The organism is Paenibacillus sp. HB172176 (genome assembly GCF_011947265.1).
GTDB lineage: Bacteria > Bacillota > Bacilli > Paenibacillales > Paenibacillaceae > Pristimantibacillus.
Genome location: NZ_JAATHD010000005.1, coordinates 302,683 through 360,353 on the forward strand (window position 1 = coordinate 302,683; position 57,671 = coordinate 360,353).

Sequence of the window (57,671 nt, forward strand, 5' to 3'; positions counted from 1 at the left end):
ACGTCTACGCCGGCGCGACGGTGACGCTGTATGACGACCAGGACCAGGCGGTGTCGAGCGCTCCGGCGGATCAGGGCGGAGGCGTGTGGCGCTTTGCCAATCTGAATAACGGCGGCACTTACTATGCCATTCAGAGCTTGAACAATGTGGTCAGCCTTAATTCATTGTTCGTAACATTGCCTGACGTGCCGGAAGCGCCAAGAAATGTAGTTGCGGTATCCGGGAATCATCGGGCGGAAATTACCTTTGAAGCTCCTCTTCAGGATGGCGGCAGTCCGATTACAGGCTATGAGATTTTCGATTCCAATTCCAACCTGGTCGGCAGCGTGGGAGCAGATTCAAACTTCCTTTTGGTGACAGGACTTGTGAATGGCTCTTCATATACGTTTACGGTAAAAGCGTTGAATGCGGTAGGCAGCAGCGAAGCTTCCGCTCCATCAAACGCCGTAACGCCAAGAGCGCCTATTGTCTCGGTGCCGGTTACGGGACGAAGCGTGGAAGTATATGTGAACGGCAAGGTACAGCATATTGGAACAGCAACGGTTGAATTCGTGAATGGTCAGCAAGTGACTACAATAGCTGTAGATGAAGATAAGCTCATGCAAAGAGTCGATGAAGAGGGCGAAGGCGCGCTCATCAGTATTCCATTATTATTGAATAGCGACGTTGTCATCGGCTTGTTTAACGGTCAAATGCTTAAATATTTGGAGAATAGAAGCGCAGCATTGGAAATTCGTACCGAGAAGGCGGCTTACAGACTGTCTGCAAAGCAAATGAATGTGGATGAAATTTCTAAAATGTTTAGCGGCGACTATGCGCTGCGGGATATTCATGTGAAGATTGAAATTGCTGATCCCCTGAGCGACACGATTCAAGCTGTCGAGGAAGCCATAGATCAGGCTGGCTTGACAATGGCTGTTGCACCGTTGAATTTCAAGGTGAGCGCAGTAGCTGATGATATCGAGGTGGAATTAACCAGATTCGAGAGCTATGTTGAACGCGATATCGTAATCCCGGATAATGTGGACCCTGACCGGATTACAACGGGAGTCGTTGTTGAGCCCGATGGTTATGTGCGTCATGTACCGACAAGGGTGCTTGAAAACAGTGGCATCTATTATGCGCGAATTAACAGCTTGACGAATAGCACGTACACCTTAGTATGGAGCCCCAAGACGTTCAAGGATATGAATCAGCATTGGGCGAAAGTCGATGTGAACGATATGGGCTCGCGCCTGATTGCAGGAGGAACCGGCGGCGAAATGTTTAGTCCGGATGACTATATTACGCGCGCCGAATTTGCAGCTATCGTGGTTAGAGGCCTGGGCATGCGACTGGAAAACGACGCTCTTGCGTTTTCGGACGTTCGGTCCGCAGACTGGTTTGGCAGCGCGGTTCAAACAGCATACTCTTATGGCTTAATTAATGGATTTGAAGACGGCACATTCCGTCCAAACGATACGATTACACGTGAACAAGCAATGGCTATTATCGCCAATGCAATGAAAATTACCGGTTTGGACGGGCAAATTGAAAATCCTGATTTAGAGGCTATCCTTCATGGATATGAGGATGAGGATGCAATTGCCGATTGGGCGAAGACCAGCGTTGCACAAAGCGTGCAATCGGGCATCGTGTCCGGTATTGGCGGTAACAAGCTTGCGCCGAAAGCATATATTACGCGCGCTGAGGTTGCGACAATTGTGAAGCGTCTGCTGGAAAAATCGGAGCTGATTTAGCAAGACTCGCAATCAAACGAGCCCCTTCTCCATGAAGGGGCTCGTTTGACATGCAATCGACGGGACGCAAGAGGTTCACTCCAGATTTGCGTGTCTGCTGAACATGGCGGCTGAATCGATTTCCTTCATTTCCATGAGCTTTAAGATTAACGCATCGCAAAAGAGGAATAAGGACTGCTCGAACAAGGCTCCCATAGGCTGTATCGTTTTATCCATTTGAGTGAGCTGATTTTTGGGCGTTCCTTGCAATTGGACGGTGAAATTTGCAAGGCGGCCAAGCGTTGATTCAGGAGAGATTGTGATAAGCCCGACCTCCCCGCCCAGGCCTCTTGCCTTCTCCGCCATGCCGACGAGACTTTTTGTTTCTCCCGATCCGGAGCCGAGAATAAACAAGTCGCCCCTGTCCAAATTTGGCGTGGACGTTTCGCCGACAACATAGGCTTCAATGCCCATTTGCATCATGCGCATGGCAAAAGCGCGCATCATCAAGCCGGATCTTCCTGCGCCTGCTACAAACACTTTGGGTGATCGATGGATGCAATGCAATAATTGCTTGGCCTCATCATCTGAAATCAGGGAGGATGAGTGACGAAGCTCCTTCAAAATTTGCTCCACATATTGTACAGTCTGCATAGGCCAATTATCCTTGTCTAACTAATTTCAGCATTTCAGCTGCAGTTGCCGCTTTATCCTCAGTGCTTGTAATGCCGCCGCCAACAATTACGAGATCTGGCTGTGCTTGTATAACTTCAGGTAAAGTACGTAGCTTAATGCCGCCAGCAACAGCAATCTTTGCTTGCTTAACAACACGCTTGAGGACAAGCAGATCCTCGAATGAGTTCTTCCCAATGGCTTGCAGGTCATAGCCTGTATGCACGCAGATGTAATCAACGCCGAGTGCATCCAACTCCTTCGCACGAGTTTCGATATCCTTAACGCCAATCATATCTACAAGAATTTTTCTTTGAAGCTTGCGAGCTTCCTCAACAGCGCCTTTGATGGTCATATCCTCTGCAACACCAAGAATCGTAACGATGTCAGCGCCAGCCTCGGCTGCTTTCATGACCTCGTAGCCAGCGGCGTCCATCACTTTAAGGTCGGCGAGTACTATCATGTTTGGGAAAGCGGCTTTTACTTCTTTAACCGCGCGAAGTCCCTCATTAATGATAACCGGTGTACCGATTTCGACAATATCAACATGACCTTCGACTTCTTTAATAACTTCCAGTGCCTCAGGAATATTCACAAGATCCAATGCCAATTGAAGTTCCATATTGTTTTCGCTCCCAGCTTTTTTTTTATTTTTTTTGGTATAATAATGCGACTATCTCTCTCTGCAAGCGGCCCGCTTTGCTAATCATAAAGGGAGAAGCTAAGAATGAGAAGAATGCACTTTTTTGTGCGATGGTTACAAAAAAGTAACAATTGCGTATGGAGGGTTATGATGTCTGATTTAAGAAGAGAAATTATGGATAAAGTCAATAACGGGGATTATAACTGCGAGAAAGAATTAACGCTGTCTGTTATCGGGGGGAAGTGGAAGCTGATCATTTTGTGGCATCTTGGCAAAGAAGGGCCGCAACGCTTTAGCGAGCTTCAAAGGCTTCTGCCGAAAATTACGCATAAAATGCTGACGAGTCAATTGAAGGAGCTTATGGAGGATGGCATTATTCATAGAGAGGTATTTCCCGAGGTGCCCCCGAGAGTCGAATATTCATTGACGGCGCTTGGAGAAACACTGCTGCCGATATTAGAAATGATGTACGCATGGGGGAAAAAAAGAATTGCGGATATAAGCGAAATGCGCGAACAGCCTGCCGCAGCCAAAGATGCTCCAATACGGTATCGATGAAGAGTTGCCCGGGCTTAGCGCTCCAGGGTCGGAATGCGCGAGGCGCAGCCTGGAGCGGCTCGGCATTTCCAACGATACGTGCGGGCATCTCGCAGCTTGGACTGCGGCTGGCCAATAAGAAAGGCTAGCAGCCAGCTTCTTCGTAGCGACGCATAGTCGCGATTTCGCGAGGCAGATGAATGTCCGGCGCCTCCCAGTCCAGCCATTCTCCGCTCAGAAACCCTTCATAGCCTTCCTCCATCAGAATGCTGACCACCGAACGATGATCAATTTCTCCTTCGCCTACAGGCAGGAAAGTCAGCTTGTCGCGATCAAGCAAGCCATCGTGGAAATGAACATGGCACAGCCACGGCTTCAAGATACGATAAGCCTCATCCATGGCTGTGTTGCCCGTTCGCAGCGTATGCATAATATCCCAGACAACGCCTACCGCCGGATGATCGGCGATTTTCATGATGGCTGCCATTTCCTCGGGATCGGACCAGTCGTCATGCGTTTCTACCGCAAGTGTGACGCCCGCTGCTTCGGCCAGCGGCGCCAGCTCGCTCAAAGCCTTGCCAATTTGTTCCCGCGCCGCCAAGCGGTCCAATCCTTTCGGGATGATGCCGCAGAATACGCGCAGCAGCGGAGCGCCGAGCTCGCCGGCAAGCCTGATGTAAGCTTTCGACTCCTCCATATTGGTTTCTAATGTGTCCGGATTGGAATAGTGACAGGAGACGCTTAGACAATGCAGATCGACGGAGCTTGAGGAGAGCTTCGCGCGAATGCTCGCGACCGCTTCCGGCGCAAGGCCAAGCTCGATGCCGTGGCCATGCTTGGCTCCGCTTCGTATTTCGATGCCGGCATAGCCGTACTCTCCAGCCATGGCAATGATTGCGGACAAATCGGCATGGGGGCAAGAGAAGGAAACAAATGCGTATTTCATGCGCGTTCGCCTCCCTCTTCCTCGATGCGCACCGGTTTTTGCGCACGGGCGGATGCGTACAGCCCATCCATGATTCGCTGAAGCTGCAGCGCTTGAGGGAGAGCGGTGGCCGGTTCCCTGCCTTCGAGAATCGCGCGGGTAAAGTCGAACAATGCGCCTTTGTCAACCCAAGAGGAATCCTCATCGCCCTCCCAGACCGTGTGGCTGTCAATGCCCGTTTCGGCATTCAGCGTTGTAGCGACGATCGTCTTTTGGGAAGGCCAGGTCATATGAAGCGAGATGCTGCCCTCGCTGCCGATGATTTGCCAGCTTCTCTCTCTAGGCGCAGCCATAAACTCTCCCCGCTCGTAGGTGATGGAGACATTGTTCTTGCACTGAATATACGCCGTTCCGTAGACTTCCGAATCCGCGCCTTCCGGAAAATAATCCGCAATCGGATCCGCCAGCCCCCACATGCGAGCTGTAATCCATTCCGGCTGCAAGTTCCAGCCGGTCAGGCCGAGCAAATAGTCGAAATCGTATATGCCCCAATTGGCGACAATGCCTCCGCCGTTTATGGCTGTATTCACGCGCCAAGCCGGAGGCGCGACTTCCGGTCTGCCGGTTGCCGGCTCGTTCACCCTGCAGCGCAGAACGCGAACAGCACCGAGACGGCCTTCGGCAATCCATTTGCGAGCAGCTTCCGCATGCTCCAGAAAACGGAAGCGCGAGGAGCAGAAGCCCACTGTCAACTCTTTCTTCGCTGCCATGAGCTGCTGAATTTCATCGGATCGAATAGCCAGCGGTTTCTCCAGCAGCACATGTTTGCCGGCGTCCAGCGCGCGCAGCGCCATTTCCGTGCGAATGTTGGTCGGGATCGCCAGAACGACGGCATCGATGGACGAATCCGCAAGCAAAGCGGAGGCATCCTTGTACATCCGTTCGGCCCCGAACTGTTCAGCGGCTCCTCTGGCAGCCTCCGGATTGGCATCTGCCACGGCGGCAAGCTCTACCCATTCCGCCTCGCGGGCTGCTTTCAAATGCTGCTTGCCAATGACGCCGCAGCCTATAATTCCAACTCTTACCTTTTCCTTTGACATGCTTCGTTCCTCCTTATGATTTCAATGTAACTGAAGATTGGGAGAGGCGATGATTCCAAATCAGTCCGCCGACAACACCGCACATCCCGATTACGACATTCCATTTCAATGATTCATTCAACCACAGAACCGACAACAGCACGCCGACAAGGGGCTGCAGGTAAATGAGCGGCATAATGCGTTCCATTGGCAGTCGGGTTAACGCCCATGCGTACAGCCAATAGGCAAGTCCCGTCGCCGCCAGACCCAGATAGCCGATTGCCAGCCACTGCTCTGAAGAGGAGAATTCCGCAGGCAGCGGTTCTCCCTCCGTAAACAGGATCATCATCCACAGGAAGACGACCCCCGCGAACATGCCCTGCACATTAACGGCTGTCGTTGCCATTCCTCTCCCGAATCGTTTCGTCAGAACGGTATACCCGGAGAAGGCAAGCAAGGCAAGGATCGCCATGCCATCCCCCATCAGGCTCGCATGCGAGCCTGACAGCGAAGGCGCGACCATTACGGCAATACCGACCAGCGATAAGCCTGCGGGCAGGAAGGCTCGCGCGTCGCCGCGTCCGCCCGCCAGTCGATTCAGCAGCATCGTGCAGATTGGCGCCATGGACAGAATCAAGACAAGATGACTGGCAAGCGTGGCGCGGGCAGCCGCAAAGAACAGCCAAATCATGATGCCGTAGCCCAATACGCCCGCAAGCCATATCGGAATCAGCCGACGTACAGAGGGGTGACATCGCCTCTGGCTGCTTGGCGATAGAGAAGCCTCTGGCTGCGCCGGATGCCCTGTCATCGAGGAGACAGCGCCGCCCGGCAAGCGGTCGCGAATCATCCCCCCTGCTTGAAGCAGAAGCAGCAAGGACAGTCCGAGTCCGACTCGCCACAATGCCAGGTCAAGCGCTGTTTCCGCGGTTCCCAAGCTTTTGCCGACAGCGGCCGCCGAACCCCAGAAACCGACGACCAGCAGCATGGCTGCGTAAGGCAAGATGCATTCTCCTTTATAAAGAAATTTGCGGCGGCGAAGCGGATTGGAATCGCCTCGCTGAACCGCTTCCGACATCAGCATAGCAAATTGCTGATAATCCTCTGTTGTCCGAAAATGACGCTTCGTTGCGCTTTTGCCCCGACGCGAAGCGAGGTTCATCGTCTGGAGCATGAATGCGGTATAATGGCAAGTCTTTGCTATATCCACGATGGAGGCTCCTGATTATAATTCAGATGCGCCGGTTTTCCGGCTTTCGGATTTTTGTATGCCATTTCAGAAAAGGAGAGTGCTGCATTCATGATCAGCTTCAGGAGCATACGCCGCGAGTTGACGAAGAATCGTTCCTTGTCCGGAGGATTCCCTTACGGCGTGAAGGAGCCGTTGTTGGAGCGAATAACCCAAAAACCGCATCTCGGCAAGCTATTGCGGGAAATTCGGGATTTCGCCCGAATTGCAAGAGAAACCGGGCCGCCTGCGCTTACATTTCAGCAATTTCACCGCTTTGAGGAGCAAGGCACGCGGCAGGAATACGAGGAGCCGTATTTCGACCGCAGAGGCAGGCTGCTCGCGTTAGTGCTGGATTGTCATTTGGAGGGGCATCAGGATAATAAGAATGCGCTGGAAAATCTGATTTGGGACATCTGCAATGAATACACATGGTGTCTGCCGGCCTGTCTGCCCCATGGCTTCCCCGCTGCGGCAAGCCGCCGCGTTCCGCCGGAATGCGAGGTGGATCTCTTCGCGGCGGAGACGGCTCATGCGCTTGCCGAAACGCTGTATCTTGTCGGAGAATGGCTTAATCCCTGGCTGGGTTATCGGATACGAACCGAAATAGAACGACGCGTGTTTCGTCCGTTATTTCATGATCCCGTACCATTCGACTGGGAATCGCGCGCGAACAATTGGTCGGCTGTCTGCGGGGGGGCCGTCGGTATGGCGGCATTGCTGCTTGAGACCGACAAGGAGAGGCTCTCCGGCATGATTGACAGAGTTGTTCGCAGCCTGGAATGCTTCCTGGAGGGCTTTGGCGAAGACGGGGGCTGCGCGGAGGGAGTGGGCTACTGGTTCTACGGCTTCGGCTATTATGCGTATTTCGCGGACATGTTGTATCAATACACGGATGGTGATCTCGATTTGCTCGCGGACGAGAAAATACGCGCCATCGCGGCCTTTCCCGCAGCTGTCGCGCTTTCCGGCGGCAAGAGCGTCAATTATTCGGATGTCGGAGGGGTAACGCTTCATACCGGCTTGCTAAGCAGACTTGCGCAGCGGCTTGGCTCCCCGATGCCGGAAATGAAGAAGGTTCCGAAGCTTCGGGCGGATGAATGCTATCGATGGGCGCATGTGACTCGCAATTTGCTGTGGACGGATGCATCCTTGTTTGGCAAGGCGTCTCCCGAGGGCGAAAGCAAGCTCGAGCATTTGGCCGTAGCGGTGGAGCGCAGAAGGTCGGGGAATACGATGTTTGCTTTTTCGGCCAAAGGCGGCCATAACGATGAGCCGCATAATCATAATGACCTCGGCCACTTTATTCTTCATGTCGGGGGAGAGAATCTTCTTGCCGATCCCGGGGCCGGTCTTTACACGCGCGATTATTTCGGCGAGAAGAGATACGAGCTTATCCATAACTCGTCCGAGGGGCATTCCGTGCCGGTTGTGGATGGACGGCTCCAGCAAGCGGGCAGGGCCTTCGAAGCGCAGGTGCTGCGCTGGTACAGTGACGAAAGCGCGCTGGCATTCGAGCTGGATTTGACAAGAGCATATGACGCTTTGGATTTGCAACAATTCGTCCGTCGATTGGAGTGGCGCTGGCAAGGGGATGCCTCTGGCGCGAAGGCATTGCTTACGCTTGACGACAGCTTTCAATTTGGACGGCGGCCAGGCGAGCTCGTCGAGCAATTTGTAAGCTTGCATCCTCCGCTTCCGCAGAACGGCGAATATATTTGGAGAGGCTCAGGCGGCTTCGTTTCCTTGCAATACGACAATGACGCTTTCGATGCCAGGGTAATCACGGCAGAAACAACAGATTTTGCGGGTCGGCCGCAAATCATTTATCGGCTGCAATTGCGGGCGTTGAAGCCGGCCGCGCAAATGGAGAATCGCTTCCTGTTTCGCTGTTTTGCGCCGGAAACCCGGTAATACCGCGATATTGCGGCATATCACTTTCTTACGAATGACAAGAAAGCGTTATCATGACATGTTTTTGATTCTTGTGCGATTGGGGACTTCTCCACTACGATGGGCACAGGCAAACGGGATGACCCTCATGGTCGCTCCGCCTCGCCCGCGATTGAGTGCCGAGTTATCCCTCCGTCGCAACTGCGGAATTTGATCGAAGGAGAGAAGGAAGGCATGAAAAATTCGCTTATGAAGAAGTATATCGCGCACAAATATTTTTTTCTGATGCTGCTTCCCGTTCTGGTTTATTACGGCATCTTTCATTACGCTCCCATGTACGGCGTGGTCATCGCGTTTCAGGATTACCAATTTCTGAAGGGAGTGGGCGGAAGTCCCTGGGTTGGACTGGACAACTTCCGCGAGCTGTTCGGCGGACTGTATTTCGGAACGGTACTGCGCAATACGCTGATTATTAACTTCTACAAGCTGGTGTTTGGCTTCACGGCTCCAATTGTATTGGCCGTGTTCATTAATGAGGTGTCCGGCAAATGGTTCAAGAAATCGGTGCAGACAATCAGTTATTTGCCTCACTTCCTTTCATGGGTCGTGCTTTCCGGCATGATTATCGAAATGCTGTCGCCAAGCCGCGGTCCGGTAAATATGCTGCTGTCTCTCTTCGGAATGGAGCCGATCTTTTTCATTACCGAGCCAGCCTGGTTTCGCGCCATTTTGGTTAGCTCGGATATTTGGCGGAGCGTCGGCTTTGCTTCCATCATTTATCTGGCCGCCATTGCCGGCATTAATCAGGAAATGTACGAAGCAGCCGATGTAGACGGCATTAGCCGAATCAAGAAGATATGGTATATCACGATTCCGTCGATCGCGCCAGTTATAGTCATTATGCTGATTCTCAACTCCGGCTCGATTATCAATGATGATTTCGAGCAAGTGTTCAATCTGTTGAATGCGAAGGTCATGGATGTGGGCGATGTGCTCTCGACCTACACGTATTCGGAGGGCCTGCTGAAAATGAACTACAGCTATGCCGCAGCGGTGGGACTGTTTAAAAACGTCGTTGCGCTCGTTCTCGTGCTTTCCGCCAATTACATCGCAAGCAAGCTCTCTGATGACACCATCTTCTAACCGTGAAAGGATGCAGCCGCATGAATTACAAAAAATCCGCATCGGACAAAGTGTTTCTGAGCATCGTATACAGCTCGTTGCTGCTCTTGTCGATTACGACGCTCATTCCGCTGATGCAAGCAATCACCATTTCACTCAGTCCGCCGGAGGTGGTCAACAGCTATGGCTTTCATTTGCTGCCGAGCAAGTTTGACTTGACGGGTTACGAGCGCGTTTTCCATTATAACGTCATCTGGACGGCATACGGCAATACAATCATGCGAACGCTGCTCGGCACAATGATTACGCTGGTGCTGACCTTTCTCGGCGCTTATCCGCTTTCGAAGCGGGCATTGCCCAACCGGAAGCTGTGGACCGGCATTATTGTGCTGACGATGTTTTTCTCCGGAGGATTGATTCCCTCCTACCTGCTGATCAAGGGAATCGGTCTTATGAACACGATGTGGGCGCTTGTCCTGCCGGGAGCCGTCAGCGCTTTTATGCTGCTGATCGTTCGAAACTTTATTACCGCGCTGCCTGAAAGTCTTGAGGAATCGGCAAAGATTGACGGAGCCAATGAGCTTGTCATTTTATTCCGGATCGTACTGCCGCTATCGCTGCCGATTATTGCTACGGTCGGCTTGTATTCCGGCGTTAGCCACTGGAACGCCTGGTTTGACAGCATGATCTACATTCAGGACGAGAGCAAGCAGGTGCTGCAGTTGATTTTACGCAAAATTTTGCTGGAGGGTCAGGATGTCGCATCCGAATCGGGCTCCGGCTCGCATGCGGCGGCGGTTAATTCCGAGACCGTGAAGATGGCGGCGCTGGTCGTTTCGATTCTGCCGATTCTGTTCGTGTATCCGTTTCTGCAGAAGTACTTCGTGAAAGGCACGCTAATGGGTTCTGTCAAAGGTTGACTCTTGATCCCCGGATCAGGTTAACATACACTTTTATTAATGGAGGGATTCGCGGCATGAACAAAACAATGACAAAAATTGCCGGAATGACGCTGACGCTTGCGCTTGGCATCGGTCTATTGGCAGGCTGCAGCGGCGGGAACAACGGAAACAACGAGGGCAAGTCTGAAGGAAGCACACCGACTGCGACAAATGCGCAATCGGAGAGCGCAGAGCCGATCACGCTGGAATGGCTTGGCTATGATTCGTATGGTCAGCCGGATGCCAATTCCGCCGTCGTCAAGGCGGTGGAGGAGAAATTCAATGCCAAATTCGATTTCTGGTACATCGATTCGCAGAAATGGGAGGATAATCTGAATGTGAGACTGGCTGCCGGTGAAATGCCCGATGTGCTCAAAATCACGAATCGGCAAAACCTGCCCAAATATGTAACGCAAGGCATTATCGCGCCAATTCCGCTTGAAACGATTCAGAAGTTCGCTCCGACCTATGCCAAATTTCTGGACGAGAATTATCCGGAGGTATGGGACGGCGTCAAATATAACGGGGAAATCTATGCGATTCCGATGACGAACCTGAACGGCACGTATCCGACCGTCGTCATCTGGCGCGAGGATTGGCTCAAGAAGGTCGGGATTACGAAGATTCCGGAGACGATCGCCGAATACGAAGAGGCGTTCACCAAGTTCCGCAATGAGGATCCGGACGGGGATGGCAAGAAGGATACGTACGGTCTGTCCGACTTCGCGCTTCCGAATATTCTCGGCGCGTACGGCTATCCGGGCATCAGCGATTTCAAGGGAGCGGCCAAAGGGGATGCCGGCCGATCGATTCAATTCACAATGAAGGACGGCAACGTTGTTATTGCCGCTATTCAGCCGGAGATGAAGGAAGCGCTTGCAACACTGCAGAAATGGTATAAGGCAGGACTTATTGATCCCGAATTTATCACCTCCGAGAATACGACCGGCTATTGGGCGGATTCTCAGGCCTTCTATAACGGGAAAATCGGCATCACAGGCATGTCGATGTACTATCACTGGCGAAATGAGCTAAACCCGGACGTTCCTGACGATGCGGGCGGCGGCCAATATAAGGCCTTCAAGGAAACCGCGCCTGACGGAGAAGCGGTGTTCGGCGTGCCGGCTGTCGGCCCGAATGGCGCTTCGGGGACGCCGATGTGGGATACAGCCAGCCATCCCATTGCCATTACGACCAAGGCGATGAAGGACCCGGCGAAGCTGGAGCTGCTGTTGAAAATGATTGAGGCGGCATGTACGGATTATGAGTATTATCTCATGCTTACAAACGGGGAGAAGGATGTCGATTGGAAGCTTGATGGCGATAAATTCATTAATCTATCCTCCTCGGATACGCTTGCCGAAGCGAATGTGAAAGGCAAAAATGTGCTGAATGCGAAGGTTTCCTACGATCCGTTTATCAAGCAGCGCGACAAATTCGATTTTGCCTTTGCCGACAAATATGCGAAAACTTCCGGCTACAGCGCGGTTTACGTGCCGAATCTGGAAGCCTTCAGCAAATATTCGAATACGCTTAACAAGCTGACAGTGGATACTTATTTCAAAATTATTACGGGCGAATCATCGGTGGATGCCTTCGACGATTATGTCGCCACCTTCCGTGCAAACGGCGGCGACGAGCTGGAGAAAGCGGCAGACGAAGCCTACAAGCAAATGGTTGGAGAGTAAGAAAATAGACTGGCGGATTGGCGGCAAGTCCGTCAATCCGCTTGTCGCATGTCGAATAGACGGGGAGGAGACGAAAGATGGATGGAGCGAAGGGAACGGGAAGCCGTATATTCAAACGGCTGCTTGTCTTTAATTTAATTGCCGTCCTTATTGTCTCAATCGTCCCCCAATTTGTGTTCTACCGCTATTTCATGACCATGTACAACAAGGAAGTGCAGGGGCTGAGCATGCAGACCGTTCGGCAGTTTCAGAACGCTGTCGACGAACCGATTGTGAAGGCGGTTGTGAATTTTCCGAATCTTTACATGTCCGAGCTGGAAAGCAACGACGCGCTGGTTTATCCGCTGACGCATGATATTAGCCGCAATTCCGCGGCTATCCTCAAGGTATCCAGACGTATGGACGACATCAAGAACAATACGCCTTACCTGCATTCCATCGATCTTTATTATCCGAGAGGAAATTTGCTTTTTCTTGGCGATCGCGTCTGCATGCTGAATGAATCCGAATGCGCGTTGGGCGGCAGAGAACAATGGTTCCGCTCCTTCGAGACTTCCGATACGACCATTGAATGGGTGGGAGCAAGAAAAGCGGGTCCATTCGATCCATCGCTCATTGCTTCCTATGTGCGGAGCATTCCTTTCTTCGGCAGCAAGGAGATTCGACAAGGCGTTGTTGCCGTCAATATCGATTTGGAGGAGCTAGGCGGTCTGCTGCGCAGTATGAGACCGCCGTCGGAGGGAGCGCTGCTCATCATTGACGAGTCGGGCGAGATTATTGCCCGCAATGATACGGAAGCCCCTATGTCCAATTTGCAGATAGAGCCCTTCCTGGCAAGGCTGCTCGCCGGCGAGGAGACGGACATGTTCGACGCCAGAATAGGCGGTCAGGCTAGCGTTGTTTCGTTTGTCACTTCTTCTTATAACAATTGGCGCTATGTCTCTATCACATCCGTTGAAGACGCCTACCGCAAGTCTAATCAATTACGCGGCTGGATGCTGGGCATCGGCGCGGCCTTTCTGGCCATTAATGCGCTGATTACGCTCTGGCTGACTACAAGGGCGCATCGACCGATTTCGAATCGAATGGAAAATTTGCGGCAAAGTTTGGCGCGCCATATGCCGATTGTTCGCCACAATTACATTCTTGGTCTGCTGTTCGGGACAGCGCAAGAGACGGAGAAACCTGGCGATATTCGTTCGATTCTGGGGTTCGAGCATAACGGCAGGCAAGCCTTTGGCTTTGTGCTTCGTATTGAACGATCAGACGCGGCCAATCATGAGGAATCGCTGGCTGCCGATTTTCATCTAATCGAAATTTTGGAAGGCCTTGCTATCCCTGGCGATATTGCGGCAGTGCGAGGCGAGCGCTCGCAAATTTATGGTTTTGTCAGTTTAACCGGGGAAGCAGAATTATCCGATACCGTTTCGCGTATAGCCGCTGCTATCAAGGCTGCGGATGAACAATACGTGCTTTGTCTCGGAAGAGTCTATTCGTCGGATGAGTCCTCTATCGCCCGTTCTTTTGCGGAAGCGGAGGAGGCGCTGGATTACGCCTTCCTGTTGCCGGGAGGAAATGCGCTCTTCTATGAGGAGCTTGCAAGCGAGCATCTCAAGGAGCCAAGCCATCTGCCGAAAGCTCTGGATGATTTGCCGGCCGCGATTCGGGCGGGCGACGAGAAGAAGCTGTTCCAGCTTATTGGAGATTTAATCTCCGACATTCGCCAAGGCGGCTATACGATTCGTTATTCCCGGAATGCGCTGCTGGACATGGTGCTCGGCATCGACAAGACGATGAATCAATTGGGCTTTCAATCGGCGGAGGTGTTCGGAGGCGATCTGCGAGAGCAGTACGAGCGAATTGGACATATCGAGGCGTTCGAAGCGTGGATGAACGGCGTCGCGGGAACGGCCATGGGCAAGCTCAATGAGCGCAAGGAGCAATTCGATCATGAATTTGCCGACAAAATCGTATCGTTCGTCAACAACAGCATCTCTCATCAGCTTTCGCTTGCTTACGTGGCCGAGCATGTCGGCGTTAGTCCTACGTATTTGAGCAAAATTTTCAAAGGTCTTACGGGCAGCAATTTCAATGAATACGTGACCGGACTCCGATTGGAGAGGGCCGCGTCGCTGTTGCTGGAGAAGAAGCTGTCGGTTCAGGAAATATCCTATCGCGTCGGCTATCAATCAACGCATCACTTCATCAGACTTTTCAAGGAAAAGCATGGTTTGACGCCAAAACAATATCAAAAAACATATGCGGAAGACGGCGCGAAGCCGGACGAGGAATAGGGAAGGGCTTTGCGCCGGTTGCCGCAAGGAGGAATCGCTTTGCGCATATTGACCGGAACGCTGATGCATGAAACCAATACCTTTAATACCACGCCAACGACGCTGGCGGATTTCCGTCTGCTGCGCGGCCACGAGCTGTTCCAGCATGCCTTCTGGAGAGGCAATGCGGAAGCGACAGGCGGCATAATCGAGACGCTTCAGGCGGAAGGGGCGGATGTTGTTCCTTCCGTGCATGCCGTCGCGATGGTGTCGGGCATCGTGGAGAATGAGGCTTATATAACGATTAAGGAGGCTGTGCTGGAGGCGCTTAGAGCCGCTGGACCGCTCGACGGCATATGCTTCTGTCTGCATGGCTCGATGTACGCCTCCGGGGTTGAAGATCCGGAAGGCGACCTGATGAGCGCAATTCGAGAGGAGGTCGGAATGGAGCTTCCGATTGTCTGCGCGCTGGATATGCACGCAACCGTCACCGATCTCCTGGTTCGAAGCGTCAACGCCTTCGCCGTGTTTCGCACGGCACCGCATACGGATCGTTACAGCACAGGCGTTCGCGCGGCGGAGCTGCTGCTTCGCATGATACGCCGGGGGCAGCATGTCGTGACCGTCTCGGCGTCGCTTCCCTTCCTGGTCTGCGGAGAAAATTCCATGACGACGGTGAGTCCGATGAAGGAGCTGATCGCGGAGGTCTATGCGGAGGAGCGAGAGAAGCATGTGCTGAACGCCGATTATACGCTTGGATTTCCGTGGGCGGATACGCCTTATCACGGCGTCAGGGCGCTGGTGTCGGGCGAAGCCGAACAGATCGAGCTTCTGATGGATACCGCGATTGGCATGGCGGATCGCCTCTGGAAGCAACGCGAACGCTTCGTCTATTCCGAAGCGGCTTATCCGCTCGATGAAGCGTTGGACGCGGCTCTTCGGGCGCCGAATGGAACGGTAATGCTGTCGGATACAGGCGACAACCCGACCGCCGGAGCGAGCAGCAATCTGACGATTGTGCTGGAGAGATTGCTGGAGCGCGGCATCGACCGGGCTTTGCTGGCGGTTATCGCCGATGAAGCCTCCTTCGCGGCATGCCGCGACGCGGGAGAGGGATCGGTGCTTGAGCTGTCGCTTGGGCGCCGCCATTTGCAGACGAATGAGGGTCTGCCCGTGCGCGCCGAAGTTGTCTCGGTTCACCTGGGAGTGGACGGGACGGGTCGAAGCAAGGAGCGTTGCGACGCGGCGGTCGTTCGGATCGGCGGAGTCGATGTGATAATAGCCGAACGAAGAATCGCGGTTTACGATCCGGAATATTTGACGATGCTCGGTTTGCGGGCGGACAACTATCGCCTTATTGTCGTGAAGAGCGGCTATCTCAGCCCGGCATACAGAAGCTTGGGCGTTGCAACCCTGTTCGTGCTCACTCCGGGCGAGTCTACAATCGCGCTTAAGGACATCAAGTATGCCAATGCGCTTCAGCCGCTCTATCCGCAAGACCCCGTTGCGGCATGGAACCCGGATGAAGAGCGAGCGAGAATGCGCGAGGAGGCTGAACGTTATGCGCGTTTTGTTGCGCCCGATCACCGTCATGAGCCGATATTCGCTATTCCGTTCAGTCCGGAAGGCTATGCGAAATACGGGGCTCGTGTGACGAAGCGGACGCTGTCGCAGTTGAAGCCGCTCTATGATGATCAAGCGGCGGTCGATGCGCTGCTTGCCTGCGGAGATCCCGTTGTATACGAGGTGTACGAGATGCCTTATCCGTACAGCGACACGGATCTGCTCATTAATATTACAGTGCTGTTCCCCGGAAGAGTGGGACGTCAATATCATATGACCAAGGGACATTTCCATGCTGAACCGGATACAGCTGAGGCTGTAATTGGTTTGGAAGGGGAGGGAGAGATGCTTCTGCAGCGCAGGAATGGCGAGCTTAGGCGCGTTGCTGTGGGCAAAGGAATGATTAGCTATTCCGGCGGCGGTTGGTCGCATCGCGTCGTGAACACGGGTCTGCGCCCGCTGATCTTCTTCGCGGTAAGCGGAGCGAATATTGTGCATGATTATGCAACGGCGCAGCATCTTAATTTCAAATAGTGACTATAGGCTGTTCTCTCGTTTGCGGTTACGGTATTGAACTGGAGTCATGCCGATATTTCTTCTGAACAGTCTGCCGAAGTAAGGCGCGTTCTTCAATCCGACCCGCCCTGCGATTTCGCCGGCGGAAAGCGCGGTTGCGGTTAGCAGCAGACAGGCTTCTCGCAGTCTGCGCGCCGTTATATATTCGGTTAACGTGGCTCCGGTTTCCTGGTGAAACAGCCGCGACAGATGGGACGGCGAGACGAATAAATCATCCGCGAGACGACTTAGCTGGAATTCTTCATTGAAATGGGCTTCAATCCATTGCATCGCCTTCTCCGCATAACGCATGGAGCGGGGATGACTTGCGATATCGTCGAGCGTTGTCTCGTCGGAGGGGAACACGCGTCTCAGAAGCTGGAGCAGGGCGACGACCGTCAATGCGATTTCTTCAAGACGCCGTTCCCGCTCGGCGGCCTGGAGCGCTCCTTGACAATGTGTCAGCAGGCGCTCGGCTTCCGGCGCAAGCCCGTTCCCGTTCAGCGCGAAATGCTGAACGGGCAGCTTGCTCCGCCACAGCGAGCGATAGAAGCGCTGAAGCGCCGGAAAGGCTGCCAAGCGCGAGTCGATTGCGGACGGATCGAATACAAGGACGCTGCGTTCGTAGCCGAGCTCGTCCCGCATATGAATTTTGTGCAATTGATAAGGCTGAATCAGAAGCAGCGAGCCCTTGGACACCTGAGCGAGCTGATCGCCGATAATAACTTGACCCTCGCCCTCATGAATGAAGAGTATTTCGATGCCCTGATGGGCGTGGAAGTAATAATATTCGGATTGTCGCACGCGGTGATGCAAGAAAAATTGCTCCTTCAGCTCGATTCGCTCAATCAGCCCCGAATGCTCTCTGTTCATCTTCAGCGAGACCTCCTTCTTCAACAACAATTAAGACGTATCATACCACATCTTTGCCGACGATTCATGGCATGCGACATCCCAATAGAGAGGTGATTGAATTGTTTAACAAAATGCCTGTAAACCTCATTCGACGCTCCGAAACGAAGCTATCAGAGGGCTACAGCGAGATTATGCGGGATTTAGAGGAGAGACTGGCAGCTTGCGAGCGGGGAGGCCGCATCGTCATTGACGGCACGAATGGCGCGGATTTCAATCGCTTCGCCGCGGAGCTGGAAAATGCGCTTGCCGCTCTTGGCGACAGGACGACTCGGATAGCCGTACAGCGTTTTCTCAGAACAGACGATAAGCTGCGGCAACGCTTCGCCGGGGATATTACTGATAATCGCGCCTTCGGACGAATGACGGAAGGAGGCCTGGAGGATTTCTTCCGCGCGGATGCGCGCGCGGCCTGCGAGGAGGAAATATTACAGGCTCGCGTATCCAATTGCAGCGAGAGGGAATGGGTCATTGTCGCGGGAGTCGGGGCGTATTTCCTGACCGGCGGCGGGCAGTTGAATGTATTCCTCGATTTATCCAGAGAGACGCAGCAGACGCTTCACAAGGGCGAGCTGAACAATTTCGGTTTTCAAAGCGCGGAGGATGCGCTGGAGAAATATAAAATCGCTTTTTTCGTAGAATGGCCCGTTCTGGAGCAATATCGTAAACGTCATTTACGGGAATTCGACGTGTATGCGGATATGAATGACGGGACTTGGCCGATCGCGGTCGGCGCTGATGCACTGGTTGAAATGATCGCGGAGCTCGCAGAGGGGCCGATGCGGGTCAAGCCGTTTTTTGCTCCGGGCGTGTGGGGCGGGCAATATTTGAAGAAGCTTGCGGATTTGCCGGGGGATTGGGAGAACTGCGCCTGGAGCTTCGAGCCGATCGCGCCGGAAAATTCAATTCTGCTGGGCGTTGGCGGCAACGTCATAGACGTGCCGTTCATGCTGGTTATGAATTTATCCTTCGAAGCGATTCTGGGCGGAAGGGTTAGCGCCTTGTTCGGCGATTTCTTCCCCATTCGGTTCGACTATCTCGATACGATAGGCGGCACGAATTTGTCCGTTCAAGTGCATCCAAAGCAGGCGTATGTGGAAGAGAACTTCAACTATATTCTGGAGCAGCAAGAATCGTATTACATCATGGAGAAGAAGGAAGGATCGAAGGTCTATCTTGGATTGACAGACGAATGCGAGAAGACCGAGTTTCTGGGGGCCGTTGAAGAAGCTCAGGATACGGGCAATGGAATCGACCATACGTTGTATGTGAAGGAATGGGAGTGCGAGAAGGGCGATTTGTTCCTGATTCCGACGGGAACGGTACATTGCTCGGGCAATGACAATCTGGTATTGGAAATCTCTTCGACTCCATGGTGGTTCACGTTCAAAATTTATGATTATGTCCGACCTGGGATGGACGGCAAGCCTCGTCCCATCAATATCGATCATGCCAAGGCGAATATCGACTGGCATAAGAAGCCGGATTGGGTCAAGCGGGAGCTGATAGGCGTCCCGACGCTTGCGGGACGGCAAGGAGCAAGCGAGGAATATCGGCTGGGGTATCGGGACGACCTGCTGTTCTACGTTAATCGAATTCATCTTGCCGAGGCGGAGGTCTGGGAGGAGGATACGCAAGGCGAGATGCTGATGTTCAATCTGGTAGAGGGAGAGAGGGTTCGGATCGAGCCATTGTCAAATTGGAGCGCAGCGGTGGAGCTGGGGTATGCGGAGTCTTATATTTTGCCGGCGGCGCTGGGGAAATTCCGCATCGTCAATATTGGCGGAACGCCCGCCAAGCTCATTAAAGCAGGCGTCTCTCCGCAATGGGATATCAGGGTTGTTCATGAATAAATACGCGATCGCATTCGACATTGGAGGCAACTTCATCAAATCGGCCGCTTTAACCGCCCAAGGCCGGATTTGCCCGGAAACGGTCGCAGTCTTCCCATCCTTCGCTCATCTGGGCAAGGAGGAGCTGATCGATCGGCTGATGAGTCTCATTCGCTTTCAGGCTAACTGCATAGCGGATAGAAATGCTTCCCTGTACGGAATCGGGTACGCCTTCCCCGGCCCCTTCGATTACGAGAATGGCATCAGTTATTTGACGGGACTTGATAAGTTTGAACGGCTGTACGGCGTTAATTTGCGAGAGGCGTTGACGAGACGGCTGGAGGCGGACACGGCGCTTTCGCGGAAGCTGGAGCCGGAGTTTCGGATCGTATTCGATAATGACGCCAATCTGTTCGCGCAAGGGGAATGGTTGACAGGCAAGGCGAGCTCGTACAGACGATTGATAGCCGTCACGCTGGGAACGGGCACAGGCTCCGCATTTATGGATAACGGCCTGCTGATTAAGGAGCGGTCCGATGTTCCGCCGAACGGCTGGATCTATTCCGCGCCGTTCGGCGAGAGCATCGTCGACGATTATCTGTCGAAGCGAGGTTTGTTAAGACTTGCGGCCTTGCAAGGACTGGATATGACGGGGAGAGATGTGAAGGAGCTTGCGGAGCTGTCTCGTAGCGGGGATGCGCAAGCTTTGCGCGTGTTTCGTCAATTCGGGCGTCAGTTGGGAGAGGCGCTGAATCTGTTTGCGCCAGCCTTCCGGGCGGAGGCCGTCATTCTGGGGGGGCAGATCGCGAAGTGCAGCGATTTGTTTCTCGACGGCGCATACGAAAGGCTGCTGGATCGCGCAATCGTCATTGAAGTAAGCAAGGATACCTCGCTCAGCGCTTTTGCTGGAGTGGCTCGGTTGCTTCTAGCGAAATGAAGGAAGATTGGACTGCACGTTGTCAAAGAGCAGTCAAGAAGAATTAGAATGGGACTGGAGCCAACCCGCTACAAAGTGTTATGATGGAAACGGGTGATGTTGACAATGACGAAAGAAACGAAAAATCCGGAAATGACAGAATCCGGGAATGATGCGCAAAACGAGAATAACGCCAAATTGGCGGAATTGATTAAAGCCGTTTTTCATAATGGCGTAACGGCACTGAAAATGTTTTTTGACGAAGTAACGGGTCAAGTCGTCAATCAGGAAAGATTAGGTCCAATTTTCGTATTTCAAGTGAAAAACGAGTCGCAGCAGGTGTACGCATGCGGATTTTTCCTGCAGGAGCTGGTTGCGAGATTTCAATCCGGCAATGATCCGGCCCAGTGGCTGTCTTCCTTCTACTTCGATCTGATGGAAGAGGAAGGCGGGAAGCCGCTTCCGAAGCCTCCAAACGGGGAAGTAGAGACGAAAGCGCTTATTGACGGCAAGCTTGTTCCGCATTGCATCGAAAGCATTCGAGAAGAATTCGCTCCGGAGCAAGTCCATGCGGGTCTTGGAATCGTGAAGGAGCATGGTCCCGTCTTCGAAGCGGGGTTTCCCTCGATTAAGGATGGAAACAACGTTTGCGCCGTTCCGCTTCAGGTCTTGCTGACGCACTGGCTATTGAACCGGAATCCTGCAGACATTCTCATCAGAGGCTTGTACAACATTAAAGAAAAGCATGGCTCGGAATAAGGCTTCAGTCCATATCGATTGCAAAAGCCAGTATGACTAGCCGAACGATCCCGATTTATCTTCCGTTTTGAACACAGCCCGCGCAGGCTCGTGCAGATGGAAGATGAATCGGGATTTTTGTGCTTCATGGCCCTACACACATCAATATTTTAGCCGCATATCAACATTTAAAGATTGGGGCTTATTCTATTGACTATCAATCGAATTGCGATATATTTGTTGGTATAGCTTACCTTGTTTCGCATGCCAAAATAGTAAAAGAGGCTTTTATTGATGAATAAAAACAAAGCTGAGGTACTTGAGAAGCTGCACAACAAACAAATACGTATGCATAAGCCTTCGCAGGGTCTGCCTGGGCGAGAGAAAGATTTGTTGTCGTTGTTATTCGAAGGCAACGGTCTGTCCGTTGATTATCAGCAGCCCTCCTGGCAGAATTGGTACCGAGAGTTTTTTGAGAACACTGCGGAAAGGCTCGATATCGTCTATATTCCCGATGGATGGCTGCCGGCAGCGATCAGGCTAGGCAAGCTGCGGCCCATTCCTGAACAGAAAGAGTGGACGGCTTGCTATACGCGTTCGATACTGGAGAAGGGTATGCGCGACTCTCGACTGTTCGGCATACCGGTATATGGTGCAGTCTGGTGCTTGCTCTATAATGCCGATCTGATGGAAGGCGCCGGAATGAATCAAGCACCCCGAACATGGCGTGAGCTGCGGAAATGTCTTCAACTATTGCAGGCAAAGTATCCGGACATCATACCCTATGGCTTATCGAATGATTCCGACGGCCATTTTATCGATCACGGCTGGATTTATTTGTTTGCCGGAGGACGATCCCGATGGGATAAAAACGGTCGGTGCATGATTAACAATCAGCATACGGAAGCGGGCTTGCGCTTTCTGAGGAGCATGATGGATCAACAATTGATGACTCGTCCTGAGCTATCCAGCGAGCATATAAAGCGCTTGTTTCTGGATGGGAAAATCGCGATGACGATTGGTCCGGCGGATATTGTGCTGGAGCATCGTATGCAGGAGCAAGGTTTCCGGCTTGGAAGCTCGCTTGTCCCCTTCCCCGAAGGAGGAAGGTCTCAGTCGCTTGCTTCCGTAGGATTGTATGGCGTGTCGAGCAATTCGCATGCAAGCGAGGCTGCCGTGAAGGAGCTTCTTGGCCTTCTTGCCTCCCCGAAGATGCTGCAGAGGCATGCAACTGCAGTGGGAATGATTCCTGTTCATAAGGGAGGAAGCTACTATCGCGGGGACGAGTGCATGTCGGTCTATGCCAAGCAGATGGAGAAGACCTCGCATCTGCCTCATTGGCCAATTCCGTATGCGAACTGGGTTAATGACCACATATTGTCTTTCTTAATGGGTGAAGGTGAGCCGCTAACGGTATTGAACCATCTGTCCGAGCGTATTAACGAAGGCTTGCTGGAGATTGGAAAAACGTCAAAGCGGGTTTGATTTCAAAGGGGGATCAGTATGATTTCATTGCAGAATGAATATATGGCCTTGACATGCAGCGAAGATGGAGAAAATCTTATCTTGCATGACCTGACTCGGGGAACAAAGTGGGAATGGGATGAAAAGAGCCTGATTGCTCATCATAGTGTCGATGACGAAACGGTCAGTCAGCTTGTTCCCGTCAAAGCTCAGATCAGCAACGAAGCTGGTCTATCCATTACTTATAAGGCTTTCAGCGAGAGCCTTCGTGTTGATTATCTCTTGAAGACGGATTACATAGAGGTGACAACCGATATCACCGAAGGCTCCGAGATTGTGTCCTTATCGCTGCCTGGATCTTTCAAAGCAGAGAACGGACGAACGGATTATGTACTCCCGATTATGCAGGGCATGCTGTGGAAGGGGAAGGGAGAGCCCTTCGATTGGCGCCTGCTCGAAGGGGGGCATAGAAGATTCACTATGCCGCTAGTAGGCTTTCTCGCAGCTTCCAGCGGGCTGCTTGTGACTGTAGAGACAAGGGATGATCTGACCTTATGGGTCGGCAAGGAGCTGCATGGACGATGCTGGGCGACATTCATGCAGGAAGCTTCTCTGGGAAGCATGCGTTATAAGCGAGCTGTGCGTCTCTACTTGACCGATGGAACCCATACGGCAGTCGCCAAGAGATATCGCCAGAAGGTTATGGATGAGGGGAGATTCAAGAGCTGGACAGAGAAAATCTCGGAGAGGCCTGCCCTGGAGAGTTTATTCGGCACCTTGATGTGCTTCATAGGCTATTGCGAGGACGATCTGGATTATGTGTCGGAATGCAGCAAATTAAAGGAAGCGGGCTTTGATAAAGCACTGATTTATCCCGCCAGATTCAGCACTTATCATCGTGATTTCCAAATGGGAGGCTTGCCTCCGATTCATCTCGATGCACAGCAGACAGAGGAAATAAAAAAATTGGGATTCGATGTTGCCCCTTGGTCATGGATTAACGAAGCGATGGACGACGGGACGAGCAGCATTCAAAGCAAATATCGATTGTCGGCGACGGGCTCCTATGTTCCTTCCTGGTCAATGGACGGTCAGGTCTGGAATCAAATCTGTACATCCGGCATGGCCGATTACCAGCGAGCAGCTTCACAAGGCTTGCTTGCGGACATGACATGGGATCATTTCGACGTTATTACTTGCGCAACGCTCGGCGAATGCTACGCCCTTGAGCATGAAGGACATTCCGGGCGAGCGTTATCGAGGTCGGAAGATCGTCAATTCATCCGCAAGCTTTTGGAGTCGGGACAAGCGGGGGGCAGGGCGGTCAGCTCGGAAGGCTTCAATGATAATTATGCGGATGTCTATGATATGGGGTCGGTCAAGGCCTTGCCGATGTTCCGACATTGGCCGTTTTGGCCAATTCCTCTAACGATGCTGATATACCATGACAGCATGATTCATACCTGGTGGGAAATGCACAGCTACAACAATCATCGCTTCGGTCGTGTACAGGAAAACGACATGTTCGAATCCGGCGGCGGCAGACCACGCTTGCAGGCCGCTATGGACGCCCTCTACGGCACCCCGCCTGACGTATTTCCGTTCGGTACGCAATATATGTGGACAGGCAAGGGAAATGATACGTTCGCATACAAATTCCGCTTTGAGGATCCCGCTGTGCAGGAAGCGCTTCGCGAAGCGCTTCCGGTTGCCAAGCTGCATGAACGCATAGGCAAGCTTGAGATGGTCGATCATCGGATACTGTCCGAGGACGGGAATGTGCAGGAATCCGTTTTTGCTGACGGAACACGGATTATCGCTAATTTTGCAGGGGATTTGCGTTCGAATTTGCCGGGCATTGAACCGATTCAGGCAGAAAGCTGGCGAATTGAGAGTTAGTGGATGAATGCTCAAAAAGCTCCTTTAAGGAGCTTTTTTTCCTGCTGCACTATCCCGATATTCTTGAGGCGTGCAGCTATAATATTTTTTAAAGACTTGAATAAAGTAGGGGGTATTAAAGTACCCGAGCTGTTCCGCAATTTGGTATACCTTCAGATCCTCATGAAACAGCAGATGCAGCGCCTTCTCCATTTTCAAACGCAGAATATAATCGCTTAGCTTCTCGTCGGTTTCCAGCTTGAAAATTCGGGATACGTAAACCGGATGCAATTGAACAAGATCGGCAAGCGTCTGCAAGGATATATCCTCGGACAAATGCTCCTGAATATATTTCTGCACCTGCTCCGCCACATAACGCCGGGAAGTCTTGGCCTCGGATGACATTTCGGCGCTTATCTTGTCCAAGAGACGATAGGACCATTCCTGCAACTGGTGAACGGAATAGAAGGATAGTCCAGAGTCAAACCGCTCATAATCCGCTCCGATGACTTCATAGAGCAATCTGCCTTGTTTATGCGTAATGAAGGAATAGGCATGCGAAATATGCAGAAATACTTCAAGCAGCATCTCACTTTGTCCTTCTCCGACGAGCACCATCTCTTCAAATATGGATGCCAGTTTGTCTCTTGCTGCATCCCATCGGCCCGCTTCAAGGAAATGCAGAAAGAAGGGCGGCTCGTACAAGGTCTTCAGCATGGGCAAGGGCTGCAAGCCGCGTGGTTCCTTAAGAGCGAGTAGGAGCCCTTGGTCATGACTGGAATGCTGTCGAACCGCTCTTAGCAGGCTTTGATACATGTGCGGAATATTGGAGGGAAATGCATGCCAATCCGACACGACAAGAGATACAGGAAATTTCAGACGACTCATAATGGTGCCTTGAAGCTTGATGACCAGCGATTGCAGCAAAGCATGGGATGACTGCAGCGCTTGCTCGTAGGACTGTGCTTCCAAATGGTCGATTTGTTGTTGAGCAAGGAGAATGACATAGTCATGCCATTCAATACAAGGCCAGATCGAGAAGGATGCACCCAGGATTTCCTGTGCTATTTGAATGACAGAAAGCTGCAAGACTTGCAAATCATTTCGCGATTCTTCCGTTTCCAGTCGAACAAGCAGCAATACAGAAGGCACATGGAACAGGAACGGAATTTGCAGCTGGTTGAGCTTTTCCTCGAACATGGATTCTGTATAAGGCTTGCCCTGAAGGATTTCATTAAGGAATTGGCTTCGCAGCAGAGGCAGGCTTTCGCCCAACGTCTTCAAAACTTGATCATGCGAACGTAAGATTCTCTGTTCTTCATACAGGTGGTCAACGGCTGTCTGAACGGCATGAATCATATCTTCATCCCGCACGGGTTTCAGCAAATAATCTTCTGCGCCGTTCTTAATGGCCGTCTGCGCATATTGAAATTCGGAATGTCCCGAAATTAGAATGCAGCGGGTCTGCGCCCATATCCGCTTAATTTCCCGAATGAAGTCCAATCCGCTCATTCCCGGCATGCGAATGTCTGAAATGACGATATCGGCCGGTTGACGGCGCATTTCCGCAAGCGCTTCTTCCACAGAGCATGCCGTTGCGATGACATCTATCTTCAATTGATCCCACGGTATGGTTGCTTCCAAGCCTTCAATAACCGCAATTTCATCATCAACAATCAGGACTTTGTACATCATCATGCTCCTCTGCTATTCGATTTAGTTGGAGTTCGCGGGAAGGCCACTTTAAGATGACTTTCAATCCGCCAAGATGGGATTCTTCCAATTGCAGACCAGCTTCCTTGCCATAGGTTTGCTTGACGCGCTGATAGACATTCCACAAGCCAACGCCATGTTCCTCCGATTCGGGCAGCATCCAGGCGTTTCTTAACGCTTCCTTCTCGGGATGCGACAGTCCGTTGCCGTTATCATCCACCTCAATGTGAATGAAGCCTGCTCTGATTCCTGCCGTTATGTGAATTTCGCCCAAGCCAGGCTTTGGTTCGATGCCATGCTCCATGGCATTCTCAACAATAGGCTGAAGCAGCAGTCGAGGCATCTGCATATCACCTAATTGCTCATCTATATCGAATTGATATCGCAGACGATTCATGCGGAGATTCTGTATGTTCAAATAATTGCGAATCAAAGAAACCTCATCGTTTAACGTTGTTTTCCCTTGCTCCATTCTTGTGCTGTATCGATAATAATCACCAAGATCGAGGGCCATGGCTATAACGGATTTGGTATCGCCGACGCTTGCTTTGTTCTTGATGAAATATAAGCAATTATATAAAAAGTGGGGATTGATTTGAGCTTGCAATTGTTTTAATACAGCTTCTTTGGTTTGCAGCTTCTCTTGGTATACATTCACGATTAATTCCTCAATCTGTTCGGCCATTTTGTTAAACCGAACAAACAAGAAGCTGAATTCATTGCGAACTTGACGCAGTCTTGTCGAATAATCCCCGATATGAATGCGTTGCATGCCTCGAATCAACTCCTTGATCGGGACCTGTACGTTTCGATACAACAGCAGAGATGCGAAGAAGCAACACAGGAAGATAGAGAGAATAGAAGCGTAGAACCACATCCGGCTTTTGGAGATGGGTGTCAGAATTTCTTCAAATGGCACATAGTCGACCAAATACCAACCGAGCGTATCTGAATAGATATAGTGAACCCAATACAAATTGCCGTCAATGCGGCTTGTAAAATGATCTTCATTGCCTTGTATACGTTTCGAAATTTCAGGTAATAAGCTTTGAATACGCGGATCTTCATTTCCGTTTTTGTTTATTGTCTGATTCGAAGAATGGTAGAGAAAGGCTCCTCCGTTATTGCTGGAGGTATAGTTATCCAGCATGCTTGCAATATTATCCCCGGGGAACTTGATTTCCAAGATGAGTCTTGCGTTCTGTGGCTGCTCTACGGCTGTGACCGGGTCGACGATGTATTTGATGAATGTAGAAGTACCGGATTCTTCTGCGCTCTCATAATGCCAGGATCGCCACATTTCCGTATGCGAGAGATCGGGAAAGCTTTGATACTCGGAGAAAGAAGCGACTGCTTGTTTGGCAGGAGGGGATAGAATGGTTACCGTGTTTTTCCATATGCCTGAGATGGCCAGCAATTGAAGTTTCTCTTCTATCGATGTTCGCATCTTGATAGAGTTATACGCATTTAAATCCTCGGCCATATCCCGGAATTCCAGAATATCCGGATCGCGGCTAAGGGTGATGGCATAGGTAGACAGTTGATCAGCTTGAGCGTCTACCTGATTCAGGAAGAAGTGGGCATTGCTCGCTATATATTCCTGCACTTCATGCTTGACAACGGCTTCACTGATACGATTCGAATAGCTGTAGCTGGTCAGGATCGGTATCATCATCAGAAAGATCAGAATGTTGATTTTCATAAAAATACTGATGCGTCTCTCCATGCCTATCATCCTTTATCGTGACATCGGTGGAATTCTATTATAGCAAAAAGGCAACAAGCCGCGATATACCGCGGCCTGTTGCTGTCGAACGATGCGTTCGGGACGGAATGAACGCTTAGTCAGCCTCGAATACAATATCCCTGAAATATCCGCCGTTTCCGAAGGTGGAATCAGGCATGTCGCCCAGCGTTGTGCCAAAGAGGCCGCTGCCGATATAGGTAATTAAATTGCCGTTATTAATCGGCGAATTGAACAATCCGCTTGTGGCTGCGTAATAGTAATCCGAGCTGGTAGACACATCGACGATATAGTCGGTACCCGCGTCAATAGCCAAATCCGGTATGTCATATTCCTTCCATCCGGCTGTTCCTGAAGCGATATTCCACGAATACGGACCGGCTAGCAAGATTCCGTCCGCCTCCCAAATACGCACCTGATGGACGCCGCCCTCCGAGGCTCCCGCATATATTCTTACTTTGGTAATCGTTCCGTCGACATTTGCCTGGAACAAAGTTCCGAGCTCATAAGAAGTCGAATCGTTATAGTGATTGGCTGGAACTTCGCTGGTGAAAATCGTCTGTTCTCCGGAAAGGGGAGTTGGAGACGGCGTTGGCGTTGGAGTCGATGAGTCTGCAACAAAAACAATATCCCTGAAATAGCTGCTGTTATTGTAGGAGGAGCTTGGAATGGTACCAAGCGTCGTACTGAACAGTCCGCTTCCGATATAAGTGATTAAATCGCCATTGTTGATCGGCGCATCGAACATTCCGTCGGCGGCGGAGTAATAATAGTCTGAACTGGTCGATACATCAACGATATAATCCGTATCAGATTCGATTGCCAGATCCGGCATATCGTATACCTTCCATCCGGCTGCTCCTGAAGAAATGTTCCATGAATACGGACCTGCAAGCAGCGTACCGTCCGCATCCCAGATGCGAACTTGGTGGATGCCGCCTTCTGAAGCGCCGGTGTACGTTCTGACATGGGTAATGACTCCGTCTACGCTGGTTTTGAATAGCGTTCCGAGTTCATAGGACAGGTAATCGTTCACATCATCATCGGGCACCTGAGTAGTGAATATCGTCTGTCCGTCAGGAGCCGGTGTTGTCGTCGGCGTTGGAGTCGGAGTAGGAGTTGGAGTCGGAGTAGGAGTTGGTGTCGCAGTTGGTGTCGGTGTTGCAGTGGGCGTCGGTGTCGGCGTCGCTGTGCTGCCGGATTGCAATTCGTAAGCGCCCATATCGACGGCCGCCCCGAAAATACGGGAATTGCCATCCAGATCATCGCTGCCCGTACCATATGCGGCGGTTCCCGCATTGACGGAGGGACTGCTGGACTGCAGATGGAAATCCGAACTCGCAGCGTCAACGAACAGCGGATTGATGCCAAGCAGATTTCCGTTCGTCGAAGCGGGTACTTCCGTCGAAGCGCCGTCGATTTTATAGGAAGCATTGCCCGGATTATTCATGTCATAGGTCAGGTTGTTGCGCCAGATAACGTCGCTCATGGCGTCGGTTCCGTAATGGCCGATGAGAATAGCCCGGTTATCCGAAAGCGTAGAGGAATCCGTAACGGCGATGTTGTTGGCGAGAGTCACGTTGCTTGAGTTCACGACATAGAATTCGCCGCGCCACGTAGCGCCGTCATCTCTCGTGCTGTTCAGGTAGGCCGTATTATTCCTTACCGTCACGTTGTCACTAATATACACCTCGATGCCGCGTCCGCCGTTATCATAGGTCAAATTATTCTCGATGAGCGTGGATGCGGCGTATTCGCCAAGCGTGCTTCCGTTCTGAGTATTTCGTGAATCGTCGAATATAATGCCGTTGCCGTCCGTCTCGGCGGTGCCAGGTAAATTATCGTTGGAGTAGCTGACGTTATTGCGGATGATATTATGAAATCCGCTGTTGGTGTCCGAGGCGTATGCTTGCCAAATCGATATGCCGCTGCCGGCATAAGGCATGTAGTAGGCGCAATGATAGACGGTATTGTTCTCGATGAAACGATAGTCGCCATGATCAAGCTGGATGCAGCTTGCGCCCGTATCGTGAATGATATTGTTGAAGACCTTGGTGTGATGGCCGCCGTCGAAATGCACGCCGCCGGAATTGGCGCCGGCGCTTAATTCGAAGCCGTTGATTTCAATGTAGCTGGGAGCGCCGTAGAACGGTTCGAGATTATAGCCGGAACCAAGCGAGGTGGAGTTGATATACGCGCCTCCGGGTACTTCGGATTTGATTGTAATGTAGGCGCTGGAGGTTCCCGATAAAGTGCCCAAATCGACGCTTTCGTAATAAGTGCCGCTCTTGACAAGAATCGTGTCTCCCGGACCGACTACGCTCACGGCGTGCGAAATGGTCTGGAAGGGAGAGGTCGAGGTTCCCGCATTGCTGTCGCTTCCTGTCAAGGATACATAATACGTAGAGCCGGATGCCGCGGCCGGTAGGGCCGCGTAAATCATGAACAGCGTCATGATCAGGAGCATTGCGGTCAATCGCAAGCCTTTGTTGTTCCTTGCGTTCATTCTTTTTCCTCCTCTTATTTGGTTGGATGCGCTTTCGCCTATATCGTAATCAGCGCGGGACAAGAAGGGTAGACCAAATATGCAAGATGCATGTTGGATTTTAAAGATTGGAATCAATTATTGAGATATTGACATGAAGGTTGCATATTTGATCTTTAAGAGAGCTCCCGCAGGCTGGTTTAATAGTGAAGTACGGACCATTCAAGAGCGGAGGTGAAGAAGCATATGGAAGCATCATCAGCAAGCCGATTCAGAAGGACATGGATTTTGTACGCCATGCTGCTGCCGGGCATAGGCTTTGCCCTTGTTTTCAATTACATGCCGATGCTAGGCCTGGTTATGGCCTTTCAGGATTATCAGCCTTATCAAGGCTTCACGGGCTCGGCGTGGGTTGGATGGAAGCATTTTGAACAGATCTTCACAGATCCCTTTGCCCCAAAAGTAATCGGGAACACGGTAATCATCTCCGGGCTGAAAATTATTTTCAATTTGCTGGTACCGCTGGTTTTCGCGCTCCTGTTGAACGAACTCAGGCATATGAAGGTGAAAAGCACGATCCAAACCCTTGTGTATTTGCCGCATTTTCTGTCGTGGGTCATCCTCTCGGGCATCCTGCTTGATGTGCTGTCTATTCATGGCATCGTGAATGAAATTCTGAACAGCTTGTTCGGCGTTTCGCCAATTATGTTCCTCGGGGATGGCGATTGGTTTCGAGTTAGTGTTGTTGCCAGTGATGTCTGGAAGGAATTCGGCTTCAATACCATTGTATTTCTCGCGGCATTAACCGCAGTGAATCCTGCTTTATACGAAGCGTCCGAAATCGATGGCGCCAACCGCTGGAAGCAGACTCTGCATGTTACGATTCCGGCCATCATGCCTATCGTGGTTGTTGTCGCCACCTTGTCGCTAAGCTCGATACTTAACGGCAGCTTTGACCAGATTTTCAATTTGTACAGCCCAATTGTTTATGACAAGGGTGATATTATCGATACCTTTGTTTACCGAACGGCCTTGCAATCCGGTCAGTTCAGCTTTGCGACGGCCGTAGGCATGTTCAAATCGGTCGTAGGACTTCTTTTTATAGCTGTTTTCTACAGAATTGCTTACGTTTATGCGGATTATCGTATTTTCTAAGGGGGGGCGTGCATGTACTACAAGACGCGATCTTACCGCATTTTTTATGCAGCCAATCTTATCTTTCTGCTCGCAGTGTCCATATTGTGCATTCTGCCGATGATTCATATCCTGGCTGTATCGTTTAGCGGGGCTTCTGCGGCAGACAATCATTTGGTCGGACTTTGGCCGGTTGATTTCAAGCTGGAGGCCTATAAGAAAACAATTGGCAATCCGCTCTATCTGAATTCCATCTGGATTTCGGTGAAGCGCGTTTTCTTTGCCACCGGCTTGAGCATGCTGATTACCATTCTAACGGCTTATCCGCTTTCCAAGAGAACTGGAGTATTGCAAGGAAGGCCGTTTTTTCTTTGGTTGTTCGTCTTTGCCATGCTATTCACGGGCGGGCTGGTTCCAAGCTATGTGTTGATATCGAAAATCGGCTTGATGAATTCATTCTGGGTTCTTGTTTTTCCGAATGCGGTGCAGGTTTATAACGTGATTCTGATGCTTAATTTTTTTCGGGGCATTCCGCGAGAGCTGGAAGAGGCTGCTTTCATTGACGGAGCCGGCCATCTAAGAACGTTGGTGTTAATCTATCTGCCGTTGTCTCTATCATCGCTTGCCACCCTGTCGCTCTTTACGATTGTATTCAATTGGAATGCTTATTTCGACGGATTAATCTATCTCTCGAACCGGGAAGCCTACCCACTCTCGACCTTGCTGAGGACGATTGTCGTACAGATTGATCCGAGCTCGATCCGCAATCTAAGCACGGATGCCTTGAATCATATGTCGGATCGGACTTTGAAGGCGTCTCAAGTCTTCCTCGGAGCGCTGCCGGTCATTATTATCTATCCGTTCTTCCAGCGCTTCTTCGTCAAAGGAGTCGTCCTTGGGGCAGTAAAAGAGTAAAGAGGCTTGAGGAATACGAATGAGTAATCAGGAGGGGTTATTAAATGAATGCAGCAAAGGAAAACGAACGTATTGAAATCATGACAGCCTCTCTCTATTCGGCTGTTATCAGCGATACATTGGACGATCTGGGCTATCGCAACCAGGTGATGAGGGAGACGCTTCGTCCGCTTGAGGCAAACGATAAAATTCTGGTCGGAAGAGCAAAAACGATTCTGGCCGCGGATTGCTATCATGTGCAGGACAATCCGTATGAGCTGGAGATTAAAGCCATTGACAGCATCAAGCTCGGCGAAGTGGTCGTAGGCTCGACGAATCAATCGGTACGAAATGGCTTCTGGGGAGAGCTGCTCTCCACAGCATCGAAGATGCGCGGAGCTCGCGGCGCCGTCGTCGACGGCTTGATTCGTGATACCCGAAAAATTATAGAGCTTGGATTTCCGGTTTACTGCACGGGGTTCAAGCCCGTTGACTCCAAGGGACGGGGCATCGTCGTGGACTATGATGTTCCCGTAGAGGCGGGTGGCGTAATCGTCTATCCAGGCGATATGATCTTCGCCGATCGTGATGGCGTTGTTGTCATTCCGAATGGCCTGGTGGATGAGGTCATTGCCAAAGCTCTGAACAAGGTGAACGGAGAAAACAATACGAGACGGGAGCTTCTTGAGGGCAGGACGCTGGGCGAGGTCTATGCGAAGTATGGTGTGCTGTAATGAAGGCCTTGGTCTGGAGCAGAGATGAGAGCATAGAAAAAGTGGACAATTTGCCCGAGCCCTCCATTCGGTCGAGCGAGCTTCTCGTAAGGGTGAAGGCTGCGGGAGTATGCATCACTGATATTCATATGATTCGAGGAGAATTGAATTTTGCAGAGCCGCCGTGGATTCTGGGTCATGAGATTTCCGGTGTCGTCGAGAGGACGGGCTCTGATGTTCAGGGCTGGAAGCCTGGCGATCGGGTTGTCGTGGACCCGGTTGTCGCGTGCGGACACTGCAAGTCTTGTCTTACCGGGAAGAAATATTGGTGCGAGGAGGGCGGAGAGCTTGGCACGACCCGCGGCTCGGGCGGGTATGGCGAGCTTATTGTGGTCAAAGCGGATAATTTGTACCGCATGCCGGCTGCGATGTCCTTCGCCGAAGGAGCGATGATGGAGCCGCTGAACTGCACGCTGGGAGCGATTGAACGGGTATTGTCCCTTGTCGGGGCGAATGTCATTGTATTTGGCTCGGGGCCTGCAGGGCTTCTGTTCGTTCAGCTTGCGAAGGCATACGGGGCCGCGACGGTTACGCTGATTGGCAAGGAAGACTATCGGCTTGCGCTGGGCTCGAGGCTTGGAGCTGATGTGACGGTTTGCTTGAACAGCGAGTCGCTCGAAACGCTTGGCGATAACCAATATGATGTCGCCATCGAAGCATCGGGCAACCCGCAGGCGGTGGAGGATTGCTTTCACTTCGTAAGCAGGAGCGGGACGGTTGTTCTCTATGGCTTGCATGGCTCAGGGGAGAAAACAATCGACAGCGACAGAATTGTCGGCAAGGATCTGACGGTGGTGACCTGCATCTCCGCGCCATTGCTTTGGGATAAGGGACTGCGCCTTGTCTCGGCAGGAAAGATCGACTTAGGATCAATGATCTCCCATCACGTCAGCTTCGATCAGGCAGAGAACGTTCTTGGGCAGATTGTGGGGGGCACGCTGCAGCATTATACGAAAGCCATGATTCACTATGCAGGGGAGGGGGAGAAGCGATGAGAATACTGGCGATTGGCGCGCATCCGGATGACATCGAATTGCAATGCGGAGGAACGCTCGCTTTGTATGCGAGGCAAGGCCATGCTGTGTACATGGCGGTATCGACCAATGGAGACAAGGGCAACCACGATGTGGAGCCGGCTCGCCTTGCCGAGCTTCGGAAGGCCGAGTTCGAGGCATCTTGCGCTGAGCTGGGGGCAACGCCGATCTGGATGGGCTTCGAAGATGAATACCTTGTTAACGATCTATCCGCCAGACTGAAATTCGTTGATGTTATTCGCAGCGTTGATCCTGATTTGGTCATTACGCATGATCCCAACGACTATCATCCCGATCATCGCTATACGAATCAGTTGGTATGGGACGCGATAACACTCGCCGGTGTACATCACGTGAAGACGGAGTATGCGGCGACCAAACGTCAAGTGACTTTGTATTATATGGATAATCTTGGGGGGATTAACTTCCAGCCTGCTGAATTTGTGGACATTTCAGAGGTGATAGACATCAAGAAGCAAGCACTCGCCAAGCATGAGAGTCAAACGAGGATTTTCCGCGAGCTGCTGAATATAGACTTGCTCGATGTCGTGGAGACGATCGGGAAGTTCAGAGGATACCAAGCGGGCTGCGCTTACGGGGAAGGATTTCGCAAGGTGGAGGCCTGGTACCGCGGCGTCACTAAGCGCTTGCTTCCGGAAAGCAAAGGTCCTTCATCCTTTCAATATAACAATCTGACATAGGAAGAAGAGGGGGGCGCATCGATGAAGATAACCGGAGTCGAAATGCACATACTGGAGAATAAAACGGATTACGGTATACAGGATGACGCGTCGGATTCGAGAGGACCGAAATATACGATGATGCTCAAGGTGCATACGGATGAGGGTATAACCGGCATTGCCGATTCGGATTCGCATCCTCATATTGTGAAAGCGATGATCGAAGCTCCGATCTATCTGCCCTCTTTCTGCGAGGGACTTCAGCATGCCGTAATCGGAGAGAATCCGTTCGAATATGAGCGGATCTGGTCCAAAATGTATCAGTCCTCCTTCTATCATGGCAGGAGGGGGGCGGCCCTGCATGCGATGAGCGTCATAGATATCGCGATTTGGGACATTATCGGCAAGCTCTGCAATCAACCGGTAAGCGTTATGCTTGGCGGACGCAATCATGAGCGAATTACCGCTTATGCAAGCACCTTGTTCCGCTCCACTCCCGAGAAAATGAAGGAAGCTGTTGAAAAATACAGAGGACTTGGCTTCAAGGCGATGAAGTTCGGCTGGGGAGTGGTCAGGGATGATCCGAGGCTTGCCGTCAAGCTGGTGGAAGCGGCCCGGATGGAGGCTGGCGATGAGATGGACATCATGATTGACGGCATGTGGACGGCGGATGTGAAGCTTGCCGTTCAAATTATTAATGAATTGAAGGCTTTCCAGGTGTTTTTCGTGGAGGAGCCGCTCATCTCCGACAATCTTGCGGGCTATCGCAAGCTGTCGCAAGCCGTCGATGTGAGAATCGCATGCGGAGAGCAATTGGCGGGTCTCTACGAGTATAAGCAATTGATTGACGAGGGGGATGTGGATATTATCCAGCCGGATCTGTCCAGAGCGGGCGGCTTGACGGAAGCAAGGAAGCTGGTCACGATGGCGGAGCAGGCGGGGAAGCTGGTGATCCCCCATGCCTGGACCTCCGATGTGCTGACCGCGGCTTCTCTCCATTTGAACAGCTTTCAAACGAATCCGGTTTTTCAAGAATTCTGTACGAACGATACGCCGCTTAGCCGGGAATTGGTTAGAAATCCGCTTGTGCTGGAGCAAGACGGCACGCTTCTTGTGCCCAAGGGACCTGGTCTTGGGATTGAGCTGGATGAGCGGGCGATTGCCCGGCACGCCGTTGAGCATTTAATCATTTCATGATAACGAACGCAGAGGGAGGAGACTTTAGGTGTTTGATTGCCATACGCATTTATTCGGGGAGGGGCATGTCGGCGGAACGTTCCTTAGCGACGCACGAAGAGCGTGGGGAGAGCACTGGGAATTAATTGCAACGCCGAAGCAGCATGCGGAGCAATACAGGCTTTCTGACGGAGCCATCGTGCTTGCCTTCAATTGTCCTGCAACGGGAGTCCTTGTTCCTAATGACTATGTAGCCGATTATGTGCGAAGCGATTCGACGCGGCTGTTCGGCTTTGCAAGTGTGAATCCCCATGACGACGACGCTCCCCGGCAGCTTGAATTCGCAGTGCGGGAGCTGGGCTTGTGCGGCCTGAAGCTGGCCCCGATTTATCAGAACTTCTATCCCGATCAGAAGTCTTACTTTCCTTTGTATGCGAAGGCCGATGAATTGAACATTCCCATCCTGTGGCATCAAGGCACCTCGTTCGTATCGCAAGGCTTTCTCGATGCCTCGCGTCCGGCTATGCTTGATCCGATCGCCAGGGCATTCCCGAAGCTCAGGATGATTATCGCGCATCTCGGTCATCCATGGCATGGTGAATGCGTGGCGCTTGTTCGGAAGCATCCGAATCTGTACACGGATCTTTCCGCGTTAGGGACGAGACCTTGGCAATTCTACAACGCCATGCTACATGTGATGGAATACGGCATTTCGCATAAGGTGCTCTTCGGAACTGACTATCCTTTCTTTACCATGGAACAAACGGTCGCGGCTTTACGAAACATTAACGCTTTGACAGAGGGGACGGCTTTGCCGAGAATTCCGAATGAAACCATCGAATCGATCATCCACCGCAATACGCCTGAATTGCTAGGTTTATGATCCGGAAGGAGAACAATTGAAGCATGAACTACAAATCATTAGTCGGACTTCCCGTTTCACCGATTCATGTTAATTTGAATAAGCCGGTCGGAGCGTTCGAATGGTGGCGTCATACCATCAGCCATGGCGGAATCAACAATCTTCCCTTGCCGGAAGCAGTGGCGAGCGGAGCGCGAAGGCTAAAGCCCCGTCTTCTTCGAACGTTCATTCAGGAGTATTTCAATATTTACCCTGAGCATGGTGTATATGATTGGAGCAAGCTTGATCCCTATATGGAATCTCTGCATAGCACCGGCGCAGATGTTGTGGCCAGTATTTGCTTCAAGCCTCCCTTGCTTTTTCCGGTCATTGATTCCGCCATCTGGCGCCCCAACAATCTAACAGAATGGCAGAGATTGATTTCCGAGCTGGTCAAACGCTACTCCATAGACAAGAAAATCGTCAGCTACTGGGAAATCGGAAATGAAACCGATTTCGGAGAAACTGGCGGGTGTCCGTATCTGATTACGGATCCGCAGGATTATTACGACTACTATGTGTTCACGCAGGAAGCGATTCTGGAGGCGTGGCCGGAAGCCAAGGTCGGCGGGCCGGCAGCAGGTGATTTCAATCATCCCCTGTTGGAGGGATTCATTCAGCTTTGCATGGCGAATCGCACCAGACTGGATTTCGTTAGCTGGCATATCTACAGCGATCACCCGAAGGATCACGCATTAAGAGTCAGGCAAGCAAAAGAATGGCTTGCTCCTTTCGGCGAAGTCCGACCGGAGATGCTGATTACCGAATGGAATAAGAGCTTTGAGTCTTTGCCGCTTGAGGAGATGGAGCTAAGCCCGCGCAAGGCGGCATTTACGGCCGCTGCATTGCTTGCGTATATGGAAGAAGGGGGGGATTGGACCTTCTATTATCATGTTTGGGATCAGCTATTCTATCCTTCCCAGTTCAAGTCGTTCTACAAGGATTTGCCGATCATGATCGAGCATTGGAATGAGGCGCCGCACCGTTTCGGCCTATTTGGTGTATCGGGGGAAATTCGGGCTCCGTATTTTGTATATCTTATGATGTCGCGAATGGGAGACCTTCGGGTGGAAACGGTTGCCGAGCAGAGGGATTTACGGGCAGTGACTGTCAGACGACCTGGTGTGATAACGATTATGCTTGTGAATTACAACCCGAATGAAGCGGCTGATTGCATCGCCGTCACGCATTTGCAAGGCCTGTCCGAGGGAGCGAAGCGACTCGAGGTTTTCCGACTGGATGAAAGCCGGACCTGGGATGAGAAGAGTCTCGAGCTATTGCCTGTCGAATCCAGGCTAATCGATACGATTGACGGTTATGCGTTCAAGCTTAACCTATGGTGTCCGGGCGACAGCGTCTGCTGGGCAGTCCTTACGGATCTGTAATCAAGCAAGGAGGGATTTGCATGATACGCGAATTAAGGGCTGCGGATGGAGCAGAGTTATTAGAACTGCATGAGTTTGCCTTTCAATATGCTATTGAAGGAGAAGCGGAGAGGCAACGTTGGTTGGATGATTTCGATCCCGAAGGCTTTTGGGGCTGCTTCGTTCAGGGCAAGCTGGCTGCGGCTCTTCATATTGCGAACTTCGAAATTTGGCTTAACGGCAGGAAGATTCGATCTGCGGGCATAGGCAGCGTAGCGACGTCGCCCGAATACAGGCGGCTTGGACTTGCCCGTAATCTGCTGACCCATGCGATTACGCATATGAGAGAGCAGGGCATTGCTTTATCGTTGCTGCATCCGTTCAACATCTCGTTCTATCGACGTTTTGGCTGGGAGCAATTTCACGAATGCAGGGAACTGGAGCTGATGACTGAGCAATTGCCAAGATGGGGCATGCCCTCGGGCGCATTCCGGGTTGTCTCTCGTCCCGAGGAGATTTATCCGGTATACGAGGCTTATGCGCAGACCTATAACGGCATGCTCTCGCGTTCGCCCGCCTGGTGGGAGAAACGCGTGCTTCATAAGCGAGGCAGTCGAATCGCTGCCTACGAGACGGATGCGGGAGAGATGACCGGATATTTGTATTATCAGGTCCGGGAAGGCATCATGACGGTGCATGAACTCGTTGCGACGGACAATCAGGCAAGGCGGGCTATATGGAAATTCATTGGGGATCATGACTCCATGATCAAGCGGGTTTCTGTTCGGTTGCCTATGGATGATCCCTTCCCGTTCATGTTGGGCGATATGAAGCTGCAGCAGAGGCTTGTCCCATTCGGCATGATACGTATTGTGGATGCGGCAGACTTCCTTGCCCGCTATCCCTTCTCACCGGGACATGCCTGCACGATACGTCTGCATGTTCGCGACGAAACGGCATCATGGAACGAGGCAGGCTTGGAAATTAAAATTTCGTCTGACGGAGAGGCGGAGATTAGCAGAAAATCGCCGGAGACCTTCGGAGAAGATTGCTTATCTTGCTCGATTGGTACGCTCTCGTTGCTGGTAATGGGGAATAAGCGTCCATCGGCAATGGCGTCCATCGGGGCGCTGCAAGGCGGCAAGGAGCAGATCGAGCGCCTTGAGAAAGCGCTCCTCGGAGGAAATATTTGCTTGATAGACGCCTTCTAGGAGAAGGGAGGTTGTGCATGAATGAAAGAGCTGATTATTGATGGAACGGGCGTACATGCTCTGGAGATGGCGGAGATTGTCGAGCGCATTAACGCTGATCGCCAAGCATGGCATTTGCTTGGTTTTCTTGAGGAGGCTCAATATACAGAGGAGTCGCTGCTTGGATACCCTGTCTTTCGAGAGTTGGATTTTCTAATTCAGCGTCCGCATGTTTTCATCGCGACCGATCATGAACGCAAGCTGGCAAATCTGTTCCCGCGAGAGCGATTCGCCACATTAATCGATCCCTCTTCCTTTGTCTCCCGCACGGCATCCATCGGCAATGGATGCGTGATTTATCCGAACTGCTTTATCGGGCTTCATGCCGAAATCGGAGATTTCGTGTTCTGTCTGAGCGGAGCCATTATTAATCATGATTGCCGGATCGGAGAACGGACGGTTATCGCCAGCGGCGTTAAGCTGGCGGGCTCTGTGATGCTCGAAGCCGATTGCTATATTGGACAAGGGGCTAACATCAGGCAGAGGGTACGGGTTGGCGGCCACAGTCTCATTGGCATGTCAGGGAATGTTCTGAAGGATGTCGCCCCATACAGCATTATGGTCGGCAACCCCGCCGAACTGCTTCAAAGGAGCGGGGATTCACATTCTGGATAAAGGTAGATTAAATTTACAACCTGCATATCGAATTTTAAAGATATGCTGTTATTATTGAAATGTTAACATGCAAGTTGAAATGTTGTTCTTCCGACTGAAATCGATCGATGTTTAAATAAAAGCGAACAACCCATTACACTGTGGAGGTCGATAGAAATGAAGAGACACTGGAGAAAAACCACCCCGTTCTTTCTGGCAATGATCCTGACTGTAAGTGTTGTATTGTCTGGCTGCTCAGGCAGCAATAATGATCCGGAGCAATCTACGGATGCTACGACCAATCAACCAGAGGAAACACAAAGCGGATCAGATGTTACGCTTCCTGACAGCGCAGACTTGCCTTACAACCCAGTGAAAACGATAACCACGTATGCTTGCGATTCAGGCAGTCCTCTTCCTAATGGTGAGACCTTGGAGGACAATGTGTTCACGCGCTGGTCGGAAGAGACACTCGGTATTAAGACAGAATATTTGTGGGTTGCGCCTACGCAGGACGATGCCTGCACCAACAAGATGCGTCTTGAAATAGCAGCGGGGAACAACCTCCCTGATATTATAAGCTCGTATGATTACAAGCTGCTTGAGGATTTCGTGGCAACGGGACAATTCCAAGAGATCCAGCCCAATTTCGACAAATACGCATCCGATACATTCAAGCTCGGATACGAGCAACATCCGGAAGTATGGAATGTCGGCAAAATCGACGGCAAACAAATGATTCTGCCATTCATTGAAGCGGCCTATCAGAATGACCCGGTACTCTGGATTCGCAAGGACTGGATGGATAAGCTGGGCTTGGAGCCTCCCAAAACAATGTCCGATCTCGAAGCGATGATGGAGGTATTCAAAAATTCCGATCCCGACGGAAACGGAAAGAATGATACGATTCCGCTTGCTCTGTCGCTCAAAGAATATTTCTCCAATATGATGGGTGATGCTGAATGGATACTGGGCAATTATGGAGCATTGTCTGGATACGGCACTGCGCAGGGGGTATGGTTGGAGAAAGACGGTAAGCTCGTCAATGCGGATCTGCAGCCAGAAGTTAAGGAAGGGTTGAGCAAGATCAAGGAATGGATGGATTTAGGATATATTGATCAAGAGGTAGCCATGCAGAATACTTTTGATGCCGGAACGCTGTTCACCAGTGGAAAAGCAGCGATTATTCCAGCCGCTTTTTGGGTACCGCGGTGGCCTTTCTCGACAGACTTCACAGATCCGACTGCTGAGTACGAAGCCTATCCGCTCCCAACCGCAGATGACGGCACCTCGATGCATCTCACGACGAGCATTGCGAACGGAGGCTTTATCATCAACAAGAACTTTAAGGACCTTGATGTTCTCTATACCTTGTTGAATCGTGTATACGAATATGCGGATCCAAAACCGGGCAGTGAGTTTGAATATGGCTTTGCCGAAGGCTACGATTATAAGCTGAATGAGGATGGCACCGTTTCTTACGATCTTGAGGAGGCTTTTGAACCTATCTCCTATAATGGGATTATTCCAAAACCGCAAATGCCTGACTTGGAGCTGAGCTTCTACTCGCAATACGTTCATGGAGAAGTCGAGCCTTCCAATCTCCGTGAACAGCAATGGGTAAGTGACGAGGTTACGTTACAGGCTGGCGCTGCGGCATATGACCAAAAGGATAGCAGCGTTCAGAGCGCATACAATGGTCCGGATACGCAGACGATGAAGGATAAAGGCGAATTGCTGAAGAAGATTGTAATGGACGCCTATATCAAAATTATTTATGGTGAAAAGCCTTTGGATTATTTCGACGAAATGGTCGAGCAATACAACAAGCAAGGCGGAACCCAACTGGAGCAGGAAGTTAATGAATGGTATAGCGCAAACAAATAGTCAAGAACGGCAGAAAGCAAAAACCCGCGATGCTTCGCGGGTTTCTTCTGCTGTTTAGGGTCAAAGCGTCAAATAATTTCTAGGGGATACGAGGCTTCCTTCGTAATGGAAATCTGTATCGCCGAAGTTTACTATGATGCGTCTGCCGGATGAGAACAAGGACTCCTGCACTTTATGATCATCGCTAATAAATCGATGCATGACAAGCTCGTCGTAACAAACTTGCTTTAGCCAATCACAGACAGTATGGTTGCTCTTCAAGAAGCTTGCTTTAAAGCTGTCCCAACGATCCTGATCAAGGGACCAAAGCGGTGCTGTCCCATAAAGCATATTGAATAAATCCTTCTTCCACCAGATTTCCGGGCAATGATGATTGCAATCCTCCCATCTCCAGGAAGTTACGACGGCATCATGATAGACGAGCTCATACAAGGGGACTCGAGTGTATTCATTGATTGAATATTTCAAATAGTCTTCATGCGCGGTGCGTGTTCCCAACATTATCGAGGGCTTCGGATTGCTGCTCCAATTTCCTTTGTAGTAGATCGTGCCTTCCGTTAAGGTATCCTTGCAGATGAACCAGGTTCGTTGCAGCGTCATCATGCCATGAGCATAAACACCGTGAGAACCGGTGAAATCCGCTCCGAATTCTCCGCCCAGAAACAGGTTGTATTGATTTTCGAGCAGCTTGTAATTTTCGATAATGGCTTCGGCATATTGTTGGCGCGTCAGTCGGTGCTCAGGATGATGACATTCGTAGATTCCGTTCGATTGATAGACATCAAGGAAATAGGTTTCATGGGGATAGATGTCAAGCTCTTTGTCCACGCGCTTGACGATTTCAGAACGAACCGCATCAGGACAGATATAGTTGCCGAATTCGTTGGAATAGCAGTTGCCATCGATTTGTCGCGCCGTAAGGTTATCGAACATTCCGGGGAAGACATTTCTCTTAAGAGGCATCCCTTTGATTTCCTCATTGCCTGGATAAGCATCCGGATGAATATCACTGAAGAGCTCGTAAGCTCCTGTCGCGTAGCCCAGAGCTTTAAGCTCGTTGTCAAAGCCCGGCTCCGGATATGGCGTATGATTGGGATCCCAGAGAATGAGTGCTTTGTCTATGCCGGCTGCCTTGAGCTCTTCGACAAACCGCGTTTCGCGCGCCTTGTCCCATACATAAATATGGGGCGCACCCAGAATTTTTTCGATTGCCGGAAATCGTTTTTGATTCTCCTTCAAACGAATAACATCGTTCTTCGGCCAAATATAGGCTCTATAACGCTTGCACTGCGCGACATAGCCGCCTTGATCGAAGAAGATATACCGAATTTTTCGTGTATAACCGAATTGTCCCATGGAAGGAAGCCATACCGGATAGAAGGTTATGAATCCATTCTCCCGCCCAAGCCGGATAGCGGCATCGAAAGGGGTTTCAAATATAGCCATATAGCCTGATTCCAGCGCGGTATCCGTCATTCCGATCCAAGACATGGCGGCCCCCCCTCCTGCAAAGAAGAAAGGCTTCTCCTCCAATGGATAATAATCATCGTCTACCGGCAGCAGCAGGCCTTGACTATCGGTTTGCAGCACATAATGTTCTTTATCCGGAGGGATGAAAGCATTGGGGAAAACGAGCTTGTCGAATTTGGTCGTCGCTTTGGAGGAGAGAGAGATGCTTAACTCGCAGTCTGCTGTTAATTCCAAGCTTGCATGCCAGGTAGACAAGCCTCGCGTCAACTCTATGTTCAAAATATGGTCTTGTTGAATGACCTTGGTTACTTGAAGTGTGTCGCAGAACGGCGCTTGTTTCCATATTTTATTCATTCTTTTGTCTACAACCTGAATTACCCTGGTCTCGGAGTCGAATGTCAACTGCAGGTTTGAATGGAATAGCTTCCAGCTGCTCTTCGGATTGAAACTCATAATGGTAACCAACCTTTCTATCGTTATCTATTCAGAGAAAGGTTACCATTCTGGAAGTAAGGATGATATACAGACCCTATCAAAAAATAACAGAAATCTATCATAGGGATGTGGTATGCATGAATTACTGCCCTGAAGAAAAATTATTTGTCGGTTGCGCTGTCGAGTTTCCTTTTCATTGCGATATACAAGAAGTGGGCGAAGAGGGTTTCATATATCGCTCGCATTGGCATAGCCATCTTGAAATTCTCTATGTGTTCCAGGGAACATTGCTAATGATGATGGAAGGGGAACGATTTTGTGCATCTGAAGGAGAATTGATATTTATCAATGCTCATAAGGTTCATTCTGTAGCCGTAAAGCGGGGAAGTTCTGCTCGATATTTGGTAATTCGCTGCATCCCTGATATCATGTACAATGCGGGCGTAATGGAATCCAGATATCAATCGGATTTTATTGCAGAATGCCCATTCTTTGACAGTCATTTTGACAACGAGAGAATCAGGAGGACTTATATTCCGGACATTATGCAACAACTCTGCTTCGAGTACAGGAGAAAGGCTTATGGATACAAGCTTGTTATCCGATCCGATATGTTACGTCTCTTTCTTTGGTTTCTTCGCGAGAGGCGCACTAATAAGGCTCTGGATTTTTCGGCGACTTCAAAGAAGAGCTTGAATCGTCGATATACGGAACAGTTCGAATCCATGCTCGAATATGTACGACAGCATTATAACGAGCCTATTTCCCCCAATATGGCCGCCGCTATGTGTAATATGAGTTACAGCCATTTTTGTCGAGTTTTTAAACAATTAGTCGGCAAAACGTTCAGCGAGCATATCCATTGCTTGCGAATAACTGAAGCAGAGAAGAGGCTTCTCACATCGAATCAGAGCATCACTCAGATTGCATATCTATGCGGTTTCTCCCATCCCAGTTATTTCAGTAAACAATTCAAGGCATATCGAGGCGTTTCACCTCAGCGTCTTAGAAGGCTCCTTCTCTCGGATGAAGGGCCGCAGCAGGAATGAGATAATTTTGAGAGGATCGACAACCTTCGTCTGGAACAGCTTGTCGCCCCAATAGCCGTTCAAGGCATGGACGATGAGATCCAGAGAATCATTCGTGAGTCGTTCCGCGCCCCGTCGCAGTATCAGGGATCGCTCATAGCTGTCACGCAGCGGCTTGGTCAGCTTCTCGTAGTTGCCCTTGCCGCATAAATCGTAGGCTGCGTAAATGCCGGTCAGCAGCGAGCAGTATTGGCCAAAGCCAAGGAAGGGCATGAGGGCGCCGAAGCAGTTGCCAACATAGAAGGTGTTGCCAATTCTGCCGGCATCGCAAAGGCCTATCGAATACCCGTGAATATGGAAATGATCACTCACTTGCAACGGCTGCATCAGTTCATTCTGGGCTTGAGCATGCACCATTCCCCATTGCCGCTCCGCATCGAGATGCCGGTTTTTCTCGATTTCCGGGACGGCGAGCACAAGATTGGCTTGTGTCTCCGAGAAGGGAATGAGATAACCGTAGCCGTAGGGAGCAAGATGATAATCCATCCAAACCGCGACCTCCATGGTGTCGAAACGTCCCTCGACCGTGGCTCCCTTCAACGTTACGGTGAAATCCTCTCTGAAATTGCCGGTATCTTTGGCTGTCTGCGGATCGCCGGTAGCGACAACGACATGCGTATATTGCTCGAGCAGCTCGGAATAGGTTTTGTTCGAATGATAATGAATCTTCGCCTTCACCTCTTCGCCGAGCTGCGCTTCATAGGTGTTGGGAACACGGCCTCTTTGATTGGTGAAGCCCAGCTGTCCTTCGATTACGGCCTTCTTCGTTGGCGAAAATATACGCATTCGTTCAATAGCGGCAATGGGTCGCAAATATATTCCGAATTGCTCGGACAGCGCCGCGATGCTGTCATGCGCTGGCTTGGTGAACAGAGACAGCATGACCTCTCCATACACAAATCGATCACCTATTCGGCTGCGCTTCTCGTATAGGACCGGTTCGATCCCATGCTTCTCCAGCGTGGCCGCGCAAGCTAATCCGGACAAGCCTGCCCCCATTATGGCTACCCTCATGGCGAAAATCTCCTTTATCTTGCATAATTCCCCTTACTTTTCGCCAATCGGATTCGAATTATTCTGTTACTTATCGATGCCTGAATTCAGTTCTCCCTATATTCGGACGGGCTGCAGCCGGCATACTCCTTGAACACCTTCGAGAAATAATGCTGATCGCTGAACGCGAGAGCATCAGAAATCTCTTTGATGAGCATGTCCGGCTTTGTTTGCAGCAGCATGCAGGCTTCGTCGATTTTCAGCTTCATGTAATAATGAACGAAGGTTTGGTTCGTGCAGCGTTTCATAATGCGGCTCACATAGCTTGGGCTGACATGGAATTTCGCGGCGATGTCGGATATCGAAAGCTGCGAATATTTGTTCAGCTTTAAATAGCTGTCGATTTGCTGGAACAGCTCGTCGGCGCTCTTGCGGTTCTGGGCGATTACTAGATCGAAGCCGTATTCGGACCATTCCAGCAATGCTTGACAGAAGCTCTCGTAGCTGTCCAGTTCTAGCATTCGACCCGCTTCATCCGCGAGCGCTTCCCATTCGGGGGATTCGCTTGCTTGAGAGGCCTTCACGAACGTCTCGGCAATCATTTGCAATAAATCATCCAGCGTGGAGACGCGAACCGTGTCGAGCTGCCATCTCTGCAGCTGTTCGGAGAGCTTTAACAGAAATTGCTCTTTGTGTCGCTGCTCGATCATATCTGAGAATTGGGCCAGCATTCTCTCATTCTCATGCTCGCGGTGCGGCGCGTATCTGCGCTGAAGATCGATGAATACGGGCATGGCTACTCTCAGTTCTTCATGGAGTGCCTGCTCAAGCTTGTCGTAATGTACATTCAATCCGCTGAGCTCCACAGGTTGAAAGCTGCTCGCCATGGACATGGGCATATGATGCTCGCGCAAGGTTTTCGATACCGCTTCCATCCAGTCGCAAGCGTTCTTGTAGGTTTCGATGACAAAGGTTTCGGTGAGAACAAGAAAACGATCTTCCTTCTCTAACGGGAAGACTCTGCAGGGATGCGGGGAGCAGGTGAGAGAGATTAAATTCTGAATAGTTCCCGCATTCGCATCCGTATTAACGGGCGTGAAGGGCTGCTGGCGCAGCAACAGCATGAATTTGGATTCTTGCTGATAGAAGGCTTCGTCAAGCTGAATATGCGACAGAAATTCATGAGAAACGACGCCTCGGAAATAGTCAAGTTTATCGGTGCGCCGCTCCTTGAGCTGATCGATGACGCGTTCGATAACCTCAATTAATGTTTGCTTCTCCACGGGCTTTAGCAAATAGTCGAATACCTGAAGATTCAGCGCTTTTCTCGTGTATTCGAAATCGCTGTAGGAGCTGATGAGCACGACCTTCAGCTGAGGGTACAGCTTCCTCGCTTGCTCGATCAGAGCCATGCCGTCGAGCTTCGGCATACGAATATCCGTCAGCAGAATATCGACGGGATTCTGTCCGAGCCATGTCAGCGCTTCTTCGCCGTTGGATACCGCAGCGGCTACAGTGATGGGAAGCTCGGCCGATTCCAAATGCGATCTTATATTGCGAAGAATCGGCTTGCTGTCTTCGGCAATCAGGATCTTGAACATGCTTTTTCCCCCTTTTCTTAGTCAATAAAAGTCCTCGGTCAAGGAAGCGATAATCTGCACGGTAACGCCTCTCTCTTCTCCCGTATTGTTATAGAGATTGAAGAACAATCGATTCTTGTACATCAGCTTAAGCCGGTTTACTGTATTGACGACGCCCATATTGCCTATCCCTGAAGCGTGAATATGGAGCTCATGCTCGCGATCTTCGGAATTCACGATATTATTCATAATTTCCTTGATCTTGTTCTCATCCATGCCGTCTCCATTATCGCTGATTTCAATGGCCCATATCCCGTTATAAAGCTTCACTCGAATATCGATTCGCCATGGAGGATCGGTGTTCGTAAACGCATGCTCGATGCAATTCTCGACAAAAGGCTGAATGACCAGTCGCGGCAGCTGGATTAATTCGGCGGAATGATCAGCGGAGACTGTCCATTCCAGATCATCTTCATAATTCCGTTCCACCAGCGACAAATAGTTGCGGGTATGAGCGAGCTCTTCCGCCAGCGTCACATGCTGGTAAGGCGATGACACAATATAACGCAGGCTGTCAGACAAGCGCTTGCTCATGTCCACGACTGCCTCGTTCTTGCCTTCCTGTGCGGCTATGCTGATCAGATAGAGGGCATTATGGATGAAATGCGGCGCGATTTGCGCTTGCAGCGCCGAATTTCTTGCCTTTACTTCCTCATGCAGCGCCAGCTTCTCCCGTTCGATGGATTGCTGAAGTCTGCCGAGCAGCTCCTGGAAGGAATCATTCAGCGCGATAAGTTCATTATTATGGGATCTGCTGTCTACCTTCACGTTCAGATTGCTGTATTGAATGCGGGTAATCTGATTGCGAAGCTTGCGTATCGGCAGCAGAAAGCTTTTGGATGAGAAATAAATATAAATAAAGGAAAACAGCATCAAGGCCGTCATCAGCAAAATAGACAAATTCATGACGGAATTCACCGGTCCGAGAACCGTCTTTTGCGGCGTCACCAAATAGGTTGTCCAGCCCGTTATCTCTGAGCGGTTGTATGCAGTATAGTTGCCGGCTCCATCCTTGTACATGCCGCTGCTATGTTCCTCTTCGATATGAAGATCAGGCAGTTCGGCATTTTCGTCTAACGGACTGGAGCTCGCTACTACCTGCATATTCTCGTCCAGAATATACATATCCCCGACCTTGATATTCTCCGTCGGCAGTTCCAGATAGGAGGGATTAAGCACGATGGACAGATAACCGTAAATTTGACCGTTCTGATTAAGGATCGCTCGCGAGAAAGCCATAAATCCGGATGGGAAACGACTTAGCACATAGCCATGCTTCGCATCCCCCGAAGTGAGGCGTTCAGCAATTTCTGCAGGGAGAGCGGTCGGGTTATCGAAGTAGCCGACATAGGAAGCGATCGCTTGTCTTTCGGTTGTGAAAATAATCATGTCGCGAATGCTCATCGTCGGTCCGATCGCCTCGAACATCATGTCCTTCAAATCCCTGCTTTGATTGAGCCCTGCCGCGGTATGAGTGGAGGATAAGCCGCTGGACAGGATAGTAAAGATCTGTTTGTTGGATATAATACGATGGGACAGCTGAATTTGGCTATTCATGTATTCATCGAGCAGGTTGCTGGCGGTTGACGCGGTGACCAGCTTTTCGCTTTCGCTGTTTTGCTTCAAGGGCTTGATAACCATCCAGTTGACATAGGCCAGGAAGCAGCAAAGCACGATAACAAGCAGAATTAAGAAGGTTAGAAGCAGCTTGGTTTGCAAACTGGCATGTATGGGAAAAAGGCGTCTTTTTTGGTTGAATAGTGCCAAATTCATCCCTCCGGGAGTATATAATGCTCCTACTGTACCATTGACCGGGCAGAGATCACAAGTCGTCTGCAGTTCAGAATATTACACATCAACGGTAACGGTGAGCCATGTAACTTCATGAATTCTAGCTCTATAATCGTAGTTGTAACGACATGCAGCACCTAACAATGATCCAATTCACTTTACGAGGAGGAAACAAATTGAAACAAAATGCAAAGCGCTTTTCAATGGGGGTTGCGACGGCATTGCTGGCGATTTCGCTTACAGCATGCGGAAGCAACAATAATGCAAACGGAAACACTACAGACAAAAACGGAAAAGTAACGATCGAGCTGGCCATTTCGAAGAGCTCGCAGGATTCCGCGTTCGTCGAGCAATCCTTGCTTGACGAATTCGAAGCAGAGACGAACATCAAGGTCAATTTGCAGCTGCTGCCTGCGGAACAAACAACGACCGTTCTTCAAACCAAATTGGCGGTAGACGAAGCGCCGGACATTGTTCAATACAATCTCGCAAGCGCGACAACCGATCTAAACCTGGAGCGCAATTTCGAAATTCTTGACGATGAGCCATGGGTAAGCAGAGTCGCGAACAAGGACGTGCTTTCCGCATACGGACATGTCTACAGCTTCCATGTCAGCCAAGACACCGGCATGCAAGGCGTTGTCTATAACAAAGACATGTTCAAGGATCTAGGCCTGGAAGTTCCTACAACTTACGATGAATTCCTTGCCGTGTGCGAGGCGATCAAAGCAAGCGGCGTAACGCCGATCTTCATGCCATTTAAGGATGCTTGGGCAGCCAATGTCTATCCAGGAGCCGCTTTCGCGGATTATGCGGCCAAGAACGATCCGACGATGTTCGAGGATCTGAACGCGAACAAGCGGAAATGGACGGATGTTCCGGAGCTTCAAAGCTTCCTCGATCAACAATACGAGCTGTACAAGAAGGGCTATACGAATACGGATATCCTAAGCGACAGCTACGATATGTCCGTTGGTAAATTCCTGAACAAAGAAGTGGCGATGGAATTCATGGGCGACTGGCTCATCCAAGATATTGTAATGCAGGATCCTGATATGAATATCGGACTGTTTGCAATTCCTGCCACTGACAATCCGAAGCTAGGCGCAAGCCCGCTCGGCGGTCAATTGTTTATCCCCAAGAAAGCCAAGCATCTCGAAGAAGCGAAGAAATTCCTTGCGTTTATCGCGCAGAAGGATGTAGCGCAGAAGATTGTAAACGAGCAAAGCTATGTTTCGAACTTTACGGATGTAGAGACTCCGGAGCTTCCGGCTTATAAACAAGAAATCGTGGATAACTACATCACGCCAAAGAACACGACCTTGACAATGGACGCTTATATGCTCGTGGATCGCAGCGAGCTGTACAGAAGCTTGCAGGATCAGTTCGCCGGCGCGAAAACTTCCGAGCAGGTTATGAAAACCTGGAACGATAAATTCGCAGAGCTGATGAAGGATATGGGCGTAGAAGGATTCTAATTGCAAGAAATCAACTGCTTGAACGAAAATGAACGAACGGCCGCAGATGAACGTGCAACAGCGGCCGTTTCCGCTTTTTTTTTCTAAATATAAAGACTTATGGGATGTGAGAGCATGAAACAAATGAAGAGCATGTACGCTTATTACTTGGTCTGGCCGGCGCTTCTGATCTATTGCCTATTCTTCGTTGTGCCGGCAATTATCGGTCTGTACTATTCCTTCACGGACTGGCGTCTGGATCGTTTGACGATATCCTTCATTGGATTGGATAATTTCAAAAAAATATTTACGGACACTACACTTTTGCTGGCAATGAAGAACACATTGATCTTCGCGATTGTTACGGTCGTCGGCAAGAACGTGCTGGGCATCGCGCTGGCAGTTGCTTTGAATATGAAATTAAAGACGCGTAATTTGCTGCGTGCCATCTTCTATTCGCCTTCTATTCTAAGCATCTTGGTGATTAGCATTATCTTCACCCCGATGCTTAGAACAGAAGGAATGGTTAATCGCGCTCTCGAAACAATCGGACTAGGCTCGCTGGGTCAAGCATGGTTAACGGATCCTTCAATCGTTATTTTAACGATTGCCGCCGTGTCGATCTGGCAGCAGGTCGGATTCCAGATGGCGATCTATTTGGCAGGCTTGCAGTCCATCTCCAAGGAATATTATGAAGCGGCTACGATTGACGGCGCCGGCTCTTGGAAGAGCTTCTTCAATATTACACTGCCGCTGCTGCTTCCGGCGATCAATATAAACCTGATGCTGACGCTTATTGGCGGTCTGAAGGTATTCTCGGAAGTGTACGTCTTGACGGGCGGCGGACCGGGCAACGCGTCTCAGGTTGTCGGCACGATCATTCTACGCGCCTTCGGTGAAGGAAACTGGGGGCTGGGCACGGCGGTTAATACGCTGTTGTTCGTCATCGTTACGATCATCGCGATTCCATTGCTGATGTTCATGCGGCGCAAGGAGGTTACCGAATAATGAGTTTCTCACGCAAATTGACCATACGCAACTATATTGTCGAGATCCTTCTCATCTTGGCATCTCTGCTCATTATTATTCCTTTGCTGCTGATGATTTTCGGTTCGTTCATGACCAGTGCCGAGGTCAGCTCATTCAAGATCAGATTGCCGGAAAACTGGCAATTCTCGAACTACAAGAAGGTATTCGAAGAAGGCGGACTCATGAGGGCCTTCTGGAACGGCATTCTTATCACAAGTCTGTCCGCCATCCTGAACATTGTCACGTCATCGGCGGCGGCGTTCGTTCTGGCCCGCAGAGAGAGCAAGCTTTCCAGCTTCCTGTATTTGTTCTTCTTCATGGGACTGATCGCGCCGATGTCGACAATCACAACCATTCGCGTGGTGCAATGGATGGGCTTTTACGGCAGCGTGTCCAGCGTTATCTTCATTTACGCGGCGCTCAATACCGCATTCAGTATGTTCCTGTACAGCGGATTTATCAAGACCATTCCCAAGGTGCTTGATGAGGTGGCCTTCCTGGAAGGAGCGAATCTGTTCCGCGTCTTCTTCCGAATTATCACGCCGCTCATTATTCCGGTTAACGCGACCGTGGCGATTATGGTATTCATGTCGGTATGGAATGATATTACGATTCCAATCTATTTCCTGACCGACAGCTCGACCTGGACGATGCCGTTATCCGTTTACAATTTCTACGGCAAGTTCAGCCGGGATTGGAATCTTATCTTTGCCGATCTCGTATTGACCTCGCTTCCGGTGCTCATTCTGTACATCTTTGCGCAGAAGTATATTGTCAGCGGTTTGACGGCAGGCGCAGTCAAGGGGTAGAGATATACACGAAATAGAGTGTAGAGTTGCTTCGAGAGTCATTCATGACTTTTGGGGCAGCTCTATTTTCGTAAAGGTTATGAGGCGAAGATGTGGGGACCAAGCATTATCGGTTTCGGTTCGTACCATTATTCGATGATCTTCGTATACGGTACCCTTCTCAAGGGGGAGGAAAATGCAGAATACTTGTCTGAAGCTGAGCTGGTTGCTCGGAATGTCTGCACGAACGGAAGCCTTATCGATACCGGCTGCGGTTATCCCGGCCTATTGAAGTCAGGGAGGGGCAACGGTGCTTGGTGAACTGTACTGCATCGATGAGGTTATGCTGCAGAAGATAGACGAGCTTGAGGATTACTTCGGTTCAGGAGATGCGAGGAATCTGTACGAGAGGGAGCAAGCGGAAGTTTACGTGAATCAGGGCAAATACAGGGCATGGACGTACTTCTATTTGAAGAGCAACGGGGGCGATAGCATTATCCCGTCAGGGGATTGGAGGCGGCGGTGAATAATCATATCAGTGCTGTTTTTATTTAGTACGCAGCAGCTCGTCAACCTTTGCTTTCATGGTTCGGGTAGGCAAATCTGTCGTGGCCGCTTAATAACGTATAGCTCCCTTCCTTTCGGTTCCTCTGGACAGTGAGCAGATTCATGCAGTCCCATATGAATCTTCGCAGCTTCCTGATGCGTTAATCCAGCATATTCTGACATGACTTGCTCTTTTGCTTATTCAACTGGAAAAGCTCCAGTATAAAGTTGCGCCTGAGGTCCTAATTGTAAAGGGATGTCAGGCTTTTTGCTGCGCAGTTATGCTATTCTAGTGATTAAGATAAAGAAAGATGTCTCATTCCAACGGAGGCTGCTATGCTGGTCTATTTCAAAGATTTCATTATTAATGTTTTCTTTATCTTTTCTCCGCTCGTATTCTATCCTTACATCTACAAAACCAAATCCAATCCGTTCCTCTATCCACTATTCATGTACAGTCTGTTCGCATTCGCGCTCGTCATAACGATGACCTTTCCGATAAAGGTGGGCGGAATCATATATGATTTTCGTTCTGTTCCTCTGGTGCTGGGCTCCTTGTACGGCGGGCTTCCTGTGCTGGGATTGCTCTATGTCACCTTGCAAATCTATCGATATTGTATGGGCAGTCCTCATGGAATAATGTACGCGCTTGCGTTACTGCCCAGCATGATAATTATGGCCCTGATGGTCAAAAGATTTGCCGGCATGAAGCTCTCTAGCAAGATAATATTCGCGATTCTGTTAAGCTTCCTGATCAAGCTCCTCACATTCACAATTTATCTTAGAGCAATCGACCAAATAGAGTTGCTGTTCAACAAACCGATTGCAATTGTAGAAACCTATCTGATTCAAGCGGCTGTCATTGCTCTTTGCGTTTATTTGATTGAGTTTCTAAACAGACATTTTCACATGCAAGAGGAAATCGCCAGAAGCGAGAAGATTATGATTGTAAGCGATCTCGCCGCTTCTGTGGCCCATGAGATTCGAAATCCGCTGACTGTGGTGAAGGGATTCATCCAATTGCTGGGCTCCGACAACATAAGCAAAGAGAAGAACAGCTATTACAAGCAAATTTGTCTGGAGGAGCTCCAGAGAGCGGAGATCATTATTAACGACTATCTGTCGCTGGCAAAGCCGGATCCTGAGACGGTTGAAGATATACACGTGAGAGATGAGCTTGATTATCTGTCGAATCTCCTTAACACTTACGCTGTTTATAATAATATTGGGGTCGAGACGGAATCGGGCTCCGATTCCAAGGTCATTATTCTTGGAGACAAGTACAAATTCAGACAAGCTATTATTAATATCGGGAAAAACGCCATCGAGGCTATGAGCAAAGGAGGAATGCTGAGGCTGGGCATGCAGTGCTCGAATGAGTCCGTAACCGTTTCGGTCCAGGATAACGGAGTCGGCATGAGCTCCGAGCAAATTAAGAGGTTGGGCATTCCTTATTATTCGACGAAGGATAAGGGGACCGGGCTTGGTACAATGGTCTCATTCGCAATTATTAAGAAGATGAACGGCAAGATCGATATTAAGAGCGAAGTAGGCAAGGGAACGGTATGCAAGCTGATATTTCCCCGAAAAATGAATTAATCCCGGTATGCGGGAAATCCGCAAGATGATTTTCAGCAGATCTTCAGGCTGCTTTCATGTTGGAAGATCGTTGTGCAAGTATAATAATGGAAACCATATGCACAGGAGCTGATTATCATATGAATTTATCTTCGGTATCGGGAAACAGCGCGTCATTCTATTCAACAAGCACTAGCTCAAACGACACGGCGGCTTTGGAGAAGCAGCTAGAGAAGCTCCAGACAGAGCTGAAGGATATAGCTGCCAGCAAAGAGGATGAGAAAACGAAGCAAGCGAAGACCCAGCAGCTTCAACAGCAAATTCAGATGATTCAGCAGCAAATCGCTCGTCAACAAGCGAATAAGACGCAAAATGCGCAAGCTGTGCAAAATGTTTCGAGCAATAACGGGAGCGCCGCTGCCAAAAACGGAATTGCTCAGAACGCTATAGATTTTCGGGTTTAAATGTTTCAAAATCGCAAGCATGGGTATATATCATGTGAGCGAAGTGATTGCCGGCCTACGCGTAAACGCTGGGTTGGCAGTAGTGTCAAGCTCAATTCGTGAAAAGCTTGGACAGTCTAAGCCGCATATGCATGTTTGCCGAACCAGGCAAAGGACTGTCTGCAAGGATAGCATGAAGCAAGCAATGTACTGATGCCATGTTTCCTAAGAAGAAACGCCTCCCGGTCTCCTTTCAGGAGAAGTCGGGAGGCGTTTCTCGCATCATGACGAGAATGGCATCGAAGAGAACTGCCCCAATCCCCGCCAAAAATATTTTTTGGAATACGCAGGAACTTAACATTCACCGACGAGGATTTCTTGTACAATAGGGTTAGAATTCTACGTCGGAGGTTATAAACATGAAACCGTTCACAAAAACAGAGAAAAGCTGGATGCTGTATGATTCGGGGACCTCGGCTCATTCGGTTATTATTTCCACTGCAGTCTTCCCGTTGTTCTTCAAAGCGGCAGCGGAAGACGCAGGCATTGAGGCGGCCAACTCAACCGCCTATCTGGGCTACACCGTCGCGATCGCAACCTTCATTCTGGCGATACTTGCGCCGATTTTGGGCACTATTGCCGATTATGAAGGAATGAAGAAGAAGATGTTTGGCTTCTTCAGCTTGCTCGGCGTGACGTTCACGGCCTTTCTGACCTTCGTGCCGGGCGAGCATTGGCTGCTGCTGCTTATCTTCTACACCATTGCGGCGATTGGCGCTTCAGGCTCGAATGTGTTCTACGACGCCTTTCTTGTCGATGTCACCGAGGAGAGCCGAATGAATCGCATCTCCTCCCGGGGCTTTGCAATCGGCTATATTGGCAGTACGATTCCGTTTATTGTTGCCATCGCTATTATCATTTTGGCGCAAGAGGAGATTCTGCCCCTGTCAACCCCAACCGCCAGCAAAATGGCTTTTTTCATTACGGCGGTCTGGTGGCTCGGATTTTCGCTGCCAATGCTGCGGAATGTCGCGCAGAAGCATTTCCGCCCAAGGGAGCCGCGGCTTATTGTGAACAGCTTCAAGCGCCTCGGAGAAACGCTTTCGGAAATCAAGGAATACCGCGCACTATTTCTATTCCTGCTCGCTTATTTCTTCTACATTGATGGTGTCGGCACGATTATTACGATGTCCACCGCTTACGGAAGCGATCTTGGAATCGAATCGACAACTCTCCTTATTATTCTCTTTGTGACGCAAGTAGTGGCTGCTCCCTTTGCCATTCTATTCGGCAGGCTTGCTGACCGATTCTCCGGCAAAAAAATGTTGTATGTCGGCATCATCATCTATATCATCGTGTGTGTGTATGCGTATTTCATGAAATCGGCGCTCGATTTCTGGATTCTGGCTATGCTTGTCGCCTCGTCGCAAGGCGGGATTCAGGCGCTTAGCCGCGCTTACTTTGCCCGGATGGTGCCTAAGGAGAAGGCGAACCAGTTTTTTGGTTTTTACAATATTTTTGGAAAATTCGCTTCTGTTATGGGGCCGCTGCTAGTAGGCTTGACCTCCCAGTTGACGGGGAAGTCGAATATCGGCGTGTTTAGTCTTGTAATCTTATTCCTGATCGGCATGATCCTGCTCGCGCGCGTGCCGAATGAAGAGGAAGCTGTAAGCATCGTCTCTGGCGGGGATGGGTCGAAGGATGCGGCATTATGAAGAGCATTGTGAGGATTTCAGAAGGTATGGATTGAAATCAGGAGTACGAGAAGTAAATTGCGGTAGCCATCTGCTCATTTGTTGGTTAAAATTATGACACAGTATAGAGAAAGAGAAGGTGTGGGAGATGGAAGTGAAGTTTTGTTCAAGCTGCGGACAGGAGATGGAGACGCGCGAGGTGGACGGTGTTCAAAGACGGGCTTGCAAGTCTTGCAGCTTCGTGCACTGGGGCAACTACAGTATTGGCGCCGGGGCGTTGGTGAAGAAGGATGACAAGCTGCTGCTTGTGCGAAGGGCGCAGGAGCCGGGCAAGGGGTATTGGACGAATCCAGGAGGCTATATCGAACAATTGGAGCCGATTGAGGAGACCATTGAGCGAGAGGTGCTGGAAGAATGCGGAGTTGTTGCCGAGGTGCTCGGCGTAGCGGCATTGAGAGATCAGCCTAGAGCTATTCATAATGTATATATTGCGTTCGAAATGGAATATATAAG

45 protein-coding genes and 1 pseudogene (1 of these 46 running past the window's edge) are annotated in these 57,671 nt (G+C 50.5%); 33 read left to right on the forward strand and 13 right to left on the reverse strand.

Translation table 11 applies throughout. The annotated features are described in order from the left end of the window. On the forward strand, nucleotides 1-1,739 hold a 1,739-nt coding region (locus tag HFP08_RS10070), incomplete at its 5' end, for an S-layer homology domain-containing protein (RefSeq protein WP_168120458.1). Nucleotides 1,740-1,814: 75 nt separating this feature from the next. On the opposite strand, the gene hxlB is transcribed toward HFP08_RS10070, so the two are convergent. Both hxlB and hxlA read right to left on the reverse strand, forming a co-directional pair. Then, complete coding sequence (hxlB, locus tag HFP08_RS10075) at nucleotides 1,815-2,372, reverse strand: 6-phospho-3-hexuloisomerase (protein WP_168120459.1); 558 nt, start codon at nucleotides 2,370-2,372, stop codon at nucleotides 1,815-1,817. A 7-nt stretch (nucleotides 2,373-2,379) separates the two neighbouring features. Continuing rightward, nucleotides 2,380-3,012 carry a 3-hexulose-6-phosphate synthase gene (hxlA, locus tag HFP08_RS10080; RefSeq protein ID WP_168120460.1) on the reverse strand — a complete coding sequence of 211 codons (633 nt, stop codon included), beginning with the start codon at nucleotides 3,010-3,012 and terminating at the stop codon, nucleotides 2,380-2,382. Nucleotides 3,013-3,183: 171 nt separating this feature from the next. On the opposite strand from hxlA, the gene HFP08_RS10085 reads away from it, so the two are divergent. Further along, a complete protein-coding gene (locus HFP08_RS10085) occupies nucleotides 3,184-3,591 on the forward strand; it encodes a winged helix-turn-helix transcriptional regulator (RefSeq protein WP_277345842.1) in 408 nt (135 codons plus the stop codon). Nucleotides 3,592-3,715: 124 nt separating this feature from the next. Here the strand turns inward: HFP08_RS10085 and HFP08_RS10090 are convergent, their stop codons facing one another. The 3 genes from HFP08_RS10090 to HFP08_RS10100 are packed head-to-tail and all read right to left on the reverse strand — an operon-like array spanning nucleotide 3,716 to nucleotide 6,784. After that, a complete protein-coding gene (locus HFP08_RS10090; protein WP_168120462.1) occupies nucleotides 3,716-4,516 on the reverse strand; it encodes a sugar phosphate isomerase/epimerase family protein in 801 nt (266 codons plus the stop codon). After that, the gene (locus HFP08_RS10095) at nucleotides 4,513-5,595 is read right to left on the reverse strand and encodes a Gfo/Idh/MocA family protein (RefSeq protein ID WP_168120463.1); all 1,083 of its coding nucleotides are present in this window, start codon (nucleotides 5,593-5,595) and stop codon (nucleotides 4,513-4,515) included. Before HFP08_RS10095 ends, HFP08_RS10090 begins: the two co-directional genes overlap by 4 nt. A 13-nt stretch (nucleotides 5,596-5,608) precedes the next feature. Beyond that, nucleotides 5,609-6,784, reverse strand: a complete 1,176-nt coding sequence (locus HFP08_RS10100; RefSeq protein ID WP_168120464.1) for a DMT family transporter — start codon at nucleotides 6,782-6,784, stop codon at nucleotides 5,609-5,611. 90 nt (nucleotides 6,785-6,874) lie between these two features. Between HFP08_RS10100 and HFP08_RS10105 the strand changes: the two genes are divergently transcribed. The 6 genes from HFP08_RS10105 (at nucleotide 6,875) to HFP08_RS10130 (ending at nucleotide 16,816) form a co-directional block, all read left to right on the forward strand. Then, nucleotides 6,875-8,716 carry a heparinase II/III domain-containing protein gene (locus HFP08_RS10105; protein WP_168120465.1) on the forward strand — a complete coding sequence of 614 codons (1,842 nt, stop codon included), beginning with the start codon at nucleotides 6,875-6,877 and terminating at the stop codon, nucleotides 8,714-8,716. A gap of 213 nt (nucleotides 8,717-8,929) precedes the next feature. Beyond that, nucleotides 8,930-9,838: an ABC transporter permease gene (locus HFP08_RS10110; RefSeq protein ID WP_168120466.1), complete on the forward strand. Its 909-nt coding sequence runs from the start codon at nucleotides 8,930-8,932 to the stop codon at nucleotides 9,836-9,838. A gap of 20 nt (nucleotides 9,839-9,858) precedes the next feature. Beyond that, entirely contained in the window at nucleotides 9,859-10,737 is an 879-nt protein-coding gene (locus HFP08_RS10115; RefSeq protein WP_168120467.1) for a carbohydrate ABC transporter permease, read from the forward strand. Between the two features lie 56 nt (nucleotides 10,738-10,793). Then, complete coding sequence (locus tag HFP08_RS10120; protein WP_168120468.1) at nucleotides 10,794-12,446, forward strand: type 2 periplasmic-binding domain-containing protein; 1,653 nt, start codon at nucleotides 10,794-10,796, stop codon at nucleotides 12,444-12,446. A 77-nt stretch (nucleotides 12,447-12,523) separates the two neighbouring features. After that, nucleotides 12,524-14,740, forward strand: coding sequence for a helix-turn-helix domain-containing protein (locus tag HFP08_RS10125; protein ID WP_168120469.1), 2,217 nt, complete (start codon nucleotides 12,524-12,526; stop codon nucleotides 14,738-14,740). 39 nt (nucleotides 14,741-14,779) lie between these two features. Beyond that, nucleotides 14,780-16,816: a M81 family metallopeptidase gene (locus tag HFP08_RS10130; RefSeq protein WP_168120470.1), complete on the forward strand. Its 2,037-nt coding sequence runs from the start codon at nucleotides 14,780-14,782 to the stop codon at nucleotides 16,814-16,816. A 3-nt stretch (nucleotides 16,817-16,819) separates the two neighbouring features. Here HFP08_RS10130 and HFP08_RS10135 read toward each other — a convergent pair whose 3' ends face one another. Further along, complete coding sequence (locus HFP08_RS10135) at nucleotides 16,820-17,710, reverse strand: AraC family transcriptional regulator (protein WP_168120471.1); 891 nt, start codon at nucleotides 17,708-17,710, stop codon at nucleotides 16,820-16,822. Between the two features lie 101 nt (nucleotides 17,711-17,811). Here HFP08_RS10135 and HFP08_RS10140 point away from each other — a divergent pair, with 101 nt between their 5' ends. From HFP08_RS10140 to HFP08_RS10160, 5 genes are all read left to right on the forward strand, one after another. Beyond that, complete coding sequence (locus HFP08_RS10140) at nucleotides 17,812-19,602, forward strand: class I mannose-6-phosphate isomerase (RefSeq protein WP_168120472.1); 1,791 nt, start codon at nucleotides 17,812-17,814, stop codon at nucleotides 19,600-19,602. Beyond that, a complete protein-coding gene (locus tag HFP08_RS10145; RefSeq protein ID WP_168120473.1) occupies nucleotides 19,595-20,518 on the forward strand; it encodes an ROK family protein in 924 nt (307 codons plus the stop codon). The genes HFP08_RS10140 and HFP08_RS10145 overlap by 8 nt, the downstream gene beginning before the upstream one ends. A 105-nt stretch (nucleotides 20,519-20,623) precedes the next feature. Further along, the gene (locus HFP08_RS10150) at nucleotides 20,624-21,256 is read left to right on the forward strand and encodes a hypothetical protein (protein ID WP_240941254.1); all 633 of its coding nucleotides are present in this window, start codon (nucleotides 20,624-20,626) and stop codon (nucleotides 21,254-21,256) included. A 273-nt stretch (nucleotides 21,257-21,529) separates the two neighbouring features. Continuing rightward, nucleotides 21,530-22,720: an ABC transporter substrate-binding protein gene (locus HFP08_RS10155; RefSeq protein ID WP_168120474.1), complete on the forward strand. Its 1,191-nt coding sequence runs from the start codon at nucleotides 21,530-21,532 to the stop codon at nucleotides 22,718-22,720. Between the two features lie 18 nt (nucleotides 22,721-22,738). Beyond that, nucleotides 22,739-24,598, forward strand: coding sequence for a glycoside hydrolase family protein (locus HFP08_RS10160; RefSeq protein WP_168120475.1), 1,860 nt, complete (start codon nucleotides 22,739-22,741; stop codon nucleotides 24,596-24,598). 24 nt (nucleotides 24,599-24,622) lie between these two features. On the opposite strand, the gene HFP08_RS10165 is transcribed toward HFP08_RS10160, so the two are convergent. From HFP08_RS10165 to HFP08_RS10175, 3 genes are all read right to left on the reverse strand, one after another. Beyond that, the gene (locus HFP08_RS10165) at nucleotides 24,623-26,275 is read right to left on the reverse strand and encodes a response regulator (protein ID WP_168120476.1); all 1,653 of its coding nucleotides are present in this window, start codon (nucleotides 26,273-26,275) and stop codon (nucleotides 24,623-24,625) included. Further along, complete coding sequence (locus tag HFP08_RS10170) at nucleotides 26,247-28,016, reverse strand: sensor histidine kinase (protein ID WP_168120477.1); 1,770 nt, start codon at nucleotides 28,014-28,016, stop codon at nucleotides 26,247-26,249. Before HFP08_RS10170 ends, HFP08_RS10165 begins: the two co-directional genes overlap by 29 nt. 115 nt (nucleotides 28,017-28,131) lie before the next feature. Next, nucleotides 28,132-30,540 carry a DUF4082 domain-containing protein gene (locus HFP08_RS10175; RefSeq protein WP_168120478.1) on the reverse strand — a complete coding sequence of 803 codons (2,409 nt, stop codon included), beginning with the start codon at nucleotides 30,538-30,540 and terminating at the stop codon, nucleotides 28,132-28,134. Between the two features lie 225 nt (nucleotides 30,541-30,765). Here HFP08_RS10175 and HFP08_RS10180 point away from each other — a divergent pair, with 225 nt between their 5' ends. The 11 genes from HFP08_RS10180 to HFP08_RS10230 all read left to right on the forward strand — a co-directional run bounded on the left by HFP08_RS10180 (nucleotide 30,766) and on the right by HFP08_RS10230 (nucleotide 42,206). Continuing rightward, on the forward strand, nucleotides 30,766-31,674 hold the full coding sequence (locus HFP08_RS10180; protein WP_168120479.1) for an ABC transporter permease: 909 nt from the start codon (nucleotides 30,766-30,768) through the stop codon (nucleotides 31,672-31,674). A 12-nt stretch (nucleotides 31,675-31,686) separates the two neighbouring features. Beyond that, nucleotides 31,687-32,568, forward strand: a complete 882-nt coding sequence (locus HFP08_RS10185) for a carbohydrate ABC transporter permease (protein WP_168120480.1) — start codon at nucleotides 31,687-31,689, stop codon at nucleotides 32,566-32,568. 44 nt (nucleotides 32,569-32,612) lie between these two features. Continuing rightward, complete coding sequence (locus HFP08_RS10190) at nucleotides 32,613-33,281, forward strand: RraA family protein (RefSeq protein WP_168120481.1); 669 nt, start codon at nucleotides 32,613-32,615, stop codon at nucleotides 33,279-33,281. After that, the gene (locus HFP08_RS10195) at nucleotides 33,281-34,315 is read left to right on the forward strand and encodes a zinc-dependent alcohol dehydrogenase (RefSeq protein ID WP_168120482.1); all 1,035 of its coding nucleotides are present in this window, start codon (nucleotides 33,281-33,283) and stop codon (nucleotides 34,313-34,315) included. The genes HFP08_RS10190 and HFP08_RS10195 overlap by 1 nt, the downstream gene beginning before the upstream one ends. Continuing rightward, nucleotides 34,312-35,055, forward strand: a complete 744-nt coding sequence (locus tag HFP08_RS10200; protein WP_168120483.1) for a PIG-L deacetylase family protein — start codon at nucleotides 34,312-34,314, stop codon at nucleotides 35,053-35,055. Before HFP08_RS10195 ends, HFP08_RS10200 begins: the two co-directional genes overlap by 4 nt. Nucleotides 35,056-35,076: 21 nt before the next feature. Continuing rightward, a complete protein-coding gene (locus HFP08_RS10205) occupies nucleotides 35,077-36,231 on the forward strand; it encodes a mandelate racemase/muconate lactonizing enzyme family protein (protein ID WP_168120484.1) in 1,155 nt (384 codons plus the stop codon). A 28-nt stretch (nucleotides 36,232-36,259) separates the two neighbouring features. Continuing rightward, complete coding sequence (locus HFP08_RS10210; protein ID WP_168120485.1) at nucleotides 36,260-37,093, forward strand: amidohydrolase family protein; 834 nt, start codon at nucleotides 36,260-36,262, stop codon at nucleotides 37,091-37,093. Nucleotides 37,094-37,116: 23 nt separating this feature from the next. Then, nucleotides 37,117-38,496 (forward strand): GH39 family glycosyl hydrolase, encoded by a 1,380-nt coding sequence (locus HFP08_RS10215; RefSeq protein WP_168120486.1) that lies wholly within the window; start codon nucleotides 37,117-37,119, stop codon nucleotides 38,494-38,496. A 20-nt stretch (nucleotides 38,497-38,516) separates the two neighbouring features. Further along, nucleotides 38,517-39,686: a GNAT family N-acetyltransferase gene (locus HFP08_RS10220; RefSeq protein ID WP_168120487.1), complete on the forward strand. Its 1,170-nt coding sequence runs from the start codon at nucleotides 38,517-38,519 to the stop codon at nucleotides 39,684-39,686. A gap of 21 nt (nucleotides 39,687-39,707) precedes the next feature. Next, on the forward strand, nucleotides 39,708-40,340 hold the full coding sequence (locus HFP08_RS10225) for an LbetaH domain-containing protein (RefSeq protein WP_168120488.1): 633 nt from the start codon (nucleotides 39,708-39,710) through the stop codon (nucleotides 40,338-40,340). Between the two features lie 156 nt (nucleotides 40,341-40,496). Then, nucleotides 40,497-42,206, forward strand: coding sequence for a type 2 periplasmic-binding domain-containing protein (locus HFP08_RS10230; protein ID WP_168120489.1), 1,710 nt, complete (start codon nucleotides 40,497-40,499; stop codon nucleotides 42,204-42,206). Nucleotides 42,207-42,266: 60 nt separating this feature from the next. On the opposite strand, the gene HFP08_RS10235 is transcribed toward HFP08_RS10230, so the two are convergent. After that, nucleotides 42,267-44,030 carry a glycoside hydrolase gene (locus HFP08_RS10235; RefSeq protein WP_240941255.1) on the reverse strand — a complete coding sequence of 588 codons (1,764 nt, stop codon included), beginning with the start codon at nucleotides 44,028-44,030 and terminating at the stop codon, nucleotides 42,267-42,269. A gap of 218 nt (nucleotides 44,031-44,248) precedes the next feature. On the opposite strand from HFP08_RS10235, the gene HFP08_RS10240 reads away from it, so the two are divergent. Further along, nucleotides 44,249-45,160 carry a helix-turn-helix transcriptional regulator gene (locus HFP08_RS10240; protein ID WP_168120491.1) on the forward strand — a complete coding sequence of 304 codons (912 nt, stop codon included), beginning with the start codon at nucleotides 44,249-44,251 and terminating at the stop codon, nucleotides 45,158-45,160. Here HFP08_RS10240 and HFP08_RS10245 read toward each other — a convergent pair. The 3 genes from HFP08_RS10245 to HFP08_RS10255 all read right to left on the reverse strand — a co-directional run bounded on the left by HFP08_RS10245 (nucleotide 45,104) and on the right by HFP08_RS10255 (nucleotide 49,605). Next, nucleotides 45,104-46,213 carry an NAD(P)/FAD-dependent oxidoreductase gene (locus HFP08_RS10245; RefSeq protein WP_168120492.1) on the reverse strand — a complete coding sequence of 370 codons (1,110 nt, stop codon included), beginning with the start codon at nucleotides 46,211-46,213 and terminating at the stop codon, nucleotides 45,104-45,106. The genes HFP08_RS10240 and HFP08_RS10245 overlap by 57 nt on opposite strands. An 86-nt stretch (nucleotides 46,214-46,299) precedes the next feature. Further along, nucleotides 46,300-47,793 carry a response regulator gene (locus tag HFP08_RS10250; protein WP_168120493.1) on the reverse strand — a complete coding sequence of 498 codons (1,494 nt, stop codon included), beginning with the start codon at nucleotides 47,791-47,793 and terminating at the stop codon, nucleotides 46,300-46,302. 21 nt (nucleotides 47,794-47,814) lie between these two features. After that, the gene (locus HFP08_RS10255; protein WP_168120494.1) at nucleotides 47,815-49,605 is read right to left on the reverse strand and encodes a sensor histidine kinase; all 1,791 of its coding nucleotides are present in this window, start codon (nucleotides 49,603-49,605) and stop codon (nucleotides 47,815-47,817) included. A 221-nt stretch (nucleotides 49,606-49,826) separates the two neighbouring features. Between HFP08_RS10255 and HFP08_RS10260 the strand changes: the two genes are divergently transcribed. The 8 genes and pseudogenes from HFP08_RS10260 to HFP08_RS10300 all read left to right on the forward strand — a co-directional run. Further along, nucleotides 49,827-51,101, forward strand: a complete 1,275-nt coding sequence (locus HFP08_RS10260) for an ABC transporter substrate-binding protein (RefSeq protein WP_481856557.1) — start codon at nucleotides 49,827-49,829, stop codon at nucleotides 51,099-51,101. A gap of 114 nt (nucleotides 51,102-51,215) precedes the next feature. Beyond that, a complete protein-coding gene (locus HFP08_RS10265) occupies nucleotides 51,216-52,088 on the forward strand; it encodes a carbohydrate ABC transporter permease (RefSeq protein WP_168120496.1) in 873 nt (290 codons plus the stop codon). Beyond that, a complete protein-coding gene (locus HFP08_RS10270; protein WP_168120497.1) occupies nucleotides 52,088-52,918 on the forward strand; it encodes a carbohydrate ABC transporter permease in 831 nt (276 codons plus the stop codon). The genes HFP08_RS10265 and HFP08_RS10270 overlap by 1 nt, the downstream gene beginning before the upstream one ends. Nucleotides 52,919-53,053: 135 nt before the next feature. Continuing rightward, a pseudogene (locus tag HFP08_RS29590) lies at nucleotides 53,054-53,423 on the forward strand (gamma-glutamylcyclotransferase family protein). A 356-nt stretch (nucleotides 53,424-53,779) separates the two neighbouring features. Next, on the forward strand, nucleotides 53,780-55,042 hold the full coding sequence (locus HFP08_RS10285) for an ATP-binding protein (protein WP_168120500.1): 1,263 nt from the start codon (nucleotides 53,780-53,782) through the stop codon (nucleotides 55,040-55,042). 119 nt (nucleotides 55,043-55,161) lie between these two features. Continuing rightward, nucleotides 55,162-55,485, forward strand: coding sequence for a FlxA-like family protein (locus tag HFP08_RS10290; protein ID WP_168120501.1), 324 nt, complete (start codon nucleotides 55,162-55,164; stop codon nucleotides 55,483-55,485). Nucleotides 55,486-55,883: 398 nt separating this feature from the next. Beyond that, complete coding sequence (locus tag HFP08_RS10295; protein WP_168120502.1) at nucleotides 55,884-57,179, forward strand: MFS transporter; 1,296 nt, start codon at nucleotides 55,884-55,886, stop codon at nucleotides 57,177-57,179. Between the two features lie 127 nt (nucleotides 57,180-57,306). Beyond that, nucleotides 57,307-57,671 carry the 5' portion of an NUDIX hydrolase gene (locus HFP08_RS10300; RefSeq protein ID WP_168120503.1) on the forward strand. 193 nt of this gene lie beyond the right edge of the window, so 365 of the gene's 558 nt are visible here — the first part of the coding sequence; the start codon lies at nucleotides 57,307-57,309; the stop codon falls past the right edge of the window.

Coding starts and splice junctions, on each gene's coding strand:
- HFP08_RS10125 (WP_168120469.1), top strand. CDS start 12,524: ATGGATGGAGCGAAGGGAACGGGAAGCCGTATATTCAAACGGCTGCTT.
- HFP08_RS10135 (WP_168120471.1), bottom strand. CDS start 17,710: ATGAACAGAGAGCATTCGGGGCTGATTGAGCGAATCGAGCTGAAGGAG.
- HFP08_RS10265 (WP_168120496.1), top strand. CDS start 51,216: ATGAAACAAATGAAGAGCATGTACGCTTATTACTTGGTCTGGCCGGCG.
- HFP08_RS10200 (WP_168120483.1), top strand. CDS start 34,312: ATGAGAATACTGGCGATTGGCGCGCATCCGGATGACATCGAATTGCAA.
- HFP08_RS10095 (WP_168120463.1), bottom strand. CDS start 5,595: ATGTCAAAGGAAAAGGTAAGAGTTGGAATTATAGGCTGCGGCGTCATT.
- HFP08_RS10255 (WP_168120494.1), bottom strand. CDS start 49,605: ATGAATTTGGCACTATTCAACCAAAAAAGACGCCTTTTTCCCATACAT.
- HFP08_RS10085 (WP_277345842.1), top strand. CDS start 3,184: ATGTCTGATTTAAGAAGAGAAATTATGGATAAAGTCAATAACGGGGAT.
- HFP08_RS10185 (WP_168120480.1), top strand. CDS start 31,687: ATGTACTACAAGACGCGATCTTACCGCATTTTTTATGCAGCCAATCTT.
- HFP08_RS10110 (WP_168120466.1), top strand. CDS start 8,930: ATGAAAAATTCGCTTATGAAGAAGTATATCGCGCACAAATATTTTTTT.
- HFP08_RS10220 (WP_168120487.1), top strand. CDS start 38,517: ATGATACGCGAATTAAGGGCTGCGGATGGAGCAGAGTTATTAGAACTG.
- HFP08_RS10195 (WP_168120482.1), top strand. CDS start 33,281: ATGAAGGCCTTGGTCTGGAGCAGAGATGAGAGCATAGAAAAAGTGGAC.
- HFP08_RS10145 (WP_168120473.1), top strand. CDS start 19,595: ATGAATAAATACGCGATCGCATTCGACATTGGAGGCAACTTCATCAAA.
- HFP08_RS10175 (WP_168120478.1), bottom strand. CDS start 30,540: ATGAACGCAAGGAACAACAAAGGCTTGCGATTGACCGCAATGCTCCTG.
- HFP08_RS10225 (WP_168120488.1), top strand. CDS start 39,708: ATGAAAGAGCTGATTATTGATGGAACGGGCGTACATGCTCTGGAGATG.
- HFP08_RS10235 (WP_240941255.1), bottom strand. CDS start 44,030: ATGAATAAAATATGGAAACAAGCGCCGTTCTGCGACACACTTCAAGTA.
- HFP08_RS10250 (WP_168120493.1), bottom strand. CDS start 47,793: ATGTTCAAGATCCTGATTGCCGAAGACAGCAAGCCGATTCTTCGCAAT.
- HFP08_RS10180 (WP_168120479.1), top strand. CDS start 30,766: ATGGAAGCATCATCAGCAAGCCGATTCAGAAGGACATGGATTTTGTAC.
- HFP08_RS10120 (WP_168120468.1), top strand. CDS start 10,794: ATGAACAAAACAATGACAAAAATTGCCGGAATGACGCTGACGCTTGCG.
- HFP08_RS10170 (WP_168120477.1), bottom strand. CDS start 28,016: ATGGAGAGACGCATCAGTATTTTTATGAAAATCAACATTCTGATCTTT.
- HFP08_RS10295 (WP_168120502.1), top strand. CDS start 55,884: ATGAAACCGTTCACAAAAACAGAGAAAAGCTGGATGCTGTATGATTCG.
- HFP08_RS10205 (WP_168120484.1), top strand. CDS start 35,077: ATGAAGATAACCGGAGTCGAAATGCACATACTGGAGAATAAAACGGAT.
- HFP08_RS10215 (WP_168120486.1), top strand. CDS start 37,117: ATGAACTACAAATCATTAGTCGGACTTCCCGTTTCACCGATTCATGTT.
- HFP08_RS10165 (WP_168120476.1), bottom strand. CDS start 26,275: ATGATGATGTACAAAGTCCTGATTGTTGATGATGAAATTGCGGTTATT.
- HFP08_RS10115 (WP_168120467.1), top strand. CDS start 9,859: ATGAATTACAAAAAATCCGCATCGGACAAAGTGTTTCTGAGCATCGTA.
- HFP08_RS10245 (WP_168120492.1), bottom strand. CDS start 46,213: ATGAGGGTAGCCATAATGGGGGCAGGCTTGTCCGGATTAGCTTGCGCG.
- HFP08_RS10270 (WP_168120497.1), top strand. CDS start 52,088: ATGAGTTTCTCACGCAAATTGACCATACGCAACTATATTGTCGAGATC.
- HFP08_RS10290 (WP_168120501.1), top strand. CDS start 55,162: ATGAATTTATCTTCGGTATCGGGAAACAGCGCGTCATTCTATTCAACA.
- hxlA (WP_168120460.1), bottom strand. CDS start 3,012: ATGGAACTTCAATTGGCATTGGATCTTGTGAATATTCCTGAGGCACTG.
- HFP08_RS10285 (WP_168120500.1), top strand. CDS start 53,780: ATGCTGGTCTATTTCAAAGATTTCATTATTAATGTTTTCTTTATCTTT.
- HFP08_RS10260 (WP_481856557.1), top strand. CDS start 49,827: ATGGGGGTTGCGACGGCATTGCTGGCGATTTCGCTTACAGCATGCGGA.
- HFP08_RS10240 (WP_168120491.1), top strand. CDS start 44,249: ATGAATTACTGCCCTGAAGAAAAATTATTTGTCGGTTGCGCTGTCGAG.
- HFP08_RS10155 (WP_168120474.1), top strand. CDS start 21,530: ATGAATAAAAACAAAGCTGAGGTACTTGAGAAGCTGCACAACAAACAA.
- HFP08_RS10105 (WP_168120465.1), top strand. CDS start 6,875: ATGATCAGCTTCAGGAGCATACGCCGCGAGTTGACGAAGAATCGTTCC.
- HFP08_RS10190 (WP_168120481.1), top strand. CDS start 32,613: ATGAATGCAGCAAAGGAAAACGAACGTATTGAAATCATGACAGCCTCT.
- HFP08_RS10230 (WP_168120489.1), top strand. CDS start 40,497: ATGAAGAGACACTGGAGAAAAACCACCCCGTTCTTTCTGGCAATGATC.
- HFP08_RS10090 (WP_168120462.1), bottom strand. CDS start 4,516: ATGAAATACGCATTTGTTTCCTTCTCTTGCCCCCATGCCGATTTGTCC.
- HFP08_RS10150 (WP_240941254.1), top strand. CDS start 20,624: ATGACGAAAGAAACGAAAAATCCGGAAATGACAGAATCCGGGAATGAT.
- hxlB (WP_168120459.1), bottom strand. CDS start 2,372: ATGCAGACTGTACAATATGTGGAGCAAATTTTGAAGGAGCTTCGTCAC.
- HFP08_RS10160 (WP_168120475.1), top strand. CDS start 22,739: ATGATTTCATTGCAGAATGAATATATGGCCTTGACATGCAGCGAAGAT.